This is a genomic window from Rhizobium sp. AC44/96 (assembly GCF_001692185.1).
Lineage (GTDB): Bacteria > Pseudomonadota > Alphaproteobacteria > Rhizobiales > Rhizobiaceae > Rhizobium.
This window is the reverse complement of record NZ_LXKO01000043.1, coordinates 170,167-219,570: the sequence shown is the minus strand read 5'-3', so window position 1 is coordinate 219,570 and position 49,404 is coordinate 170,167. Positions and strand designations below refer to the sequence as shown.

Sequence of the window (49,404 nt, the reverse complement as noted above, 5' to 3'; positions counted from 1 at the left end):
CATCCAGGCCGGCCTCCTTCACCGGCCAGAATGGTGAATCTGATTTGCACCAGAAAGGGAATCCACTTCCCGACTCCGCCTAAAACAATCCCGCTCTAGCACGTGACCTCCTCCGATCTGCGTCCGGTATGCATCGATATCGTCTGACGAAAAACGCCCTGCAACGGCGCCGCCGCAAGCGGCTCGTCTGCAATGGACATCAGCACCAAATAAAAAGGGGCCGCTCGAAGCGACCCCATCCATTGCATCGATGTCAGTCGCTTACCGCGGCAGAACCGTCGAACCCATCAGGGCTTCGTCGATGGCGCGAGCGGCCTGGCGGCCTTCGCGGATTGCCCAGACCACCAGCGACTGGCCGCGGCGCACGTCGCCCGCCGTCCAGAACTTGTCGACCGAAGTCTTGTAGTCCTTGTCGTTGGCAACGACGTTGGTCGAGCCGCGACGGTCAGTGTTGAGCGTGAGCTTGCCGTCGAGTTCCTTCAGCACGCTGTCCTTGAACGGGCCGCTGAAACCGATCGCGATGAAGGCGAGATCGGCCTTGATGATGAACTCCGTGCCTGGGACCGGCTTGCGGCGCTCGTCGACTTCGCAGCACTTCACGCCGGTCAGCACGCCGTCTTCGCCGACGAATTCGAGCGTTGCGACCTGGAACTCGCGGATGGCGCCTTCCGCCTGAGAAGACGAGGTGCGCAGCTTGGTTGCCCAGAACGGCCAGACGGCGAGCTTGTCTTCCTTCTCCGGCGGCTGCGGGCGGATGTCGAGCTGCGTGACCTTCACCGCGCCCTGGCGGAACGCCGTGCCGACGCAGTCCGACGCGGTATCGCCACCGCCGACGACGACGACATGCTTGGCGCCTGCGAGGATCGGGTCGGACGCCCAGCCGACGCTATCGATGTTTTCGCGGCCGACGCGCTTGTTCTGCTGCACGAGATAAGGCATCGCATCGTGGACACCTGACAGTTCGACGCCCGGAATGCCGGCTTCGCGCGGCGTTTCCGAACCACCGCAATAGAGCACAGCATCGTGGTCGGCGAGCAGCTGCTCGACCTTCACGTCGACGCCGATGTTGACGCCATAGTGGAAGGTAACGCCCTCGCCCTTCATCTGCTCGACGCGGCGATCGATGAAGTTCTTTTCCATCTTGAAGTCAGGGATACCGTAGCGCAGCAGGCCACCCGCCTTGCTTTCGCGTTCGTATAGATGGACCTCATGGCCTGCACGACCGAGCTGCTGGGCAGCCGCCATGCCGGCCGGGCCGGAACCGATGATCGCAACCTTTTTGCCGGTGTGAACCGTTGCCGGCTGCGGCCGGATGAAGCCGAGTTCATAGGCCTTGTCGGCAATCGCCTGCTCGACCGTCTTGATCGCAACCGGCGTGTCTTCGAGGTTCAGCGTGCAGGCTTCCTCGCAGGGCGCCGGGCAGACGCGACCGGTGAACTCCGGGAAGTTGTTGGTCGAATGCAGGTTCTGGATCGCTGCTTCCCAGTTGTTGTTGTAAACGAGATCGTTCCAGTCGGGGATCTGGTTGTGAACAGGGCAGCCGGTCGGCCCATGACAGTATGGGATGCCACAGTCCATGCAGCGCGCTGCCTGTTTCTGCACTTCCGGGTCCGACATCGGGATTGTGAATTCGCGGAAATGCCGGATGCGATCCGACGCCGGCTGATACTTCGCTACCTGCCGGTCGATTTCCAGAAACCCTGTAACCTTACCCATATTTTCGTCCCTCATCATCAGAGCCCAAGACCCAGAGGTCCCCAGTACCAGTAGGCGAGTCCCATGACCGCACCCAGGGCTATAAATTCCGTTTTCAGGTCACCGCTGAGATATGACGTCCCGGCGAAAACTGCGACGGCGAGGCACAGAGATATTAAGAGGTGGAATAGTGACCATCGATTTTTCATCAGCGTCCTTTCCGATATCTCTGCGCCCCTCGTCCGAGCAGTTATAGACCTAGCGATTCAAGAGCATTACTCCGCCGCAATTCCCATGCGGGCCCGTTCCATCTCTTCCAAGGCACGGCGGTACTCGACCGGCATGACCTTGCGGAACTTCGGACGGTAGTCGGCCCAGTTGTCCAGGATCTGCTTGGCGCGGGTGGAGCCCGTGTAGTGCAGATGGTTGGAGATCAGCTGGTAGAGCCGCTCCTCGTCGTGGCGCGTCATGTCACCCGAGACGTCGACGCGTCCCTTGTGCGCGAGGTCGCCGCCGTGATGATGCAGCTTCTCGAGCATGTCGTCCTCTTCCGGAACCGGCTCGAGCTCGACCATCGCCATGTTGCAGCGCTTGGCGAAATCGCCGGCCTCGTCGAGCACGTAGGCAACGCCACCGGACATGCCGGCCGCGAAGTTACGACCCGTCTGGCCGAGAACGACTACCACACCACCCGTCATGTATTCGCAGCCGTGGTCTCCCACGCCTTCGACGATGGCGATCGCACCCGAGTTGCGCACCGCGAAGCGCTCGCCCGCGACACCGCGGAAGTAGCACTCGCCTTCGGTCGCACCGTAGAGAACGGTGTTGCCGACGATGATCGACTCTTCCGCCACGATCTTCGAATTCTCAGGCGGACGCACGATGATCTTGCCGCCCGAAAGGCCCTTGCCGACATAGTCGTTGCCGTCACCGATCAGGTTGAAGGTGATACCGCGAGCTAGGAAGGCGCCGAACGACTGGCCGGCCGTGCCCTTGAGCGTCACGTTGATCGTGTCGTCCTTGAGGCCACGGTGATTGTAGCGCTTGGCGACTTCACCCGACAGCATCGCGCCCGCCGAACGGTCGACGTTCTTGATATCAACTTCAAAGGACACAGGCGTCTTCGAAGCAAGTGCCGGCTCGGCTTCCGCGATCAGCTTGCGATCGAGAATGTCGTCGATCGGGTGCTTCTGGCGGGTCGTCCAGTAGGTTGCTTCCTTCGGCGCCTCGACCTTGTGGAAGATGCGGCTGAAGTCGAGACCCTTGGACTTCCAGTGCGCCAGCATCTCGTCCTTCTCAAGCAGTTCCGAAGCGCCGATGATGTCATCGAACTTGGTGAAGCCGAGCGAGGCCAGAATTTCGCGCACTTCGTTGGCAACGAAGAAGAAGTAGTTGATGACGTGCTCCGGCGTGCCCTTGAAGCGCTTGCGCAGGACCGGATCCTGGGTGGCAACGCCGACAGGGCAGGTGTTCAGATGGCACTTGCGCATCATGATGCAGCCGGCGGCGATGACGGGAGCCGTTGCGAAGCCGAATTCGTCCGCACCAAGAAGCGCACCGATGATGACGTCGCGGCCGGTCTTCAGGCCACCGTCGACCTGCAGCGCGATGCGCGAACGAAGGCCGTTCAGCACCAGCGTCTGCTGCGTTTCGGCAAGGCCGATTTCCCACGGAGAACCGGCATGCTTCAGCGAGGTCAGTGGCGATGCGCCGGTGCCGCCGTCGAAGCCGGAGACCGTGATGTGGTCGGCGCGCGCCTTGGCGACACCTGCGGCAACCGTGCCGACACCGACTTCCGAGACGAGCTTGACCGAGACATCAGACGACGGGTTGACGTTCTTCAGATCGTAGATCAGCTGCGCCAGATCTTCGATCGAGTAGATGTCGTGGTGCGGCGGCGGCGAGATCAGGCCGACACCCGGCGTCGAGTGACGGGTCTTGGCGACCGTCGCATCGACCTTGTGGCCGGGCAACTGGCCGCCTTCGCCGGGCTTGGCGCCCTGCGCGACCTTGATCTGCAGCATGTCGGCGTTGACGAGATACTCGGTGGTCACACCGAAGCGTCCCGATGCGATCTGCTTGATCGCCGAGCGTTCAGGGTTCGCCGAACCATCCGGCAGCGGGAAGTAACGGTCAGACTCTTCGCCGCCCTCGCCGGTGTTGGACTTGCCGCCGATCTTGTTCATCGCGATCGCCAGCGTCGTATGCGCCTCTCTGGAGATCGAGCCGAAGGACATGGCGCCGGTTGAGAAGCGCTTGACGATCTCGACGGCAGGCTCGACTTCATCGAGCGCCACCGGCTTGCGCCCGATCTGCTCAGCGCTCTTGATCTTGAACAGGCCGCGAATGGTGTTCATGCGCAGCGCGGAATCGTTCACCATCTCGGCGAACTCGCGGTAGCGGTCCTCGGAGTTGCCGCGAACGGCGTGCTGCAGCGTGGCCACCGCATCCGGCGTCCAGGCATGGCTTTCGCCGCGCATGCGGTAAGCGTATTCGCCGCCGATATCGAGCGTCGTCGCCAGCAGCGGGTCCTTGCCGAAGGCGGAGGTATGACGGACAACGGTCTCTTCGGCGATCGCCGTGAGATCGACGCCTTCGATCATCGTCGCGGTGCCGAAGAAGTACTTGTCGACCAGCTCCTGCTGCAGGCCGATCGCATCGAAGATCTGACCGCCGCAATAGGACTGATAGGTTGAGATGCCCATCTTCGACATGACCTTGAGGATGCCCTTACCGACCGCCTTGATGTAGCGGTAGACGACTTCAGAGGCGTCCACTTCCTTCGGAAACTCGCCCTTGGCATGCATGTCGAGCAGCGTATCGAATGCGAGGTACGGGTTGATCGCTTCGGCGCCATAGCCTGCGAGCAGGCAGAAGTGATGCACTTCGCGCGGCTCGCCGGTCTCGACGACGAGGCCAACCGAGGTGCGCAGACCCTTGCGGATCAGGTGATGGTGCACGGCAGCGGTCGCGAGGAGCGCCGGGATCGCGATGCGATCCGGTCCGATCTGGCGGTCGGAGAGAACAATGATGTTGTAGCCACCCTTGACGGCCGCCTCGGCGCGCTCGCACAGACGGTCAAGCATCTCGGGCATGCCTTCGGCGCCACGCTCGACATCATAGGTGAAGTCGAGCGTCTTGGTGTCGAAGCGGTCTTCCGTGTGACCGATCGAGCGGATCTTTTCGAGATCGCCGTTGGTCAGGATCGGCTGACGCACTTCCAGGCGCTTGGCGTTCGCCATGCCGGTGTGGTCGAGAAGGTTCGGACGCGGCCCGATGAACGAAACGAGGCTCATGACGAGCTCTTCGCGGATCGGGTCGATCGGCGGGTTGGTGACCTGCGCGAAGTTCTGCTTGAAATAGGTGTAGAGCAGCTTCGATTTTTCAGACATCGCCGAGATCGGCGTGTCGGTGCCCATCGAACCGACAGCTTCCTGGCCCGTCGTCGCCATCGGCGACATCAGGATCTTGGTGTCTTCGGTCGTGTAGCCAAAAGCCTGCTGACGGTTGAGCAGCGAAACGTCGCGGCGCAGCGCGCGCGGCTCGACCGGCTTCAGGTCTTCGAGGATGAGCTGCGTGCGATCCAGCCACTGTCCATAGGGATGCTTGGTCGCAAGCTCGGTCTTCAACTCCTCATCGGAGATGATCTTGCCCTTTTCCATGTCGATCAAGAGCATCTTGCCCGGCTGCAGGCGCCACTTCTTGACGATGTCCTCTTCCGGCACCGGCAGCGTGCCGGCCTCCGACGCGAGGATGACGCGGTCGTCCTTGGTGACGAGATAGCGGGCCGGACGCAGGCCGTTTCGGTCGAGCGTCGCGCCGATCTGCTTGCCGTCGGTGAAGGCGACAGCGGCCGGACCGTCCCACGGCTCCATCAGGGCGGCGTGGTATTCGTAGAACGCCTTGCGCTCCTTCGACATCGACTGGTTGCCGGCCCAGGCTTCCGGAATCAGCATCATCACGGCATGCGCCATGGAGTAGCCGCCGCGCACGAGGAACTCGAGCGCGTTATCGAAGCAGGCCGTGTCGGACTGCCCTTCATAGGAGATAGGCCAAAGCTTGGAGATGTCGTCACCGAAGAGCGGCGAGGACACCGAAGCCTGACGCGCCGCCATCCAGTTGACGTTGGAGCGCAGCGTGTTGATTTCGCCGTTGTGGGCGACCATGCGATAAGGATGCGCCAGCTTCCAGGACGGGAAGGTATTGGTCGAGAAGCGCTGATGCACGAGGGCGACCGCGCTTTCGAAACGCGGGTCCGACAGATCCTTGTAGTAGGCGCCGACCTGGTAGGCCAGGAACATACCCTTGTAGACGATCGTCGCCGACGACAGCGATACCGGGTAGAAGTGGCTCTCCTCACCATCGAACTCGTCGTAGATGCGGTTGGAAATCACCTTCCGCAGCGTAAACAGCCGACGTTCGAATTCATCCGTCGTCGCGGCATCCTCGCCGGCGCCAATGAAGATCTGACAGTGGTGCGGTTCGGTCGCGGCAATATCGGGCGCCTTCGACAGCGACGAGTTGTCGACCGGCACGTCACGGAAGCCGAGCAGAACCTGGCCTTCCTCGGCGATGACGTCGTGCATCACCTTCTTGAAATGCTCGATCTGCTTTTCGTCGCGCGGCATGAAGATATGGCCGACGCCATATTCACCGGCCTTTGGCAGGGTGATGCCCTGCTTGGCCATTTCCTCGCGGAAGAAGCGGTCCGGGATCTGCACGAGAATACCCGCGCCATCGCCCATCAGCGGATCGGCGCCGACGGCACCACGGTGCGTCAGATTCTCGAGAATGAAGAGACCGTCCTTGACGATCTGGTGCGACTTCTGACCCTTCATATGGGCGACAAAGCCGACGCCGCAGGCATCATGCTCGTTGCGCGGATCGTAGAGGCCCTGTTTGGCTGGCAGACCGGAAGCGAATTTACGCGCATTGGCCGTCGCGCGCGTCGTTGCTGCTGCGAACTGGTCAAAACCCGTGGATGGCGTCTTCGTCATCGTCTTCCCTCCTGTCAGAGCCGTGATCTGTGAGCGGCTCTTCGTCGCGCACCGTCCCTGATCTTAGGTTCGGTGCGTGACAGCGCTGTTGCATTATCGAAGATCCGGTCGCCGGCGGTAGGCTTTCCCTGGGAAAGAGGCTTTCCCGACAAAGCAACCGTTGCGCTCCGCGCCTGCTATCGGCCTCCGTGCGGGAACCTTTGCCCGCGCTCGGTGAACTATAGCCTGAAACCCCGGAAGTGTAAGGGATTTCGGCACCTCCTCGGCCATCACGGCCAAAATAGGACAGCAACACTGCCCTAATTCATCGGTTCTATGACATGAACATTATCGCCATGCAAGAGCCCTAAATCAAAAAATCGACATGTCGCGAAACAATATTGCTCCCGCAAATCAAATGGAGACATATAATTACACGTTCTCGCATTATCTTGTTTGTTGATTGCGGCGATCAATTTTTGCGATGAGTAGCGCCCTAGCGGCTTGATCCAGCGGCACATTGGATTAATGTCCCCCTCCGAACCCGCCCCACCCGCATTTTTCCAGGTTTTCTCTCATGTTCTTTGCTTCCGACAATTGGGCCGGTGCCCATCGATCCATCGCCGAACGGCTGCTCCAGGAATCCACAGGATTTGCAGCCGCCTATGGCACCAGCGAGCTCGACCAGCGCGTCGAAGCGCGCTTTGCCGAAATTTTCGAGCGCGAAGTCTCGGTGTTCTTCGTCGCCACAGGCACGGCCGCGAATTCCCTGTCGCTTGCCAGCGTTCAGCGCCCGGGCGGAATCACCTTCTGCCATTCCGAAGCCCATGTGATTGAAGACGAATGCGGCGCGCCGGATTTCTTCAGCAGTGCTCGCCTGGTGGCGGTGCCGGGTGAAGCCGGCAAGATCGATCCCGACAAGCTCGCAAAGAAAATTGCGGGCTTTCCCGCAGATGCCGTCCACCACGGCCGCGCCACAGCCGTCACGATCACCCAGGCAACCGAGATCGGCACCGTTTACTCGCTCTCCGAAATCGACGCGATTTCCGCGATTGCCAAGCAGAGCAACCTGCCGCTCCATATGGATGGTGCCCGCTTTGCAAACGCGCTGGTCGCCCTCGGCGCAACTCCGGCGGAAATGACCTGGAAACGCGGCGTCGACATTCTCTCCTTCGGCGGCACGAAGAATGGGTGCTGGTGCGCCGAGGCGATCGTCTTCTTCAACCCCGAGCAGGCGAAGGAAATGCCTTTCATCCGCAAGCGGGCCGCGCAGCTCTTCTCCAAGTCGCGCTTCATCGCGGCCCAGTTCGATGGCTACTTCGAGAACAATCTCTGGCTCGATCTCGCCGGCCACTCGAACGGCATGGCAGACCGCTTGCGCGCCGGCATCAGCGGCAGCAACAGTGCGCGCCTGGCATGGGCGACGACCTCCAACGAAGTCTTCGCGGTCATTCCAAGAAGTGCTGCCAAGGTTGCCGAAGAACGCGGCGCGAAGTTCTACGAATGGCCGGTGCCGACCGCCACGCCCGAGCTCGTCGGCAGCGAGGAAACGCTGATCCGCCTCGTCACAAGCTTTGCGACGACGGAAGCGGATGTCGATGGTTTCCTGAGCTGCCTGGTCGCCTGACGCTAGTTCTGATGCCCGAGGACGGCGGATTGCGGGGCACCGCTATCCGTCGTTTTCGCATCGTGGCCAGCCACGATAATCAGCATCACACAGGCAACCAGCCCGGATACGAAGAGTATTCCATACGTCATCGGTCCGTTCTCCTTGCCCCGAACGTCGACCATAAGGCAGCGCTAAACTAGGCCTCGAATCTGACCAGATACCTAAGTTAATGGGTTGATGGTCCCTTAAAATGCCATGCGCTGGCTTAACCATTCGCTAGCCAGAACGTTCCCGAACTCTAGAACGGACTTGCCCCCGCGTTGGAGCGTAGGTTGCGCACCTTGGCAAGAATGTCTTCCGACAGGGCGGAAACCAGCGCCTGGTCCGCCCCCTTGCGCGGCACCAGCACGAACTCGACATCCTCGAGCACCGGCAGTTTTCCCTTGCCGATCTCCTTCAGCCCCGACGGCGCCATGCTGCGCGGCTGCACCAGAACCCCCATCCCGGCGCGGGCGGCAGCCGTCAATCCGCTGAGGCTGCCGCAGGTGCAGACGATGCGCCAGGCGATCTGGCTGCGCCCCAACGCTTCCAGCGCAATGCTGCGCGTGACGCTCGGCGGTGGAAAGGCGATCAGCGGCAGCGGCCCGCCGCCGAGAATGTGTTCGGGATCGCGGGCCAGCCAGACCAGCGGCTCGCGGTAGACCAGCCGCCCACGGGCGTCGCCCAACCGACGCTTTGCCAGCACGAGATCGATTTCGCCGTTGTCCTGCATTTCATAGAGTGTGCCGGACAGGGCAACCGTCAGCTCCAGGTCGACCGAGGGATGCGAGCGGACGAAATCTTCGAGTACGGCGGGCAGCTGGCTTGTCACGAAATCCTCCGAGACACCAAGGCGCAGGTTGCCGCGAAGGCTGTGGCCCTTGAACAGCGACTGCACCTGCCCTTCGATCGACAGCATGGCGCGGGCGTGAGACAGCAAGGCCTCGCCGTCCGTCGTCAGCACGACTTTGTGCGTGTCGCGTGCCAGGAGCCGGCGCCCGATCGCCGTCTCCAGCCGCTGGATATGCTGACTGACCGTGGATTGCCCCAGCCCCAGCCTTTCCGCCGCAAGCGTAAAGCTGCCCATCTGTTCGACGGCGACGAAACTGCGCAGCTGCGTGAGATCGAGCATATCAAATCCAGATACGTGATAACTGTTATTCCTTGCATCCTGTATCATAATGGAAGAAACAAGATCGATCTACCTTCTTGATGAGACATGCCATGCGCCGCTTCATGCCCGATACCTTCACGATCCTGCTTGTCTGCACGGTCATCCTGGCTTCGCTGCTGCCTGCCAGCGGCACGTTCGCCGATTATTTCGGGATTGCCACGGACCTTGCGATCGCACTGCTCTTCTTCCTGCATGGCGCGCGCCTGTCGCGTGATGTCGTGATCGCCGGCCTGCTGCACTGGCGCCTGCATCTGGCGATCCTGCTGACGACCTTCGGCCTTTTCCCACTGCTGGGCGTCGGGCTGGGCTTCCTGCCGGAATCGATCCTGCCGCATCCGCTCTATCTCGGCATCCTCTTTCTCTGCGTCCTACCCTCCACGGTGCAGTCCTCGATTGCCTTTACCTCGATGGCAGGCGGCAACGTCCCGGCGGCGATCTGCTCGGCCTCCGCTTCCAACATTTTCGGGATGTTCCTGACGCCCCTGCTTGTCGGCCTGCTGTTTTCCGTCGGCGGCCATGGCGGCTTTTCCTGGGATGCCCTGCAACAGATCCTCGTGCAGCTGCTCCTGCCCTTCATCGTCGGCCAGCTCCTGCAGCCCTGGATCGGCAACTGGATCCGCGCCAAGAAGAAGCTGCTGATGCCGGTCGACCGCGGCTCGATCCTGATGGTCGTCTACCTCGCCTTCAGCAAGGCCGTCGTCGAAGGGCTCTGGCATACTTTCTCGATCGAAGACATTGCCGTCGTCATCGTTGCAGACATGGCGCTTCTCGCCCTTGTGCTTTGCGTCACGATGTTCGGCAGCCGCTGGCTCGGCTTCAACAAGGCCGACGAGATCACCATCACCTTCTGCGGCTCGAAGAAGAGCCTCGCGAGCGGTGTGCCGATGGCCAACGTCATCTTCGCCGGCCAATCGATCGGCGCGATCGTCCTGCCGCTGATGCTCTTCCACCAGATCCAGCTGATGGTCTGCGCCGTCATCGCCCAGAAATATGCGGCAGCGGCCGCCCACCGGATAACCCAGGAAGAAGCCGAAGAGGCAACAAGCCCGGCCTGATCCCAAACGAACTTGATCCCAAACGAAAACGGCGCCCCGATAGGAGCGCCGTCTTTGTTTGTCCGGGAGGACGGATTAGTTTGTGACGTGGGCCTCGATCGCCTTGGGCGCATTCACCGGCTCGGCTGCGATCGCGATTTTGCGCGGCTTCATGGCTTCCGGAATGCTGCGCAGAAGGTCGATATGCAGCAGGCCGTTCTTCAGCGAAGCGGCAGTGACCTCAACATGGTCGGCAAGCTGGAAGCGGCGCTCGAAGGCGCGCTTGGCGATGCCGCGATAAAGGAACTCGCTGCCATCTGCTTTTTCTTCGCTCTTTTCACCTTTCACGGTGAGAGCGTGGGCCTGTGCTTCGATGGAGATTTCGGTTTCATCGAAACCGGCGACCGCCATGGTGATGCGGTAGGTGTTCTCACCGGTGCGCTCGATATTGTAGGGCGGATAGGTCTGGCCCTGGTCCGGCTGACCGAGACTGTCGAGCATGGTGAAAAGCCGGTCGAAACCGACGGTCGAACGATAAAGGGGAGAAAAGTCTACGTGACGCATGATGTCCTCCTGAGGAAGCGACGTGTTGCGATGATGTGCCCTGAAACCCCATGTTCGGCAGCTTCGGGACGGTTCCGCGGACCCTATTGGCGTCCGCAGAAATGAGATGGGGATGGCTTTTGCGCAGTTCAAGCCCTTTGTTGCCGGCAATCACGCGCATGGGCTGAACGGCATCTGAACGGCTGGTTCGGCATCGGTTCAGCCGTCCGCGGGTAGCTTTTGCGGCGTCGGGTTGACACTGGCCCGATGGCCGAGGGCTACCGTCCCTTCGTCTTCGGTCAATCTGCGGCCGGCATGCGGAGCCTTCTGGAAGCTCCACATGTCGGCCTCTTTTTCAGGGAAACCGACAACCCAAAATTGGAAGTTTCGCAGCGCGACACAACAACCGTGGCGACACCGGAACACCGGGCGCGAGACTCGTTATGCGAGTGATCGGCGAGCAACACACAAGCATGAAAGCTATGCGTTTGAATTTCTTTCCAATGTGATGTAAAAGATCATCACTTGATTGGTAAGGGCTGTACCCAATCAGATAGGAGGCATTGGGCATTGAGGGCGAAAAAAGCGTGGGGCACATCCTTTTCCGGGATTCTTCTGGTCGGGCTCGCCGCGACTGGCTGCACGAGCGCGCCGAATCAATCGGTGCCGGTGGCGGCAAATGCCGCCAAGCCGATCGCGGCGAAAAAAGTCACCTATAACTATACGTCCGAGGACCGCTCATGCCTGAAGCGGGCGATGTATTTCGAATCCCAGCATTCCGATCACGAAGGCTACATGGCGGTCGGAACGGTCGTGATGAACCGGCTGACATCGGGCGCCTATTCTGATTCGATTTGCGGCGTCGTCGCTCAGAAGAAACAGTTCGCGCCCGGCGTGATGACCCGCACCGTCGAACCGGCAGCCGAACCCGACCTCGACCTTGCAGCCGATTCGATCCTGCATGGGGAACGCAACCCCGAGGTCAAGGAAGCGATGTTCTTCCATACCGACGGCCTCAAATTCCCCTATGGCAACATGCACTATGTGACCGTGGCCGGCGGCAACGCTTTCTATGAAAAGCGTGGGGCCGATGGTGAGCTGCAGACCCCGGCGCCGCTTCCGGCCTACGAAGTCGCGATGAACTACGCATCGGAACATGCCACTGCCGCACCGTTCGAGTTGCTGATCCCTGCGGCTGTTCCGGTTCCAACACCGATGCCAATGCCAAGCGCCATCATGGATACCGGCGACACGAGTGATACCGGCAATACCGGCTTTGAACCGCCTCCCACCATGGTGGTACCGATGCCGCGCCCCGCCTTCGACAGCGCCAGCCTGCGTGGCGGCCTCGATCAGGTCGGCGGCTGAGAAGGGACAAGGCGTGTGCGCGACCGATAGGTTGCGCGACGCATTTTTCTTTGATTTGACAGCGTGATCGCCTATCCGCTTTACTCGATATCCGAATCCGCTTGAAGGTCACGATCGAGCTGCCATGGACCAGGTCCTTTTTTCCACACCCGGAAATCCGGTTCCCGAGAACCGCACGGAAGGCTTCTTCGAAACCCACGACGGCCTGCGGCTGCGCTATGCGGTCTTCCGCTCCAGCGCCCCCGTCGCAAAGGGCACGGTCGTGCTCGTGCATGGCCGCAACGAGTTCATCGAAAAATACTACGAGACGATCCGGGATCTCACGGACAAAGGCCTCTGGGTCGCGACCTTTGACCTACGTGGCCAGGGCGCATCCGATCGTCTGCTGAAAAAGCGCCAGCATGGCCACGTCCGTCGCTTCATCGATTACGAACACGACCTCGATACCTTTCTCGAGAAGATCGTGCTGCCGGATACACGGCTGCCTTTCTACCTGCTCGCCCATTCCACCGGCGCGCTGATTGCCTTGTCCGCCGCCCCCTATCTCGCAACGCGTATCGAACGCATGGTGCTGACGGCGCCCTTTATCGGGCTGTCGGGCCAGGCCGCGTCGGCCGGCACCATCCGTCGCCTTGCAGGCGCCGCCTGCTCGCTCGGCCTCGGGACCTTTCCGCTTGCCCGCAAGCTGAAGGAGCCGCCCTTCAGGGATAACCCACTGACCTCCGACGAAGTCCGGTTCGAGCGCAATCGCGCCATCGCAACGGAACATCCCGAACTGGCTCTCGGGCCGCCGACCGCGCGCTGGCTGCACGAATCGTTCCACACGATCGCGCGTGTCACCTCACCGAACCATCTCTTCTCGATCACTATCCCGACGGTCGTCATCGCGCCGACGCGCGACGCCATCGTGCCGTATATCGCCCAGGAGCGGCTGTCCCGCTACTTCCGCGCCGGACAGCTGGTGCCGATCAACGGCTCACGACACGAGGTTCTCCAGGAGCGGGACGTTTACCGCAATGCTGCGCTTGCGGCCTTCCACGCCTTCATCCCGGGCAGCGATGCCGAGGCGGAGGGCGACGTGGAAGCCTTCGGCACCTGAGCTGAGCTCTTCCGCCTATGCGGTCTTTGCAAACCGTGTGCGCTCCGCCGTATCACGCTCGTCGCCGACCTTGAACTGGCCGATCAGTTCGAAGAGTACTTCGGCTTCCGCCGCAAGCTTCCGGCTCGCCGCCGCCGTCTGCTCGACCATCACGGCGTTGCGCTGTGTGTCCTGATCCATCGAGATCACCGCGGCATTGATCTGGCCAAGGCTGGACGACTGCTCCTTGGCGGCTTCGACGATGCCCGAGACGTTGTCGTGAACCTGCAGCACCTGCCCTGCGATCGCCTCCAGCGCCGAACCGGTCTTGGCGACCAGCGCCACGCCCTGGCGAACTGAGCTCTCCGACGTGCTGATCAGCGTCTTGATCTCCCGTGCGGCCGTCGCCGAACGCTGCGCCAGCTCCCGGACCTCGTGTGCCACGACGGCAAAGCCCTTGCCTGCCTCGCCCGCCCTTGCCGCTTCCACGCCCGCGTTCAGCGCCAGCAGGTTGGTCTGGAAGGCGATATCGTCGATCACGCTCACGATGCCGGCGATCTCGCCGGACGATTTCTCGATCCTGGCCATGGCCTCGATGGTTTCGCCGACGACATCCGAGGAATCGCGGGCACTCTGCGTCGTGTCTTCGACAAGCTTGCCGGCGTCACCGGCCTGGCGGGCTGAAGCCGCTACCGTGGCCGAAATCTCCGTGACGGCAGATGCGGTCTCCTCGACGGACGCCGCCTGCGTTTCGGTGCGCCTTGCCAGATCGTCGGACGCCGCGCGGATTTCCCGGCTGCTTGACGCAATCATCGTCGCATTGCGGGCAATGGCGCTGATGGCGGTGCGAAGCCGGGCGACGGAAGCGTTGTAATCGGTCCGCAGCTTGTCGAGCGCGGCGATGAACGGCCGCTCGATCGTCTGCTCGAGATCGCCCTCGGCCATCGCCTGCAAGCCCTGCCCGAGCTCGTTGACCGCGCGCACCCGCTCCGTCACGTCGCTCGCGAACTTGACGACCTTGAAGACCTTGCCGTTCATGTCGAAAATCGGATTGTAGGAGGCCTGGATGAACACCTTCTTCCCGCCCTTGCCGATCCGCATGAACTCATCGGCGGCAAATCGGCCCTCGCTGAGGTTCTTCCAGAAATCCTTGTAGGCGGCCCCGGCCGCGTAGACCGGATCGCAGAACATCGAATGATGCCTGCCCCGGATCTCCTCGAGACGGTAGCCAAGCGTCTGCAGGAAATTCTCGTTGGCGGTCAGGATGTGACCGTCCGGCGTAAACTCGATGGTTGCCTGCGCGCGCGACAGCGCGTCGAGCTTGCCCGCATCCTCCGCACTCTTCAGCTTTGCCGCCGTGATGTCGGTTGCGAACTTCACGACCTTGAACGGCGCACCCGAGGCGTTGAACACGGGATTGTAGGACGCCTCGATCCACACTTCCCGGCCGCCCTTGCCGACACGCTTGTATTGCCGGCGGTCGAAGTGGCCCTTTGCGAGCCGCGCCCAGAACTCCCGATATTCCTGGCTGTCTGCCTCGGCCGGATCGACGAACATGCGGTGATGCTGGCCGACGATCTCAGCCAGCCTGTACCCCATCGCCGCACAGAAGTTCTCGTTGGCGGTCAGGATCCTGCCGGTCAGATCGAATTCGATCACCGCCTGGGATTTATGGATCGCATCAAGAATGGCCCGGGCATTGGCGCCCGCGGTTCGGGGAAAAAGCTGCATCTCAAATCGCCTTGAATATAAAGAAAGCGACAGGCGACGGCCGCCATGCCGCTAAATTTCAGGGGCATGTTTTGCAGTGAAACGTTTCAGTCTTGTTAATAATCGCCGAAATGGCGCCCCGAATCTTTCACAAGCCCCGATATCGCAAGGGATTCGCTGTCATAACGAAAGAAAATGGCTGCTTCAGCGCCTAAGAATGGCGACCGCCTGCTCGTAAACGGCGCGACTGCCGGCCGCGATGATCGACCCGCCGTTCTCCGGTCGTCCGCCGTCCCAGGTCGTAATGATACCGCCGGCATTCTCGATCACCGGGATGATGCCGCCGACATCGTAAGGCTTCAGATTGTTCTCGATAACGAGATCGACATGCCCGGCCGCAAGCAGCGCATAGGCGTAGCAATCGGTGCCATAGCGGAAAAGCCGTACCTGGCTTTCGATCTCGCGGTACTGCTCCATCTCTTCACCGACAAAGAGATGGGGTGAGGTGGTGAACAGGATGGCGTTTGAGAGCGCACTGCAATCACGCACCGCGAGCCGCCGCTCGCCTTCCGGCCCGGCATAGACCGATCCGTTCTGGTCGGCAAAATAGCGCTCGCCAGTGAATGGCTGCTCGATCATCCCCATGACGGCCCGGCCGTTGCGCTGGAGGCCGATCAGGGTTCCCCAGACGGGCACGCCGGAAATGAAGGCGCGCGTCCCGTCGATCGGATCGATGACCCACACATACTCGCGATCGAGCCCGACATTGCCGTGCTCTTCGCCAAGGATACCATGATCCGGGAAATGCTCCTCGATCAGCGCGCGAATGGCGATCTCGGCTGCCCTGTCCCCCTCCGTCACCGGATCAAAGCCGCTGGACAGCTTGTTGGTCACGTCGAGGCCGGAGCGAAAGCGCGGCAGCGTCTCGGCCTTGGCGGCTTCCGCCAGGCGGTTGAAGAACGAGCGATCAGGGAGCATGGCAAAATCCGTTCGGATGGCGGGAATTGGCGTTTTTCATAGCGGAAATGCTGCTAGATGCAAACGAGGGGAGCAATTTTTAGCCGACTGCCCAATATTTGTGCGTCGCAATATAATGATTGACAATTGTGCAATGCAGCAGTAATGTCTTCATACAGTCTTCTGACTGTAAATACCCTCCTTGGGTGTTTCCTCCCTAGACTTGGACCGCCGCAAGGCGGTCTTTTTTTGAGGACTTCGGAGGCTGCTACTCGGCCGCAAACGCGGTGGTGAGAGAGAATTTCGCGACATAATCGGCCATCTGCCGCATGAACGATGTGATGGCCGCAGCCACGTTCGCAAAATCGGCGCGCTTCTCGAGCGTTACCTCGTCCACGTAGATCGACCGATTGACCTCGATCTGCAGCGCATGCAGGCCCCGCGCCGGGCGGCCGTAATGCTCGGTGATGAAGCCGCCCGCATAGGGCTTGTTGCGGATCGCCGTAAAGCCCATCTCCTCGAAGATGCCGACTGCCGTACGCGAAAGCTCGGCCGACGCGCTGGTGCCGTATCGATCGCCGATGATGAAATCCGGACGGGCATGGGAGCCGGCGACCCGGATATTGCCAGGCATGGAATGGCAATCGATCAGCACACCGAAGCCGAACTGGACGTGCGTGCGCGCGATCAGCCGGCGCAACGCGGCGTGATAGGGCTTGTAGACACTCTCGATGCGCTCGAGACCTTCCCGCACCGGCAGACGCCGCGCGTAGATTTCCATGTTTTCCGCAACGATGCGCGGAATGGTGCCGAGGCCGCCCGCAACCCGCAGCGAATTGACATTGGCGTAGGGCGGAAGCAGCCCGTCGAACATGCGCGGGTCCAGTTCATATGGCTCGCGGTTCACGTCGAGATAGGCGCGGGGGAAGTTGGCCAGCAGAAGCGGCGCACCAAGCGCGCTCGCCGCCCCGAACAGCTCGTCCACATAATGATCTTCCGAACGGCGGATCGAAATGCCTTCGAGCCGCGACTGGGCGATAAATTCCGGTGGATAAATGCGACCGCTGTGAGGGGAGTTGAAGACGAAGGGAATGCTATGCGACACGGGCTCCCGGATCTCAAAAAGCTCGTATACGGGGATTTCGTGCACCGTTTTCCCTCTTAACCATGCCAGAAGGCCATTTCTTCGCCCATGTTGCCAGTTGCCGCGCGCCAAGTCCATACTATCTCATGGGGATGACGCTTGGAGCAGCCAGTTCACCGGTTGTTTACTGGCTGCACACTAGTGTAAATGACCTAGCCCCACGCATAAATTCCACTGATTAGCGGTCTGGATAATGACTCAGAAGATACTTCTTGCAGAAGACGACAATGATATGCGCCGCTTCCTTGTGAAGGCGCTCGAAAAGGCAGGCTACAAGGTCCTGTCCTACGACAACGGCGCCAGCGCCTATGACCGGCTTCGCGAGGAACCCTTCTCCCTTCTGCTGACCGATATCGTCATGCCCGAAATGGACGGCATCGAGCTTGCGCGTCGCGCGACCGAACTCGATCCGGACCTCAAGGTCATGTTCATCACCGGCTTTGCAGCCGTCGCATTGAACCCTGATTCGAAGGCTCCGAAGGATGCGAAGGTCCTTTCCAAGCCTTTCCACCTCCGCGACCTCGTCGACGAGGTCAACAAAATGCTTGCCGCATAGGCGTTCGCGCGGCGCGTGTCACAAATCTGAAAAAGGCCTATTGACGGCCAAATAGGTTTGTGGTCTATGCGCCGACATCGGATGGGCGTGTAGCTCAGCGGGAGAGCACTACGTTGACATCGTAGGGGTCACAGGTTCAATCCCTGTCACGCCCACCATCCGGTTCCTTCAATAAGTCAATGACTTAACGAAACCATCTCAACTCCCAAAAATCTGTTGAACTCGTCATCGCGGTCTCGCGGTGAGGCTATGATCCGCCTCCCCTGTCCTTCTCGGAGCAGTTGGCGGAGAATCCTGCACAAGCCTGCCACAAGCCTGTTTGGCTAACCGGAAGTCCAAGATGGGAGTCCGGGCGTGACGGAAGGCAATCAGGCAGACAATAAGCACCCCTACAGCAATCTGGAGGATCGCTTCCTCTGGAAGAAGGCGGTAGGCGAACGGAGCCCCTTTTCGTTGGAAGGGCTCTACCGCAAGAAATTCCAGGTTTCTCCGGAAGCGCGAATCGCGACGGCGGGCAGCTGCTTTGCCCAGCACATCGCAAGGCACCTGAAGAACAGCGGCTTCAATTTCCGCGATTTCGAGCCGGCCCCGCCGCTGTTTCCGCCGGCGCTGAGCCAGAGCTTCAACTACGGCGTCTATTCCGCGCGCTACTGCAACATCTATACAGCGCGGCAGCTGCTGCAGACCTTCGATCGGGCATTCGGGGAGTTCCTGCCTGTGGACAACGCCTGGACGAAAGGCAGCGGCTTTGCCGACCCCTTCCGTCCCGTTCTCGAGCCGGAGCCCTTTGCCAGTGTTGAAGAACTCAAGCGCAGCCGACAGTCGCACTTTGCCGCGGTTCAGGACCTCATCGTCAACACCGACGTGCTGATCTTCACGCTCGGGCTGACGGAGGCCTGGGTGTCGAAGGCCGATGGTGCCGTCTTCCCGCTCTGCCCCGGCACCGTGGCAGGCGCCTTTGACGAGAACGCCTACGAGTTCAAGAATTTCACCTACTTCGAAATTTTCGAAGATCTGATCGCCTTTCTCGGCAAGGTCCGGCAGATCAATCCCGACATGCACTTCATCCTGACCGTTTCCCCGGTCCCTTTGACGGCGACGAAGTCGGGAGAGCATGTGCTGGCGGCAACGACCTATTCCAAGTCCGTCCTGCGGGCGGTCGCCGGCCATATCGCCTCGGAAATCGAATTCGTCGATTATTTCCCCTCCTACGAGATCATCGCGGCCGCGCCGATGCGCGGCATGTTCTATGATCCGAACATGCGCACCGTAAACGCGGCGGGCGTCGACTACGTCATGTCTCATTTCTTCGCCGAACATGCACCGCCAGCCGGCAAGGCCAGCCCAGCGAGTCTCGCTGCACGACCGGACGCTGGCGCGATGGAAGCGGTCTGCGAGGAAATGCTCTTGGCTCAGGGGATCTGACATGCTGGTAATCGTCGGCGACTCCCACATCAGCGCAATGCGCGACGCGTTCCTGCAGCGCCAGGACGCTAACGAATTCCGAAGCAATCGCGGCGATATCCGCATCGCTCAACTCGGCTACGGATATCATTTTCTCGAACCGTTCTTCGAAGTGCGCGACGACGGCGTCGGCTTCACGCAGGACACCGCCAGAGCCGTGTTCACGCGACTGAACTTCGATGGGGCGCCGGTGATTGAGCCGAACGACAGTCGCAGCTTCGTCTTCGTCTTCGGCCTTTATCCGAGCCTCGGCTTCAATCAGAAATACTGGAAGACGCATACAGCCGCGATCTGGGCAGAAGACCGGCAGTTCGTCTCGCAGGCCGCCTTCGACGCAATCATCGACGACCTGACGCGCCAACCCATGGCATTCTTCGAGGAACTGTTGTCGATGGACGTGCGCTTCTCCGTCGCCTCCTGCTGCCCCGTGCCGGCGAGCTACAAGACCGGCGCCGACGATCCGTTCGAGGAGCACGAGATCAGCTTCATCTACGATCGGTTTCGCGATCGGGTCTGCGCCAAGCTGGATGCGCTCGGCATTGCCTATCATCTTCCCCCAAGGGAGATTTACGACGAGCATGGCGCCATGCGCGACGAATTTGCACTATCTCCGGGCGACTATCATGCCAACGCCGACTATGGTCGGCTGATGCTGGCGAAAATCCTGCGAGAGATCGATGACACGGTTGCGCCGGCTGATGACGCGACCAATTTCGAACACAGAAGAATGCGATTGGGCTGACGATCGGGATGCCCGCCCCGCATTCCGCCTGAAGGTTCGACCACGAGGTAAAGACATGAAACTGGTAACTTTTGTCGCCGCTTCACTGTGTGCGGCAACCCTTGCTTCGGCCGCTGGCGCCGCCTCCCCGCAGAATTTCCCGGGCGCGCCTGGCGCTCTGACACTTGCGGGCAAGTGCGCAAAGCTGGTGGTCGGCAAGCTGGATGCGACGAAAGGCTGCCAGGGCGAACTCGCAAGCGTCACTCTCGTCAACGGCCAGGTGACGTTGATCTTCACCTCGGGCGGCAAGATGCTCGGCTTCCAGGGCGATGGTACGCAGATCAAGCCCGGCTCCGCCGGCAATGTGACACTGCCGCTCAACCTGATCGTCACCGGCGTCGGCCAGAAGATGACCGGTCAGGTAAAGGTGACCGGCAGCTGCACGCTCGGCAACCCCTACAACGGCAAGCCGATCGCCATCGAATGCTCGGCCAAGAGCACGGATACCGCCTTCACGGGCAGCTTCAAGACAAGCGGCAAGGCACCAAAACAGAAGTAGGCCTTAGGAGCGCTAGGCGCACCAAGCGCCGCTGCCGGGCTTGCGCGCAAGCCCTTCATCGACGAGCTGTCCGCCGATCGATCTGCCGTCGCGCGAGATGACGCGCGGCGCACCTGCCTTGCTCGGCTGTCCGGCCGGGTTCATCGCAAAAGTTCCGGCATTCAACAGGGTCAGCAACCGAAGCTTGGCGGCAAAGCCCACCCGTCTTTCGCCGTCGCAGCGCGCCGTGTCGATACCGGGGCTGATGATGTCCGCGATGACGATCTTCTCGCCCTTGTACCAAAAGGTGCTGCCGTCGGCGACGCAGTTGATGTGCTCGCCCTGTCCGCAATAGCCGAACGCAGCCTTGGCGGCCTGCGTCTGCGCGGGCGAGACCGAAACCGGCACTGCCTTTTCGGGCACGCTTGGCGCCTTTGCCGGAATCGGCACGGCTTCCGGAGGAACGACACGCGATACCAAAGCGATCGACGCCGTTTCCCTTGGACCGGCGTTGCGTGCCGGCTCGACCGGCGTCACCGGACGAGTGCGCGCGACCGGCTGCGTCGCCGTATGGGCGACGAGTATCGGCTTCACGCTCTTCCAGTTGTCATAGGTCGCGATGCCTCCGACGGCGAGCACACCGATGATGGCCCAGGGCAGCGCGCTGCTGTTGCTGCTTCCCCTGCCCTTTGATCGTGTCGATGATTTGCGGCGGCGTGTCGCTGTCTTGGCCATATATCCGAATCCTGTGAGCATCGGATTATCGCTGGCCAATCCTTTCCGAAAGGTTGGCGAAGCAGCCCGTCAACATGAAGTTTATGCGACCATCCCCGAACAACCACAATCAGTTGATACGCGGGCGGGAAGCGATCATTGTTGCCTAGCTCTGGCAACGAAGGCGACGAGACTTTATATGGGAGCCGGCGGTCAATCTGCTTTGAAGATGCGAGTATGAAACTCAGAGTTTTTGCATTTCTGAAATGGCCCGTGTGGCTGGTATGCGCGGCGGTGGTCCTGACCCTTGCGCATGCGGGCATCGCGCAGCTCTCCGGCAATTTCCACGAAGTCATTCCCGGCGAACTCTATCGTTCGGCCCAGCCGACCGGCGCCGACATCAATGCCTACTCGAAAACATATGGAATCAAGACCATCCTGAACCTTCGCGACGAGAAGCGGACGGGCTGGTACCGAGAAGAAGCACAGGCTGCGGCCCGCAACGGCATCACGCTGATCGATTTTCCGATCTCCTCGTCGAAGGAGCTGCCGCGCGACGAGGCCAAACGCCTCGCGAAGCTGATGGCGGATGCACCGAAGCCGCTTCTCATCCATTGCGAGCACGGCGCCAATCGCACCGGGCTTGCCTCGGCGATCTATGTCGGGGCGGTTAACAAGGGAAGCGAGGCCTTCGCCGAGTTCCAGCTCAGCCCCTATTTCGGCCACTTCGCCATCCCCGGCGTTGGCCGCTATGAAATGTACCGCTCGTGGGACGACTACGAGGAAACGATCGGCTTCTGAGCTGATCCTCTCTAGCCGCAGGTGGATTGCGCCCGCCGATCACCGGCACTTTGTCCAGCATCGGCATTCCAAGGCGGGTTCAGTGACGTCGCCATTTCGACCCATTCCAGATCGTCGGGCGCCTGGCTGCCCTGGCGAAGCGCCTGCCATTCAATCTCATGCTTCACATGGATGTCGTGCGGCACGAATGTCTTGTTCATATCGTCTCCTGGCTGGAATTGCGGTTTAGCGACTGGGCTTTGAAACCGTCGCCTCGTCGTCCTTCACGGCTGGCTCCGGTCCGCCCTTCGAAAGGTCCGCGCCGCTGACGTGGGCGGGCACATGCACATCGTGCAGGACATCAGGTGCCAGCGTCAGGTCGACATGATGCGGCGGCATGACCTGCGCCTTCTTCATGCGGTTGGGCCGTGCCCGTTTCATTCGCTCGGACGTATCAGGGCGTTTGCCTGGAATGTGCGGGGAATTATGCATGATGCGCCTCCTCGGCTGCAGGCTCGCAGCCTTCTCATTGCTCAACCAGTTGCAAACGGCCGAACCGCCGCGATGGTTCCGAAGAAAAGCGCACGCCGCTACACCGGCGACCTTGACTGGCGCGCAAGGATGACTACCTTCGCAATATCCCGCAGCCTCAGACATCGGCTGAAGGGACAACCTGGTGCCGGGCCCCTCTGGCGAGAGTTTTTACGGCGCTCTCGTGATGTCGGTACCGCCTGCAAATAAGCCGGCGGATTTTCATTCGATGAAAAAGCACACCATGCCTTGCGCGCATGCCCGTTGTGGTATGTCGCGTTCCTTCCACGTATCCTCTCTGAACAACACCGTTTCTGGCCGCGAGGTGCGGTCATGAATAAAACCTCCCAAAAATCGGCGCTCAGCTATTTCACCTGGGCGTTCATCGTTACCGCTGTCGGCCTCATCCTGGGTGCCGCACTTGGCTGGCAAACCACGGGCACCATTGGCGGCATGGCGACCGTCTTCTTTATCTGTACGGTCCTTGCCGTGCTCGAGATCTCGCTCTCCTTCGACAACGCCATCGTCAACGCCAACAAGCTCAAGGAAATGACGCCGGAATGGCAGCACCGGTTCCTCACCTGGGGCATCGTGATCGCCGTCTTCGGCATGCGTATCGTCTTCCCGCTGGCGATCGTCGCCATCGCGGCGCAGATCGGGCCGTGGGAAGCGCTGGTCCTGGCTGCCCGCGAGCCTGCCGAATACGCCCGCATCATGAACGACGCGCATCTGCCGATCGCGGCCTTCGGCGGTACCTTCCTGATGATGGTCGGCCTCAACTACTTCTTCAACCACGAGAAGGACGTGCACTGGATCGCCGGCCTCGAGAAGCTGATGGCGCGCTCCGCCACCATCAAGGGCATCGAAATCGCCTTTGTCCTGGCGCTCGTGCTCGTCTTCTCGTCCTTCCTGGGTGAGGAGGAAGCCAGTACCTTCGTTCATTGCGCGATCTACGGTCTTCTGACCTTCCTCGCGGTCGAAGTGGTTGGCGGTCTGCTCGACGCCTCGCAGCAGACGATGAGCGCTGCCGCCAAGGGTGGCCTCGGCGCCTTCATCTACCTCGAGGTGCTGGATGCCAGCTTCTCCTTCGACGGCGTCATCGGCGCCTTCGCGCTGACGCAGAACCTCTTCGTCATCGCCATCGGACTGGGCATCGGCGCCATGTACGTGCGCTCCATGACGATCATGCTGGTGGAAAAGGGAACGCTTGCCGAATACCGCTATCTCGAGCACGGCGCCTTCTACGCCATCCTGATCCTCTCGGTGATCATGTATGTGCAGACGATGGTCCACATTCCCGAGGTCATCACCGGTCTCGGCGGTGCGACGCTGATCGGCATCTCGCTCTGGTCATCCATCCGCCACAACAGGAAGGAACAGGCCGAGGAAGATGCTCAGGTGAGCAAGGGCGAACAGGTCGAGGCCTGATCATCCCATCGGCCGCAGCCCGCGCTGCGGCCCGTCCTGACAAAAATAAAGCCCGCGACCATCCGGTTGCGGGCTATTTCATACCTGGCGACCTGCAGCCGCCCGATGCATCGAAGCTATTAGTGGTTGATTCTGCCGAACATGCTCGGATCGATGCCGAGTTCGCGCAGATCGCGGGACTTCGGGCGACGCCCGGATTCGATGGTCGCGCTCACCGCATTGGCAGCACCGATCATCGCAAAGGCGCGGCCAAGGAAGCCATCACGAATGGACTGACGGAAGGACATTTTCTTCTCTCTTGCTTTATAATTGACCGCTTACATATGCGCTCGCGCCTGCCGGATAACAACAGGCGGAAATTCAGCCCTGCCATGCAGAAAGAGGTGGGCCGCACGCATAAAGCTCATCGGCAAATGAGACATGGACCAAGGGCGCTGCTTGCCGCGACATGCTCGGCGCATGGGTCATGAGCGCCCTATTCGCCCGGGTGGATCGCTCATCGACAATACATACGATATTTCTAATAATACCATTAATTGCATATTCCGCGTAACATAGTATACTTGCAATTGGTTTAATCGTGGTCGCCCAGTGCTGCGCCGACGGACCCGTTGAAACCGACTGCTACGCAATCTGCACGATTATCTCCACAGAGCACTCCGCAAGCCACGGCCCTGTCCAAACAACACTACCGTCGCTTCGCGCGCGTGCTTTTGTTTTTTCCTGACCAAAGGGGAGGAATGAGCATGGCAGACAATGCGAATCCAACAAGACGAGATGTCCTTCTGACCGGCGGGTCTCTGCTCGCCCTGTCCGCGATCACCACCACCGCTGCCACCACGATGGGCCGGAGCGCGATGGCTCAAGCCACCGGCAAGAAGCCCAACATCGTGGTCATCATGGCCGATGATATCGGCATCTGGAACATCGGCGCCTACAACAGGGGCATGATGGCCGGCCGAACGCCACATCTCGACAAGCTCGCGGCGGAGGGAATGCTCTTCACCGATTACTATGCGGAGGCGAGCTGCACCGCAGGACGTGCGAACTTCATCACCGGCGAGCTTCCGGTTCGAACCGGCATGACCACGGTTGGCCAGGCAGGCTCACCCATTGGTCTGCCAGCCGAAGCCCCCACCATTGCAACGGTCCTGAAGTCCATGGGCTATGCCACGGGACAATTCGGCAAGAACCACCTTGGTGACCTCAACGAGTTCCTGCCAACGGTTCATGGCTTCGACGAGTTCTTCGGCTACCTCTACCATCTGGATGCGATGGAAGACCCGGCACATCCCGGCTATCCGCAGGATCAGCTGAACGTCGTGGGACCGCGTAACATGGTCCACTCCTGGGCCACCGATGTCGATGACCCCACGGAACAGCCGCGCTGGGGCAAGATCGGCAAGCAGAAGATCGAGGATGCTGGCACCCTCTTTCCAGAGCGAATGAAGACGGTCGATGAAGAGATCCGAGACCTCTCGTTCAGATTTGTCGACAAGGCCAAGGCCGATGGCAAACCGTTCTTCCTCTGGCTCAACCCGACGCGCATGCACATCGTGACCCACCTCTCGGACAAGTACGAGAAGATGCGCAATTCCGAGAACGGATGGACGATTCACGAGGCAGGCATGGCCCAGCTTGACGATATCGTCGGGGACACGATGCAGAAGCTGAAGGACATCGGCGAGGACGAGAACACCATCGTCGTATTCACCACCGACAACGGCACGGAGAACTTCACCTGGCCCGATGGCGGCCAGACGCCGTTCTTCGGCGGCAAGGGAACGACGTTCGAAGGCGGTTTCCGTGCACCGGCCATGATCCGCTGGCCTGGACACGTCCCCGCGGGCTCGATCAGCAATGGTCTGATATCGGGTCTCGACTGGTTTCCGACGCTGGTGGCCGCCGCCGGCAACGCCAACATCGTGGTCGAACTGCGCGTTGGCAAAGAGCTGAACGGGCAAAACTACAAGGTTCACCTCGACGGCTACGATCAGACCAGCATGATCACCGGCACAGGACCCTCGAACCGCCACGAGATCTGGTACTTTGCTGAAAGCACGCTCGGCGCTGCTCGTATCGACGACTACAAATATACCTTCAAGGAACAGCCGGACGGTTGGCTGGGTGATACCATCACGCTGGGTGCACCCACCGTGGTAAACCTTCGTCTCGACCCATTCGAGCGCACGGCTTTCTACAGAGGCGGAAACACCGGATCGCTTGAATATATGGAGTGGTACAAGTTTGAGTTCTGGCGCTTCGTTCTCGTACAGCAAAAGGTGGAAGAGCTTGCAAAGACCGCCATCGACTTTCCGCCGATGCAGCACGGGGCGAGTTTCGGCCTGAGTGCTGTCAAAGCCCAGATTGACGAGGCGATGCGCAAGCAACACGGTCAGTAGGCATATCGTCTTCGGCTTTTCAGCTAAAGCGCAGCGCGGCCGGCGATGTCCCCATCGCCGGCCTTTATTCATGGCAGCATGGGTAGGCGGCTAATCCATTTTCATGACACGATAAAACGGTTCACCGGTGGTAGAATGCAGGGCATTCGAAACGACAGGCTGGATACGGATATGCAACGGTTGCTGATTCACGCACGGCGGATTGCGGAGCTTCAGTACAATGAAACCAGGCACCGGTTGACCATCGTCTATCGCAGCGGACGCGCACGCCCGCTGAAGGATGTCGACCAGAGCATGGTCTTGAAGCTTGTTTCACAGCTCGCCCGGAAAAACGTGGCGTTTGTCTCGTCTTTCGCGCAGCTCGCCATTTGCCTGTGACCCTCGCCCCTCCGGGAGAGGCGAACACAGTGAGGCCGGCGGATGTTTCCATCGCCGGCCCCAAGTCGGAAGGCTTTGCAGTCTTTTTCTTAGTCTTCGTTTGCCGCAAGCTGTGACAGCACCTGCCCGCGCCCGCGGATGCGCAGGATGAGCGGGATCAGGAACGCCGCAGCGGCAACAATCAGCAGCCCGGCCGCGATCGGCGACATCACCAGCGTCGTCACGTCACCCTGGCTGATGGCAAGCGCCCGGCGCAGCTGCTGCTCGGCCAGCGGCCCGAGGATCAACCCCACGACAGCAGGCGCGATCGGATAACCGAACAATCGCATGATGTAGCCGAGCACGCCGAAGGCGAGCAGCATGCCGAGCTCGAACACCGACGGATTGGCGCCGATGGTCCCAAGCGTCGCGAAGAGCAGGATGCCGGCATAGAGCCAAGGCTTCGGAATGGTCAGCAGACGCACCCAGAGCCCGATCATCGGCAGGTTCAGGACGAGCAGCATGGCGTTGGCGATCAGCAGGCTGGCGATCAGGCCCCAGACGAGCTGCGGATTGTTGGCGAACAACAGCGGCCCCGGCTGCAAGCCGTATTGCTGGAAGCCCGCCAGCATGATCGCCGCCGTGGCCGTCGTCGGCAGGCCGAGGGTCAGCAGCGGCACCAGCGTACCGGCGGCCGACGCGTTGTTGGCGGCCTCCGGTCCCGCGACGCCTTCGATGGCGCCGTGGCCGAATTCCTCGGGGTTCTTCGCCAGCTTCTTCTCGGTGGCATAAGAAAGGAAGGTGCCGATCTCGGCGCCGCCGGCTGGCATCGCGCCGATCGGGAAGCCGATCGCCGTGCCGCGCAGCCAGGCCTTCCACGAGCGGCCCCAGTCTTCCGCCGTCATCCACAGAGAGCCCTTCACGGCCTCGACCTTCTCCTCGATGCTGTTGCCCTGGGCCGCGATGTAGAGCGTCTCGCCGATCGCGAACATCGCGACCGCAAGCGTCGTCACCTCGACACCATCGAGCAGGTCGGGAATGCCGAAGGACAACCGCGCCTGCCCCGTCTGCTGGTCAATGCCGACCATGGCGAGCGCAAAGCCGATGAACAGCGAGGTGAGACCGCGCAGCGCCGAATCCCCGAAGGCCGACGACACGGTGACGAAGGCAAGCACCATCAGGGCGAAATATTCGCGCGGGCCGAACACCAGCGCCAGCTTGACGATATAGGGAGCGATGAAGGCGAGCCCGAGCGTGGCGATCAGGCCCGCGACGAAAGAGCCGATGGCGGCTGTCGCCAGGGCCGGCCCGCCGCGCCCGGCGCGCGCCATCTTGTTGCCCTCGAGCGCGGTCACGATCGAGGCGCTTTCGCCCGGCGTGTTGAGCAGGATCGAGGTGGTCGAGCCGCCGTACATGCCGCCGTAATAGATGCCGGCGAACATGATCAGCGATCCCGCCGGATCGAGTTGGTAAGTCACGGGCAACAGAAGCGCCACTGTCAGCGCTGGCCCGATACCAGGCAGAACGCCGACGGCGGTGCCCAGCGTCACGCCGATGAAGGCATAGAGCAGGTTCATCGGCTGCATGGCGACCAGGATGCCCTGGAACAGGAATTCGAAGGTATTCATCGCTGGCCTATCCTAGAAAAACAGTCGCTCGAGCGGCCCCGCGGGCAGCGTGAGCTTCAGGAGCTGCGAAAAGATCGCCCAGACGACGAAGCTGAAGACGATGCCGAAGGGGATCGAGTACCACAGCTTGCGCTGCCCGAAGCCGCGCGCGGTGAAGGCGAACAGCAGCCCCGTCGCGATAGAGAAGCCAGCGGTCTTCAGAAGCAGCATCTGCGCCGCAAGACCGGCAACTACCCAGACGACCGGGGCGATTTCCTGGCGCTCGCGCTCGGGAAACTCGCCGCGAAATGCTTCGAACACGGTCCAGATCCCGAGCCCGATCAGCCCGAAGGCCACGACCTTGGGGGCGGTCGCCGGGCCGATGCGGTCATATTGGGCGATGATACGCATATGCGAGGCATCCCACAGCATGACGGCAGCGACAGCGAAAAGACAGATGGCGATGATAAGCGCCGCCCAATCAGGGCGACGCTTTTCTGCCACGGGTTGGTGACCCATGCTCATTGAACAAGCCCGATCTCTTTGAGGATGCTCTCGGTTGACGCGACATCCTTGTCAAGCTGCGCCTTGAACGCGTCGCCGGCGAGGTAGGTATCAGCCCAGCCCTTCGTTTTCAGCAGTTCCTGCCAGCTGGCGGACTTCGAAAGCTTGTCGAAATCGGCGGTCACGGCAGCGGTCTGCTCCGGCGTCAGGCCGGGAGCGGCCGCGACCATGCGCCAATTCTGCACGGCGACGTCGACGCCGGCTTCCTTCAACGTCGGCGCATCCACGCCTTCGATACGAGCATCGCTGGAAACGGCAAGCAAGCGCAGCTGGCCCGACTTCACCTGCGATTCGAACTCGCCGTAGCCCGATACACCCGCCGTCACCTGGCCACCGAGGATGGCCGCCAGCGCTTCGCCGCCGCCAGAGAATGCAACGTAGTTGATCTTCGTGGGATCAACACCCGATGCCTTGGCGATCAGGCCGACCGCGATGTGGTCGGTGCCGCCGGCAGACCCGCCACCCCAGGAAACCGAGCCCGGATCGGCCTTCAGCTTGGCGACGAGATCACCCATCGTCTTGATGTCGGAGGCCGCCGGAACGACGATCGCTTCATATTCACCCGTGAGACGGGCGATCGGCGTGACGTCCTTCAGCGTGACCGGCGACTGGTTGGTCAGGATCGCACCGACCATGACATACCCGCCGACAATCAGCGCATTCGGGTTGCCGTTGTTCTGGCCGGTGAATTGGGCGAGACCGATGGTGCCGCCGGCGCCCGGAACGTTCATCACCTGGACGTTGCCCGAGATGCCTTCCTTCTGCATTACGGTCTGCAGCGAGCGGGCGGTCTGGTCCCAGCCGCCGCCAGGGGCGGCCGGCGCCATGATGGTGTAATCGGCGGCATAGGCCGGCAGCGCGATCGCAGCTGCAAAAATGGTCGCAAGGAAAGTGTGCTTCACGATATGTCCTCCATGAACGCGGCTGAGGAACCGCGCATTGTTCTCGATGGAATCAGGAAGGACACCGCAAGCGGACACCAAGTGTCCGATCTGTGTGGCAAGTCTCCTCCCGAAACTTCACCTGTCCGCCTCCACGGAGCTGAAGTTCAGAGAAACGGACCACAACAAGCTGTCATTTAGCTGACATCGGTCACACCTATGGGGAGACCCGCCGTGTTTCCTCTCAAATTGGGAGCGTCCGGCTACTGGGTGCGAAGCACCTCGTTCCAGTGCGCGATCAAGCGCGCGCGCTTCACCTGGTCGAGATAGACCATCAGACCCGGGCTGACGGGCACCGGCCGCAACTGCGCTCCCAGCAGCTCCTGCATCGTGTTGGCCGTGTTCTCGCCGGTCACGTCGGGGCTGACGGCAGGGATCTGCAACTCCCGCGCCATGATCGTCTGGCCTTCCTTGGACATGAAGAACGACAGGTATCGCCGCCCAAGCTCCGGGTTCGCAGCCGCCTGCGGCACAAGCCCGATACGCGACATCACCACCGTATAGTCCTTGGGCAAGACAATGCCGACATCGGGGTGGCGCTTTGCCCAGTCGGCGGCGTAGGAGCCGAGGATATTGTAGCCCAGAACGAACCGGCCATCCGCCACGCGCTCAAGGATCGCCGAGCTTGTAGAGTAGAGCTTCACTCCGGCGGCGCCCATTGCCCCGACCACCGACCAGATGTCGCCGAACTGTTCCTGGTCGCGCGCCATGAAGAGGAAACCCACGCCGGAGCGCTCGATATCATAGGTACCGATCCTGCCGTGGACCGCATCGCCCTTGCGCTTCAGGTAGGCGATGAACTCGGCCCGAGAACTGGGCGGCGGCTCGTTGGTGAAGCTCGGCTTGTGATAGACGAAAACGGCAGGCTCGAACGTCAGCGCATAGGCGGTGTTGCGCCAGTTCGCCCACTTGGGCCAGCGCCCGCTCATGGGCAGGTTGCTGGGCTGGGCATAGCCATCGTTGGAAAGCTTGACCTGCAGATCCATGGCCGAAGAGAAGGCAAAATCCGCCGTCCGCTTGCCGGCATCCGTTTCTCGAACGATGCGGTCGTAGATCTCGCCGGTAAGCATATCCTCGTATTTGACTGCGACATCGGGATTGGCTTCCTGGAAGCCGTGGATCATCGGTTGCGCCAGCGGTTCGTCGAGAGACGAATAGACCACCAGCGTCGGGGCATCGGCATCTCCCGAGCGCGCCGGGTAAAACGTTTCATCGGCAGCGGCAAAGCTCGGCCACAGCGCCAGCAGTAAAAGAAATGCTCTCCTCATGGCACGACAATGCATCAGCCTTTGCCGGCGCGCAAGAAACGGACACCACCTCCGGAGGACGATTTGACGGCACCGCGATATTCGATTTCACACGGTGACATCGCTACCCCGCCCCTATAATCTTGATGGAAAAAGGGAACATCCGTGCGCATCCTGCTCGTTGAGGACAACATCGCATTGGCCGACGGGCTGTCGGCCATCCTTCGTGGCACAGGCCATGCGGTCGACGTCGTCCACGACGGCGCCTCGGCCAATGCCGCGACAAGTGCGGAGAATTTCGAGCTGGTCGTTCTCGATCTGAACCTTCCCGAGATGGACGGGCTCGATGTCCTGCGCGCCATGCGCTCCCGACAGAACCAGGCGGCAGTGCTGATCCTGACGGCGCGCGGCGCGCCCGAAGAGCGTGTCAAAGGTCTCGACCTCGGCGCCGACGACTATCTGATCAAGCCTTTCGACATTTCGGAGTTCGAAGCGCGGGTGCGCGTTTTGCTGCGGCGCCAAGCCGGCCTTCATTCGGCAACGGTGAGTTTCGGCGGCGTGTCGCTCGACCTGAATTCGCGCGCATTCTTCGCAGGCTCCACCCCTCTCGATATTCCGGCGCGCGAACTCGGCCTGCTGGAAATCCTCTTCATGCGCGCCGGCAAGGTCGTTGCCAAGGAGGCGATCATCCAGTCGTTGACGGCCTTTGACGACGACATTTCGGCCAATGCCATCGAGCAATATGTCAGCCGCCTGCGAAAGCGCCTGTCGCCCCACGGCCTGACGGTAAAGACCGCGCGCGGCATCGGCTACTATCTCGACAAGCTGCCAGAGGCCTCATGACGGCAGTCTATTCGCTCCGGCGCAGGCTACTCTTCTGGCTGCTGATATCGACCGCCGTGCTCGGTGTCGTGGCCCTTGCCGACACCTACCGGGAGGCCGTCGAGACATCCAACATCGTCTCGGACCGCGTGCTGGCCGGGTCTGCCTTGGCGATCGCCGAGCGTGTCGTCGTCGCGGAAGACGGAACGCTGGAAGTCGATATCCCCTATGTCGCGCTGGAAATGCTGACGTCGGCTGCGCAGGATCGCGTCTTCTACCGCGTAGACGGTCCGCCTGGACGGTTTATCACCGGCTATCAGTCGCTGCCGGTGCTCGAGGGGATGCACGGAGATACTGCGGCTTTCGCCGACGACACGTTTCGCAGCGAGCCGATCCGCGTCGCAACGCTCCGCCGCTCGGCATCAACGGGCATCCGCTCCGTTCCGTTCACCGTGACGGTTGCCGAGACGACGATCGCCAGACGTCAGCTTGCGCGCGCGATCTTGCTGCGCTCGGCGCTGCGGCTTGCCTTCATGATTGTGGGTGCGGCGACCATCGTGTGGATCTCGGTCACCGTGGCGCTTCGCCCGCTCTACAAGCTGCGCGACGCGATCGGCGAACGCAGCCCCGACGATCTGCATCCCATCGATCAATCGGTTCCAAGCGAGGTGCAGCCGCTGGTCGATACGGTCAACGGCTTCATGGTGCGCCTGCAATCGGCGCTCGACGCGCTCAGGAACTTCACCGGCAATGCAAGTCACCAACTGCGCACGCCGCTCGCCATCATCCGTACCCAGCTAGCGCTCTCGGCACGCGCCACCAGCCTGTCCGATGCCCAGGATGCAGCCGTGAAAGGCGACCAGGCAGTCGCCCACGCCGAACGAATTCTGGCGCAGTTGCTACTGATGGCAAAGATCGATGCCGCGAGCGCGAAGGAGGCGTTGACCGCCTCGTCCATCGATCTCACGGCGGTCGCCCAGGAGATTACCGGCGACCTCATTCCGGCTGCAGCCGCCGCCGGCATCGATCTCGGCTTTGACGGCGGCAAACAGGAGATGATTCGCGCCGAACCGCTCCTGATCGGCGAACTCCTGCGCAATCTCGTAGGGAATGCCATCGCCTATGCCGGCAGTGGAGCCGAGGTGACGGTTCGCATCCATTCCGCAGACGAGATGGTCCGTCTCGAAGTGGAGGACAACGGCCCCGGAATTGCGCCGGAAAAGCTCGCTGCCGTGCGGCAGCGTTTCTCGCGAGGCAACGACTCCGCCACCCCCGGCGCCGGTCTGGGCCTGCCGATCGTCGAGGAAATCGCCGCGCTTTTCAATGCGACTCTGACGCTGGAGCCTGCTTTCGACGGTAAAGGCGTCAAGGCGACAGTCGCTTTCTTCAGGGCCTAAAGGCTTACTCGCATTAACCTTTCCGCCTTGCATTCTTTCGCTGCATTGCACACACTGCTTTTGGGAACAGCAAATGCCGTACAACGATACGGCAGCGGACAAGGCAGTACATGTCGATCAAAGCCAGCATCTATCACCTGACGCATTACAAATACGACAAGCCGGTCCGCCTCGGGCCCCAGATCATCCGCCTCAAGCCCGCGTCGCATTCCAAGACGCTGGTGATCAGCCATTCGCTGAAGGTCTCGCCGGCGAACCATTTCGTGAACCTGCAGCAGGATCCCTACGGCAATTATCTGGCCCGCTACGTCTTTCCCGACCCGGTGACCGAGTTCAAGATCGAGGTCGATCTCGTCGCCGACATGACGGTCTACAACCCCTTCGATTTCTTCATCGAGGAGAGCGCCGAGATGTGGCCCTTCTCCTACCCCGAGGAGATCAGGGACGACCTGAAGATCTACATGCAGCCGCAGCCGGTGGAGCCGGCGCTGGCAGCCTACCTCGCGGGCATCGACCGAACGCCGATGCGGACTACCGATTTCATCGTCGGCCTCAATGCCCGGCTGAAGAACGACGTCGAATACGTCATCCGCATGGAGCCCGGCGTGCAGTCCCCGGAGGAGACGCTGAAGCTGGCGCTCGGCTCCTGTCGCGACAGTAGCTGGCTGTTGGTCGAGATCCTCCGCAACCTCGGCTTCGCCGCCCGCTTCGTCTCCGGCTATCTCATCCAGCTCACACCCGATCTCAAGGCGCTCGACGGCCCCTCAGGCACCGAGGTCGATTTCACCGATCTCCACGCCTGGTGCGAGGTCTATATCCCCGGCGCCGGCTGGATCGGGCTCGATCCGACTTCGGGCCTCTTGACCGGCGAAAGCCACATCCCGCTTGCCGCCACGCCGCACTATAGCAACGCCGCCCCGATCTCCGGCGCGCTCTACGGCCACGCCAACACCGAATTCGCCTTCGACATGAAGGTCACGCGCGTGGCCGAACATCCGCGCATCACCAAGCCCTTCTCCGACGACAGCTGGGACGAGCTCAACGCGCTCGGCGCCAAGGTCGACAGCATCCTGCAGGCCGAAGATGTCCGCCTCACCATGGGCGGCGAGCCGACCTTCGTCTCGATCGACGATTTCGAATCCGCCGAATGGAACACCGAGGCCGTCGGCCCGACCAAGCGCGAAAAGGCCGATATCCTGATCCGCAAGCTGCGCGAGCGCTTCGCCCCCGGCGGCTTCCTGCATTACGGCCAGGGCAAGTGGTATCCCGGCGAAAGCTTGCCGCGCTGGACCTTCTCGCTCTACTGGCGCAAGGACGGCAAGCCGATCTGGCGCAATCCCGAGCTCATCGCCGGCGAAGGCAAGGACACCGGCGTTGCCGCCGACGACGCCGCCAACCTGCTCGGCGCCATCGCTCGCGAACTGGCGATCGACACCGACATGGTGCTGCCGGCCTATGAGGATCCGGCCGAATGGATCATCAAGGAAGGTAGTCTCCCCGAGAATGTCGATCCCTCCAATTCCAAGCTCAAGGACCCGGAAGAACGCAACCGCATCGCCCGCGTCTTCGAGCGCGGCCTTACGACGCCGACCGGCTACATCCTCCCCGTCCAGGCCTGGAACGCCCGGGCATCCGGCCAGCGCTGGATGAGCGAGCGGTGGAAGACCCGTCGCGGCAAGATCTTCCTCGTGCCCGGCGACAGCCCCGTCGGTTACCGCCTGCCGCTCGGCACGCTGCCTTACGTGCCCCCGGCGCGTTTCCCCTATATCCACCCTGCCGACCCCTCGATCCCCCGCACGCCTCTGCCCGATGTCTTCGTCCCCTCGGGCCGCGCCATGCCGGAAGCCTCGCGCCACAGCGAGGAGGCCGGCCAGAGCCGCGTCGAGCAGACGCTGGGCGAGATCGGCGGCGCCGTGCGCACCGCGATCTCGGTGGAGCCGCGCGACGGCCGGCTTTGTGTCTTCATGCCGCCGGTCGAGCGCATCGAGGATTATCTCGAGCTGATCGCGGCCGCCGAAAACGCCGCTGCCGAACTCGGCCTGCCCGTCCATATCGAGGGCTACTCCCCGCCGCAGGACGAGCGCATCAACGTCATCCGCGTCGCGCCCGACCCCGGCGTGATCGAGGTCAACATCCACCCTGCCTCCAACTGGCAGGACTGCGTGGCGATCACCAGCCTCGTTTACGAGGAAGCGCGCCAGTCGCGCCTTGGCGCCGACAAGTTCATGATCGACGGCCGCCACACCGGCACCGGCGGCGGCAACCATGTGGTGGTCGGCGGCGCCAATCCCGGCGATAGCCCGTTTCTCCGCCGGCCCGACCTGTTGAAGAGCCTCGTGCTGCACTGGCAGCGCCATCCCTCGCTCTCATACATGTTCTCGGGCATGTTCATCGGCCCGACCAGCCAGGCGCCGCGCATCGACGAGGCCCGCCACGACAGCCTCTACGAGCTGGAGACCGCGCTCGCACAGATTCCTGCGCCCGGCCGTGGACCGACGCCCCTGCCCTGGATCACCGACCGCCTGTTCCGCAACCTCCTGATCGATGTCACCGGCAACACCCACCGCGCCGAGATCTGCATCGACAAGCTGTTCTCGCCCGACGGCCCGACCGGCCGCCTCGGCCTGGTCGAGTTCCGTGGCTTCGAAATGCCGCCGAATGCGCGCATGTCGCTCGCACAGCAGCTTCTGGTGCGCGCCCTCATCGCCCGCTTCTGGCAAAACCCCGCCGATGGCCGCTTCGTGCGCTGGGGCACCACGCTGCACGACCGCTTTATGCTGCCGCACTTCGTCTGGGCCGATTTCCAGGACGTGCTGGCCGACCTGAAACAGAACGGCTTCGACCTCAGCCCGGAATGGTTCAAGGCGCAGCTCGAATTCCGCTTCCCCTTCTGCGGCGAGGTCGAATACGAGGGCTCGAAGCTGGAGCTGCGTCAGGCGCTGGAGCCCTGGAACGTCATGGGCGAGGAAGGCGCGATCGGCGGCACCGTGCGCTATGTCGACAGCTCCGTCGAACGCCTGCAGGTGAGGCTCGAGACCAGCAATGCGTCCCGCTACACCGTCACCTGCAACGGCCGCACCGTGCCGCTGACGCCGACGGGCACCGCTGGCGTCTCGGTCGCCGGTGTTCGCTTCAAGGCATGGCAGCCGGCGTCGGGATTGCACCCGCTACTGCCGGTCAACACGCCGCTCACCTTCGACATTTATGATACATGGTCGAAGCGTTCGATCGGCGGCTGCATCTATCATGTTGCCCATCCGGGCGGGCGTAACTATGACACCTTCCCTGTCAATGGTAACGAAGCGGAAGCTAGGCGCCTGGCGCGATTCGAGCCGTGGGGGCATACATCGGGCGGCTATATCCCGCAGGTGGAAACACGATCGCCGGAGTTTCCGCTGACGCTGGATTTGAGACGACCGGCAGGAATTTGAACTAGGGCTTCATGGGCAAGAAACCGGCAAGAGAGCTGCGGAACGAGATCAAGGACCAGATCGGCAACGATGCTGTCCTTGGCTATCGCCCGCTGCCTGGCGTTGCCGACGAGATGGTGGACAACAACGGCGCCATCCGCCCCGTGTGGCAGCGCTTCATGTCGCACCTGAGCGGCATGCCTGAGCGGGATCTCACCGAGCGCTTCGCCCGCGCTGACCGCTATCTGCGCGACGCCGGCGTCTTCTACCGGGCCTATGGCAGCACTGGCAGCGCCGAGCGCGCCTGGCCGCTCTCACATATTCCGGTGCTGATCGACGAGCGCGAGTGGCAGACCCTGTCCGCCGGCCTCGTTCAGCGCGCCGACCTGCTCGAGGCGATCGTCGCCGATCTCTACGGCCCCAACCAGCTGATCGAACAGGGCATCCTGCCGCCGGCGCTGGTTGCTGCGAATCCAGAATTCCTGCGTCCCGTCGCTGGTGTGACGCCGGCGGGCGGCCACTATCTGCATTTCTGCGCCTTCGAGATCGGCCGCGGTCCGGATGGCAACTGGTGGGTTCTGGCGGATCGCACGCAGGCGCCATCGGGTGCCGGCTTCGCGCTGGAAAACCGCGTGGCGACGACCCGCGCCTTCTCCGACATCTATGCCGAAACGCCCGTTCATCGCCTCGCCTCGTTCTTCGGCGCCTTCCGCGATGCGCTGCAGGGCATGAAGCACAGCGGCGACGACCGGATCGCCGTGCTCACACCAGGTCCCGCCAACGAGACCTATTACGAACACGCCTATATCGCCCGCTATCTCGGCTTCATGCTGCTCGAAGGCGAAGACCTGACCGTGGTGAACGGCAAGGTCATGGTGCGCACGGTATCCGGTCTGAAACCCATCACGGTACTTTGGCGCCGCCTCGATTCCGCCTATGCCGACCCGCTGGAACTCAACCAGAATTCGCATATCGGCACGCCCGGCCTCGTCGAAGCGCTGCGCGCCGAAAGCGTCACCATCGTCAACGCGCTCGGCAGCGGTATCATCGAGACGCGTGCCCTGTTGGCCTTCATGCCGACGATCTGTCGCAAGCTGTTCGGCGAAGACCTGAAAATGCCGTCGATCGCGACTTGGTGGTGCGGACAGAAGAGTGAGCGCGAACACGTCGCCGCCAGCATCGAAAAGATGGTGATTGGCCCGGCCTATTCACGTGCTCCGTTCTTCGACGACAACGGCGAATCGGTCCTCGGTTCGGCGCTGCGCGCCACCGCCAAGGATTCGATCAGCGAATGGCTGAACTCCGACGGCCAGAAACTGGTCGGCCAGGAAGCGGTGACGCTGTCGACCACGCCGGCCTGGATCGGTGGCAAGCTGACGCCGCGCCCGATGTCGCTCCGCGTTTTCGCGGCACGAACCGCCAATGGCTGGCAGATCATGCCGGGCGGCTTTGCCCGCATCGGCGGCAGCGACGATGTCGCCGCGATTGCCATGCAATCGGGTGGTGCGGCAGCCGACGTCTGGATCGTCAGCGACAAGCCGGTCGAGCGCCACACGCTGCTTCCGGGTGAAAGTACCTTCACCCGCAACATGCCGGGCAGCCTGCCGAGCCGCGCGGCCGACAACCTGTTCTGGCTCGGACGCTACATCGAGCGCGCCGAAGGGGCGCTGCGCATCCTGCGCGCCTGGCACGCCCGCTTCGCCGAAGCTGCCGATCCGAACCAGCCGCTTCTGGCCGACGTTTCGGCCTATCTCGCCGCCGTCGATATCGATACCGAAGACGCCGTGCCGGAAACGCTGCTGCGCAACATCGACAGCGCCGTCTATTCCGCCAGCAACATCCGCGACCGCTTCTCGCCGGATGGCTGGCTGGCGCTGACGGATCTGGCCAAGACCGCGCGCCGCTTTCACAGCACCGTGTCGCCCGGCGACGATGCCAGCCATGCGATGACGATCCTGCTGCGCAAGCTTGCGGGCTTCGCCGGCCTCGTACACGAAAACATGTACCGCTTCACCGGCTGGCGCTTCCTCTCGCTCGGCCGGCATATCGAACGCGGCCTGCACATGACCCGCCTGCTCGGCCACATGTCAGGCGCAGACGCCCCGGATGGCGCCCTCGACATGCTACTTGAGATCGGCGACAGCGTCATGACCCATCGCCGCCGCTACAACGTCAACACCGCGCCGCTGACGGTGACGGACCTCCTGGCGCTCGACCCGCTCAACCCGCGCTCGATCTTGTTCCAGATGAATGAGATCCATCACGAGGTCGAGCAGTTGCCGAACGCCTTCGTGAACGGGCAGATGTCGCCCTTCTACCGCGAGGCGACACGCCTGCATTCCGGCCTCGCTGTGATGACCCCGGAAGCGATGAACGGCGATGTCTATCGCCGGCTCGAACATGAACTGGAGCATCTCTCCGATCTCCTCGCACGAACCTATCTCGGATAAGCCTGTGTTATACGATCTCTCGCTGCACATGGGTTACATCTACGATACGCCGGCATCGGGCGCGCGCCACATCATGCGGCTGATGCCGCTGTCGTTGCCGGACCGGCAGCGCCTGATCGCCGGCTCCATCAAGGTCTCGCCGACACCGGACGAGCAATCGCATTTCGTCGACTTCTTCGAACATCCGGCGACCTCCTTCATGGTGCGCGCGCCGCATGAGAAACTGGACATTCGCATGCAGGCCCGTGTGCAGGTCGAAAGCCACTCGATCGCCGCCGATTTCTCGCCCGAACTCTCGCGTCTGGCCGACGAAGTTGCCGGCGTATGGTCGCTGAAAGCCGGCTCGCCGCACCATTTTCTCGGCAACAGCCCACGGCTGATCGAGACGCCGGCGATCTCCGAATATGCCAGGAGCGCGCTCGGCCCATCGCTTACTGTCTTGCAGATCGCCACCGCCCTCTGCGCGCTGATACACACTGAGTTCACCTATGATTCCGACGCGACGACCGTCGACACGACCCCACTTGAGGCATTCCGGCTGAAGCGCGGCGTCTGCCAGGACTTCGCCCACGTGATGATTCTGGCGCTGCGCAGCCTCGGCATTCCCGCGGGCTACGTCTCCGGCTTCCTGCGCACCATCCCTCCACCCGGCAAGGAACGGCTCGAAGGCGCCGATGCGATGCATGCCTGGGTGCGGGTCTGGTGCGGCAAGACGCTCGGCTGGGTGGAACTCGATCCGACCAACAACATCCCTGCCGGAACCGACCACATCGTCGTCGGCTACGGCCGCGACTACGCCGATGTGGCCCCCGTTATCGGCGTGCTGAAGAGCTACGGCGGCCAGCGCGCCGTCCAGGCGGTGGATGTGATTCCGCTTCCGTGACAAGGACGCTGCGTTTGCGCAGCAACGCGCAGCCACAGCCAAATCGCGCGCAGCGTGGTTTATGCACCCATAAGATGTTGATCCGATACGAAACGCGCAGAAAAGCAACAATTCGTTCGAATTTTAGCGATCGCGTAAAGATGACTTCAAGACATACGGCGCATCAATGATCACATTGTTGGGGTAACTAACTCAGGTGAACATGATGAGCACCGTACAGTGGCTGAAGTCGAGTCTGTCTCGACTGCGGAATGACAAGTATGGCAATTTCGGTATGATAACTGCCATTCTTATACCGGTTTCCATCGGCGCTGCGGGCGTAGCGGTGGACTTGACCAATAGCGCCGCTGCGAAGCATCAGCTGCAGCAGGCGACCGACTCTGCAGCCCTGGCTGCCGCCACGGCGCTGGCAAACGGCAAGGTCGCGACGAATGCGGCGGCGCAAACGCTCGCGGTCGATTTCGTGGCCGGCCAGATGGCGAACTATCTCGGTAACGATGCGACAGCGCTGACCGCCGTCAGGAACGCGACGAGCGTGAACGTCACTGCGACGGCCAATGGTGCGAAGAGCAATATTTACGACGTCAGCGTCAACTCAACCTATAAAATGCCAACGAGTGCGTTCACCCGCATCTTCGGATACACCAACGTAAGTGTCGCGGCCGGAAGTTCGGCGCAAAACGGGCAGACCGATACGCAAGGCGCCCTGTCGATGTATATGGCGCTCGACCGCTCAGGCTCGATGTCCTTCATTACCGACACGATCAAGAGCCAGACGACCAAGTGCCAGAACTATACCTCTGACAATTGGAAGGAATATCCCGACCTCGCATCGACGAAGCCATGCTACGTCCGCAAGATCGAGGCTCTCCAAACGGCCGCTACTGGCCTATTCGCCGCGCTGAACGCCGCCGATACGAGCACAAATCACGACCTAATCCGCATGGGTGCCGTCTCCTACACTGACGTCATGCAGACGGCGAAAGCCATCAATTGGGGTACGACCGACGCAGCCAACTATGTCGCGGCACTCCCGGCCCTGCCCACCGGCGGCACGGACGCAAGCAAGGCGATGCAAACGGCATTCGATGCGCTCAAAGCCTCCACCAATGGCACCGACGCCGAAACCGTAGCCCACAAGAGCAAGAACCATACGAGCTTTGCGCGCTACATCATTCTGATGACCGACGGCGAAATGACCGGTAGCAGCAGCTCCTGGAGCAGCAGCATCGACACCAAGGTCAGAAATATCTGCACCGCTGCGAAAGCAGACGGCATCCAGATCTTCACGGTTGCCTTCATGGCACCGCAGAAGGGCAAGGATCTGCTCAGCTTCTGCGCCAGCAGCCCGAGCAACGCCTACCAGCCAGACAACATGGCAAAACTGGTGTCGGACTTCGGTGATATCGCCGCCAAGGCGACGAGCTCGCTGACACGACTGACCAACTAAGCGACCGGCTTCGAGCCAACCGTCATCAAACAACAAAAAAGCCGCTCCGGAACAAACCGGAGCGGCTTTTCATTGTTTTGCAAATCCCGCGCATCAAAATCGGAAAACCGATTGAAATCAAGTCCTTTCAGCGACGTCCCGCCGGGCTCGGCCAATTTTTTCGTTTGCACAATTCCTTTGTTGCAACTGCGTAGTAACGGTGCATAAACTGCATCTTTAGTGCGTAAGACTAATCGATTGAAGTCGACTTAAGTTACTGAAACCCAATCACAATTGGCGAGGACTGACGATGAACACCGTTGCGAAGCCGAGTATTCCCTCCCCCGCGCCCCGCAGTTCCAAGCCCGAAATCCTCGCAGAAGAAATCATCGAACGCCTGACCTACCGCATCGGCAAGGATGCCAAGGTCGCAAAGCCGCATGACTGGCTGACGGCCACCATTCTCGTGATCCGCGACCGGATCATCGACAAGTGGATGGAGTCGACCCGCAAGGTTTACGCCACCGGCGACAAGCGCGTTTATTATCTATCCCTCGAATTCCTCATCGGCCGCCTGATGCGCGACGCCGTATCGAACCTCGGCCTCATGGAAGAGGTGCGCGACGCGCTGGCCTCGCTCGGCGTCGATGTGGCGGTCATCGCCGGCCTGGAGCCCGATGCGGCGCTTGGCAACGGCGGTCTTGGACGCCTCGCCGCCTGCTTCATGGAATCGATGGCAACCGTAGACGTTCCCGCCTATGGCTACGGTATTCGCTATGTCCACGGTCTCTTCCGCCAGCAGCTGGCCGATGGCTGGCAAGTGGAGCTGCCGGAAAGTTGGCTCGCCCACGGCAACCCCTGGGAATTCGAACGCCGCGAAAGCGCCTATGAAATCGGCTTTGGCGGCAGCGTCGATGTCGTGACCGGCGCCGATGGCGAGCCGCGTTATGTCTGGAAGCCGGCCGAGCGCGTCATCGCTGCTGCCTTCGACACGCCTGTCGTCGGTTGGCGCGGCAAGCGCGTCAACACGCTGCGTCTCTGGTCCGCGCAGCCGATCGATCCGATCCTGCTCGATGCCTTCAATGCCGGCGACCATATCGGCGCGCTGCGCGAGAGCAACAAGGCCGAAAGCCTGACCCGCGTTCTCTATCCTGCCGACGCGACACCTGCCGGCCAAGAGCTGCGCCTGCGCCAGGAGTTCTTCTTCTCCTCGGCCTCGCTGCAGGACATCCTGCGCCGCCACCTGCAGCAGTATGACGATTTCACCTCGCTGCCGGACAAGGTGGCGATTCAGCTCAACGACACGCACCCGGCGGTTTCCATCGCCGAACTGATGCGCCTGCTCTGCGACGTGCACGGGCTGGAGTTCGACCAAGCCTGGGACATCACCCGCGGCACCATCGCCTACACCAACCACACGCTTCTGCCCGAAGCGCTGGAAAGCTGGCCGGTGCCGCTGTTCGAGCGGCTCCTGCCGCGCCACATGCAGATCATCTACGCCATCAACGCCAAGGTTCTGCTCGAGGCCCGCAAGACCAAGAACTTCTCCGACACCGAAATCCGTTCGATCTCGCTGATCGAGGAAGGCGGCAGCCGCCGCGTGCGCATGGGCAACCTCGCCTTTGTCGGCTCGCATTCGATCAACGGCGTCTCGGCGCTCCACACCGACCTGATGAAGGTCACCGTCTTCGCCGACCTGCACAAGCTCTATCCCGACCGCATCAACAACAAGACCAACGGCATCACCCCGCGCCGCTGGCTGCAGCAGTGCAATCCGGGTCTGACCGGCCTGATCCGCGAGGCGATCGGCGACGACTTCCTCGACGACGCCGAAAAGCTGCGTGCGCTCGACAAGTTCGCCACCGACAGCGCCTTCCAGGAGAAGTTCGCCGCCGTCAAGCGGAACAACAAGGTGGCGCTCGCCAATCTGGTTGCATCGCGCATGGGCGTGAAGATCGATCCGTCGGCGATGTTCGACATCCAGATCAAGCGCATCCACGAATACAAACGCCAGCTCCTGAATGTCATCGAGGCCGTCGCGCTCTACGATCAGATCCGCTCCCGTCCCGAGCTCGACTGGGTGCCGCGCGTGAAGCTGTTCGCCGGCAAGGCGGCGCCGAGCTATCACAACGCCAAGCTGATCATCAAGCTGATCAACGACGTCGCGCGCACCATCAACAACGACCCGGCCGTACGCGGCCTGCTCAAGGTGGTCTTCGTGCCGAACTACAACGTCACGCTCGCCGAGGTCATGGTACCGGCCGCCGATCTTTCCGAACAGATCTCGACCGCCGGCATGGAGGCGTCGGGCACCGGCAACATGAAGTTCGGGCTCAACGGCGCGCTCACCATCGGCACGCTCGATGGCGCCAATGTCGAAATGCGCGACAATGTCGGCGAGGACAATATCAAGATTTTCGGCCTGCGCGCCGACGAGGTCGCCAATCTGCGCACCGACGGCCACAATCCGCGCGCCATCATCGAGGCCTCGCACGAGCTGTCGCAGGCGCTCTCGGCCATCGGCTCCGGCGTCTTCTCGCCGGATGACCGAAACCGCTATTCCGAGCTGATCGACGGCATCTATGCCCATGACTGGTTCATGGTCGCCGCCGATTTCGACGCCTATGCTCAGGCACAGCGCGAGGTCGACCAGATCTGGACGGATACGCCGGCCTGGTACGAAAAGACCATCCGCAACACTGCACGCATGGGCTGGTTCTCGTCCGATCGCACGATCCGGCAGTATGCCAAGGAAATCTGGAGAGCCGGATGAAAACGCCGAAAGCCACTCCTGAAGGCAAGCTTCCCCGGGACATTTCGGCAGACGAGATAGCGGCAATCCTCGCCGGTTCGCATTCAAATCCCTTTGCGGTGCTGGGCGTCCACAAGTCCGGCGACGGCTATGTCGCGCGATGCTTCATTCCCGGCGCGGAAGAAGTGACGGCAATGACGCTCGATGGCAGCGTCATCGGCGAACTTGCTCGGAAACATGAGGACGGCTTCTTTGAAGGCCCCGTGACTTTGTCGAAGCAGCAGGCGGTGCGCTATCGTGCGCAGCGCGGCGATGCCGAATGGGCGGTCACCGACCCCTATAGCTTCGGCCCCGTTCTCGGACCGATGGATGACTATTTCGCCCGCGAAGGCTCCGACCTGCGCCTCTTCGACAAGATGGGCGCGCATTGGATCAAGCACGAGGGTGCACAGGGCATCCATTTCGCTGTCTGGGCGCCCAACGCACAGCGCGTCTCCGTCGTCGGCGATTTCAACAACTGGGATGGCCGCCGCCATGTCATGCGCTTCCGCTCTGGCGCCGGCATTTGGGAGATATTCGCGCCCGACGTCCCCACGGGCGTCGCCTACAAGTTCGAGATCCGCGGCCAGAACGGCGTTTTGCTGCCGCTGAAAGCTGATCCCTTTGCCAGACGCAGTGAACTGCGTCCGAAGACGGCCTCCGTCACCACCTCCGAACTGCTGCAGGATTGGGAGGACGAAGCCCACCTCAAGCACTGGAGCGAGACCGATAAGCGCCGCCAGCCGATCTCGATCTACGAGGTGCATGCCGGCTCTTGGCAGCGCCGCAACGACGGTTCGTTCCTGTCCTGGGATGAGCTCGCCTCGCGGCTGATCCCCTACTGCGTCGACATGGGCTTTACCCATATCGAATTCCTGCCGATCACCGAGCATCCCTATGATCCCTCCTGGGGCTACCAGACGACGGGCCTCTACGCCCCCACCGCCCGCTTCGGCGAGCCGGAGGGCTTTGCCCGTTTCGTCAACGGCGCCCACAAGGTGGGTATCGGCATCATCCTCGACTGGGTGCCCGCCCATTTCCCGACGGACGAACACGGCCTCGGCTGGTTCGACGGCACCGCGCTTTACGAGCACGAGGACCCGCGCAAGGGCTTCCACCCCGACTGGAACACGGCGATCTACAATTTCGGCCGCACCGAAGTCGTTTCCTACCTCGTCAACAACGCGCTCTATTGGGCTGAGAAATTCCATCTCGACGGGCTGCGCGTCGATGCCGTGGCCTCGATGCTCTACCTCGACTATTCCCGCAAGCACGGCGAGTGGATCCCGAACGAGTACGGCGGCAACGAGAATCTCGAGGCCGTCCGCTTCCTGCAGCAGATGAACACCCGCATCTATTCCGAACATCCGGGTGTGATGACGATTGCGGAGGAATCGACCTCCTGGCCGAAAGTGTCCCAGCCGGTCCATGAAGGCGGACTTGGCTTCGGCTTCAAGTGGAACATGGGCTTCATGCACGACACGCTGAGCTACATGAGCCGCGAGCCGATCCATCGTAAGCATCACCACAACGAGCTGACCTTTGGGTTGCTCTATGCCTATTCGGAAAACTTCGTGCTGCCTCTGTCCCACGACGAAGTCGTGCACGGCAAGGGATCGCTGATCGCCAAGATGCCCGGCGACGACTGGCAGAAATTCGCCAACCTGCGCGCCTACTACGCCTTCATGTGGGGCTATCCGGGCAAGAAACTGCTCTTCATGGGGCAGGAATTCGCGCAGTGGAGCGAATGGAGCGAAGCAGGCTCGCTAGACTGGAACCTGCTGCAGTACAGGATGCATGAGGGCATGCGTCGCCTTGTGCGCGACCTCAACTTCACCTACCGCAGCAAGCCGGCCCTGCACGCCCGCGACTGCGAAGGCGACGGCTTCGAATGGCTGATTGCCGACGACCATGAAAACTCGGTCTTTGCGTGGCTGCGCAAGGCGCCGGGGGAGAAGCCGGTCGCGGTGATCACAAACCTGACGCCCGTCTACCGCGAGAACTATGCCGTGAAGCTGCCCACCGAGGGCCGCTGGCGCGAGATCCTGAACACGGATGCCGACATCTACGGCGGCAGCGGCAAGGGCAACGGCGGGCGCGTGCAGGCGGTCAACGCCGGCGGGAGCATTGCCGCATCGATTACCTTGCCGCCGCTGGCGACAATCATGCTTGAACCTGAGACTTGAAGACTGGTGGGAGGATAAAAATGGTAGAAAAACGCATTCAGCCACTTGCCCGCGATGCAATGGCCTATGTTCTTGCCGGCGGCCGGGGAAGCCGTCTGAAGGAACTCACCGACCGCCGTGCCAAGCCCGCGGTCTATTTCGGCGGCAAGTCGCGCATCATCGACTTCGCGCTCTCCAACGCGCTCAATTCAGGCATCCGCCGCATCGGCGTCGCCACCCAGTACAAGGCGCACTCGCTGATCCGCCACATGCAGCGCGGCTGGAACTTCTTCCGCCCCGAGCGAAACGAGAGCTTTGACATTCTGCCGGCCTCCCAGCGCGTCTCGGAGACGCAGTGGTACGAAGGCACCGCCGACGCGGTCTATCAGAACATCGACATCATCGAGCCTTACGGCCCGGAATACATGGTCATCCTCGCCGGCGACCACATCTACAAGATGGACTACGAATACATGCTGCAGCAGCATGTCGATTCCGGCGCAGACGTGACCATTGGTTGCCTGGAAGTGCCGCGCATGGAGGCCGTCGGCTTCGGCGTCATGCATGTCGACCAGAACGACCGGATCATCGACTTCATCGAAAAGCCCGCCAACCCGCCCGGCATGCCCGACAAGCCGGACTTCGCGCTGGCCTCGATGGGTATCTACGTCTTCCACACCAAGTTCCTGATCGAGGCATTGCGTCGCGATGCGGCCGACCCGAACTCGAGCAAGGATTTCGGCAAGGACATCATCCCCTATATCGTCAAGAACGGTAAGGCGATCGCCCATCGCTTCGCCAATTCCTGCGTCCGCTCCGACTTCGAGCATGAGCCCTACTGGCGTGACGTCGGAACGATCGATGCCTATTGGCAGGCAAACATCGACCTCACGGCAATCGTTCCGGAGCTCGACATCTACGACAAGTCCTGGCCGATCTGGACCTATGCCGAGATTTCGCCGCCGGCGAAGTTCGTCCATGACGACGAAAATCGCCGTGGCTCGGCAACCTCTTCCGTCGTCGCCGGCGACTGCATCATTTCGGGTGCGACGCTGAACAACAGCCTTCTCTTCACCGGCGTGCGCGCCAACTCCTACTCCAAGCTGGAGAGCGCCGTGGTCCTGCCGAGCGTCAAGATCGGCCGGCACGCACAGCTTCGCAACGTAGTGATCGACCACGGCGTCATCATTCCCGAAGGGCTGATCGTCGGCGAGGATCCGGAGCTCGATGCGAAGCGTTTCCGCCGAAGCGAAGGCGGCATTTGCCTCATCACGCAGCCAATGATCGACAAGCTGGATATGTGACAGATGAAAGTTCTTTCGGTTTCGTCCGAAGTCTTCCCACTGGTCAAGACAGGCGGGCTGGCCGATGTGGCCGGCGCCCTGCCGATTGCGCTGAAGCCGTTCGGCGTCGAAATGAAGACACTCATGCCCGGCTACCCCGCGGTCATGAAGGCCATTCGCGACCCGGTTGTCAGATTGCAGTTCGATGACCTCCTGGGTGAGCCGGCGACGGTGCTGGAAGTCCGGCACGAGGGTCTGGATATCCTCGTGCTCGATGCCCCCGCTTACTACGACAGATCCGGTGGCCCCTATCTCGATCCGACCGGACGGGATTATACCGACAATTGGCGGCGCTTCGCGGCCCTGTCGCTGGCCGGCGCCGAAATCGCCGCCGGCCTGATGCCCGGATGGCGTCCCGACATCGTGCATGCGCACGACTGGCAGGCCGCCATGACTCCCGTCTACATGCGCTACTACCCGACGCCGGAGCTGCCGAGCGTCATGACGATCCACAACATTGCCTTCCAGGGCCAGTTCGGCGCCGAAATCTTCTCCGGGCTGCGTTTGCCGCCGCAGGCCTTCTCGGTCGATGCGATCGAGTATTATGGGCATATCGGCTTCCTCAAGGGCGGCCTCAAGACCGCCCACGCCATCACCACCGTCAGCCCCTCCTATGCAGGCGAAATTCTGACCCCGGAGTTCGGCATGGGGCTTGAGGGCGTCATCGCAAGCCGCATCGATGCGCTGCACGGCATCGTCAACGGCATCGACGCCGACGTGTGGAACCCGGCGACTGATCCTGTCGTCCACACCCACTACACCGGAACAACGCTCAAGAACCGCGCCGCCAATCGCCTGGCGATTTCCGAATTCTTCGGCCTTCACGACGACAACGCCCCGATCTTCTGCATCATCAGCCGGCTGACCTGGCAAAAGGGGATGGATCTGATCGCCGCTACCGCCGACGAGATCGTCGCGATGGGCGGTAAGCTCGCGATCCTCGGCTCCGGCGACCCGGCGCTCGAAGGTTCGCTGCTCGCCGCCGCCGCCCGCCATCCTGGCCGAATCGGCGTCTCGATCGGCTACAACGAACCGATGTCGCACCTGATGCAGGCCGGCAGCGATGCGATCATCATCCCCTCCCGCTTCGAGCCTTGCGGCCTGACGCAGCTTTACGGGCTGCGCTATGGTTGCGTTCCCATCGTGGCACATACGGGCGGCCTCGCAGACACCGTCATCGATGCCAATCACGCTGCACTTGCGGCCAAAGTGGCAACCGGGATACAATTTGCTCCAGTGACTGCAGCAAGTCTGTTGCAGGCAATCCGGCGCGCGCTACATCTCTACACCGATCAAAAAGTCTGGACCCAATTGCAAAAGCAGGGCATGAAATCGGATGTTTCGTGGGAGAAGAGCGCCGAGCGCTATGCTGCCCTCTATTCAAGCCTCGCCCCGAAAGGCAAGTGACAGAAAATGAATAAATCCGTACCCACCACGCCTTACCAGGATCAGAAGCCCGGAACCTCGGGCCTTCGCAAGAAAGTTCCCGTATTCCAGCAGCCGAATTACGCCGAGAACTTCATCCAGTCGATCTTCG

At 61.7% G+C, this 49,404-nt stretch carries 38 protein-coding genes, 1 tRNA gene and 1 pseudogene (1 of these 40 only partly in view); 24 read left to right on the top strand and 16 right to left on the bottom strand.

Annotated features, from left to right (window positions below; genetic code table 11):
* Nucleotides 1-261: 261 nt before the first annotated feature.
* Both A6U87_RS29045 and gltB read right to left on the bottom strand, forming a co-directional pair.
* Nucleotides 262-1,716, bottom strand: coding sequence for a glutamate synthase subunit beta (locus A6U87_RS29045; protein WP_065694790.1), 1,455 nt, complete (start codon nucleotides 1,714-1,716; stop codon nucleotides 262-264).
* Nucleotides 1,717-1,970: 254 nt separating this feature from the next.
* Nucleotides 1,971-6,692, bottom strand: coding sequence for a glutamate synthase large subunit (gene gltB, locus A6U87_RS29040; RefSeq protein ID WP_065694789.1), 4,722 nt, complete (start codon nucleotides 6,690-6,692; stop codon nucleotides 1,971-1,973).
* A 556-nt stretch (nucleotides 6,693-7,248) separates the two neighbouring features.
* On the opposite strand from gltB, the gene A6U87_RS29035 reads away from it, so the two are divergent.
* Nucleotides 7,249-8,298, top strand: a complete 1,050-nt coding sequence (locus A6U87_RS29035) for a low specificity L-threonine aldolase (RefSeq protein WP_065694788.1) — start codon at nucleotides 7,249-7,251, stop codon at nucleotides 8,296-8,298.
* 2 nt (nucleotides 8,299-8,300) lie between these two features.
* On the opposite strand, the gene A6U87_RS30620 is transcribed toward A6U87_RS29035, so the two are convergent.
* Both A6U87_RS30620 and A6U87_RS29030 read right to left on the bottom strand, forming a co-directional pair.
* Nucleotides 8,301-8,429: a hypothetical protein gene (locus A6U87_RS30620; protein ID WP_275078426.1), complete on the bottom strand. Its 129-nt coding sequence runs from the start codon at nucleotides 8,427-8,429 to the stop codon at nucleotides 8,301-8,303.
* A 149-nt stretch (nucleotides 8,430-8,578) separates the two neighbouring features.
* Nucleotides 8,579-9,489 (bottom strand): annotated as a pseudogene (locus tag A6U87_RS29030) (LysR family transcriptional regulator).
* 54 nt (nucleotides 9,490-9,543) lie between these two features.
* Between A6U87_RS29030 and A6U87_RS29025 the strand changes: the two are divergent.
* Nucleotides 9,544-10,548 carry a bile acid:sodium symporter family protein gene (locus A6U87_RS29025; RefSeq protein ID WP_244499590.1) on the top strand — a complete coding sequence of 335 codons (1,005 nt, stop codon included), beginning with the start codon at nucleotides 9,544-9,546 and terminating at the stop codon, nucleotides 10,546-10,548.
* Between the two features lie 75 nt (nucleotides 10,549-10,623).
* On the opposite strand, the gene A6U87_RS29020 is transcribed toward A6U87_RS29025, so the two are convergent.
* Nucleotides 10,624-11,091: an Hsp20 family protein gene (locus A6U87_RS29020; protein ID WP_065694785.1), complete on the bottom strand. Its 468-nt coding sequence runs from the start codon at nucleotides 11,089-11,091 to the stop codon at nucleotides 10,624-10,626.
* Between the two features lie 549 nt (nucleotides 11,092-11,640).
* Here A6U87_RS29020 and A6U87_RS29015 point away from each other — a divergent pair.
* Together A6U87_RS29015 and A6U87_RS29010 are read left to right on the top strand one after the other, a co-directional pair.
* Nucleotides 11,641-12,438 (top strand): cell wall hydrolase, encoded by a 798-nt coding sequence (locus tag A6U87_RS29015; RefSeq protein WP_065694784.1) that lies wholly within the window; start codon nucleotides 11,641-11,643, stop codon nucleotides 12,436-12,438.
* Between the two features lie 124 nt (nucleotides 12,439-12,562).
* Entirely contained in the window at nucleotides 12,563-13,537 is a 975-nt protein-coding gene (locus A6U87_RS29010) for an alpha/beta fold hydrolase (protein WP_065694783.1), read from the top strand.
* Between the two features lie 15 nt (nucleotides 13,538-13,552).
* Here A6U87_RS29010 and A6U87_RS29005 read toward each other — a convergent pair whose 3' ends face one another.
* From A6U87_RS29005 to A6U87_RS28995, 3 genes are all read right to left on the bottom strand, one after another.
* Nucleotides 13,553-15,247 (bottom strand): PAS domain-containing methyl-accepting chemotaxis protein, encoded by a 1,695-nt coding sequence (locus A6U87_RS29005; RefSeq protein ID WP_065694782.1) that lies wholly within the window; start codon nucleotides 15,245-15,247, stop codon nucleotides 13,553-13,555.
* Nucleotides 15,248-15,430: 183 nt separating this feature from the next.
* Complete coding sequence (hisN, locus tag A6U87_RS29000; protein ID WP_065694781.1) at nucleotides 15,431-16,204, bottom strand: histidinol-phosphatase; 774 nt, start codon at nucleotides 16,202-16,204, stop codon at nucleotides 15,431-15,433.
* A gap of 247 nt (nucleotides 16,205-16,451) precedes the next feature.
* The gene (locus A6U87_RS28995; protein WP_065694780.1) at nucleotides 16,452-17,333 is read right to left on the bottom strand and encodes an N-formylglutamate amidohydrolase; all 882 of its coding nucleotides are present in this window, start codon (nucleotides 17,331-17,333) and stop codon (nucleotides 16,452-16,454) included.
* A 187-nt stretch (nucleotides 17,334-17,520) separates the two neighbouring features.
* Between A6U87_RS28995 and cpdR1 the strand changes: the two genes are divergently transcribed.
* The 5 genes from cpdR1 to A6U87_RS28970 all read left to right on the top strand — a co-directional run bounded on the left by cpdR1 (nucleotide 17,521) and on the right by A6U87_RS28970 (nucleotide 20,627).
* On the top strand, nucleotides 17,521-17,883 hold the full coding sequence (gene cpdR1, locus A6U87_RS28990) for a response regulator CpdR1 (protein WP_003542883.1): 363 nt from the start codon (nucleotides 17,521-17,523) through the stop codon (nucleotides 17,881-17,883).
* An 83-nt stretch (nucleotides 17,884-17,966) separates the two neighbouring features.
* A tRNA-Val gene (locus A6U87_RS28985) sits at nucleotides 17,967-18,041 on the top strand.
* A 196-nt stretch (nucleotides 18,042-18,237) separates the two neighbouring features.
* Complete coding sequence (locus A6U87_RS28980; protein ID WP_065694779.1) at nucleotides 18,238-19,308, top strand: GSCFA domain-containing protein; 1,071 nt, start codon at nucleotides 18,238-18,240, stop codon at nucleotides 19,306-19,308.
* A gap of 1 nt (nucleotide 19,309) precedes the next feature.
* Nucleotides 19,310-20,089 (top strand): hypothetical protein, encoded by a 780-nt coding sequence (locus tag A6U87_RS28975; protein WP_065694778.1) that lies wholly within the window; start codon nucleotides 19,310-19,312, stop codon nucleotides 20,087-20,089.
* A 55-nt stretch (nucleotides 20,090-20,144) separates the two neighbouring features.
* On the top strand, nucleotides 20,145-20,627 hold the full coding sequence (locus A6U87_RS28970) for a hypothetical protein (protein WP_065694777.1): 483 nt from the start codon (nucleotides 20,145-20,147) through the stop codon (nucleotides 20,625-20,627).
* A gap of 12 nt (nucleotides 20,628-20,639) precedes the next feature.
* Here A6U87_RS28970 and A6U87_RS28965 read toward each other — a convergent pair whose 3' ends face one another.
* Entirely contained in the window at nucleotides 20,640-21,341 is a 702-nt protein-coding gene (locus A6U87_RS28965) for a hypothetical protein (protein WP_065694806.1), read from the bottom strand.
* Nucleotides 21,342-21,557: 216 nt separating this feature from the next.
* Between A6U87_RS28965 and A6U87_RS28960 the strand changes: the two genes are divergently transcribed.
* Entirely contained in the window at nucleotides 21,558-22,121 is a 564-nt protein-coding gene (locus tag A6U87_RS28960; RefSeq protein ID WP_065694776.1) for a dual specificity protein phosphatase family protein, read from the top strand.
* 11 nt (nucleotides 22,122-22,132) lie between these two features.
* Here the strand turns inward: A6U87_RS28960 and A6U87_RS28955 are convergent, their stop codons facing one another.
* Both A6U87_RS28955 and A6U87_RS28950 read right to left on the bottom strand, forming a co-directional pair.
* Nucleotides 22,133-22,321, bottom strand: coding sequence for a hypothetical protein (locus A6U87_RS28955; RefSeq protein WP_065694775.1), 189 nt, complete (start codon nucleotides 22,319-22,321; stop codon nucleotides 22,133-22,135).
* Nucleotides 22,322-22,346: 25 nt separating this feature from the next.
* Entirely contained in the window at nucleotides 22,347-22,592 is a 246-nt protein-coding gene (locus tag A6U87_RS28950) for a hypothetical protein (RefSeq protein ID WP_065694774.1), read from the bottom strand.
* A 372-nt stretch (nucleotides 22,593-22,964) separates the two neighbouring features.
* On the opposite strand from A6U87_RS28950, the gene A6U87_RS28945 reads away from it, so the two are divergent.
* Nucleotides 22,965-24,059 (top strand): DUF475 domain-containing protein, encoded by a 1,095-nt coding sequence (locus A6U87_RS28945; protein WP_065694773.1) that lies wholly within the window; start codon nucleotides 22,965-22,967, stop codon nucleotides 24,057-24,059.
* A 119-nt stretch (nucleotides 24,060-24,178) separates the two neighbouring features.
* On the opposite strand, the gene A6U87_RS30285 is transcribed toward A6U87_RS28945, so the two are convergent.
* Nucleotides 24,179-24,346 (bottom strand): hypothetical protein, encoded by a 168-nt coding sequence (locus A6U87_RS30285; RefSeq protein WP_198928781.1) that lies wholly within the window; start codon nucleotides 24,344-24,346, stop codon nucleotides 24,179-24,181.
* Between the two features lie 453 nt (nucleotides 24,347-24,799).
* On the opposite strand from A6U87_RS30285, the gene A6U87_RS28940 reads away from it, so the two are divergent.
* Both A6U87_RS28940 and A6U87_RS28935 read left to right on the top strand, forming a co-directional pair.
* Nucleotides 24,800-26,461: an arylsulfatase gene (locus A6U87_RS28940; protein WP_065694772.1), complete on the top strand. Its 1,662-nt coding sequence runs from the start codon at nucleotides 24,800-24,802 to the stop codon at nucleotides 26,459-26,461.
* A 171-nt stretch (nucleotides 26,462-26,632) separates the two neighbouring features.
* Nucleotides 26,633-26,839: a hypothetical protein gene (locus tag A6U87_RS28935; protein ID WP_141684061.1), complete on the top strand. Its 207-nt coding sequence runs from the start codon at nucleotides 26,633-26,635 to the stop codon at nucleotides 26,837-26,839.
* An 89-nt stretch (nucleotides 26,840-26,928) separates the two neighbouring features.
* Here the strand turns inward: A6U87_RS28935 and A6U87_RS28930 are convergent, their stop codons facing one another.
* From A6U87_RS28930 to A6U87_RS28915, 4 genes are all read right to left on the bottom strand, one after another.
* The gene (locus A6U87_RS28930) at nucleotides 26,929-28,446 is read right to left on the bottom strand and encodes a tripartite tricarboxylate transporter permease (RefSeq protein WP_065694770.1); all 1,518 of its coding nucleotides are present in this window, start codon (nucleotides 28,444-28,446) and stop codon (nucleotides 26,929-26,931) included.
* Nucleotides 28,447-28,458: 12 nt separating this feature from the next.
* Entirely contained in the window at nucleotides 28,459-28,950 is a 492-nt protein-coding gene (locus tag A6U87_RS28925; protein ID WP_065694769.1) for a tripartite tricarboxylate transporter TctB family protein, read from the bottom strand.
* Nucleotides 28,947-29,891, bottom strand: a complete 945-nt coding sequence (locus tag A6U87_RS28920) for a tripartite tricarboxylate transporter substrate binding protein (RefSeq protein ID WP_065694805.1) — start codon at nucleotides 29,889-29,891, stop codon at nucleotides 28,947-28,949. The genes A6U87_RS28925 and A6U87_RS28920 overlap by 4 nt, the downstream gene beginning before the upstream one ends.
* A 242-nt stretch (nucleotides 29,892-30,133) precedes the next feature.
* On the bottom strand, nucleotides 30,134-31,198 hold the full coding sequence (locus tag A6U87_RS28915; RefSeq protein ID WP_065694768.1) for an ABC transporter substrate-binding protein: 1,065 nt from the start codon (nucleotides 31,196-31,198) through the stop codon (nucleotides 30,134-30,136).
* A gap of 144 nt (nucleotides 31,199-31,342) precedes the next feature.
* On the opposite strand from A6U87_RS28915, the gene A6U87_RS28910 reads away from it, so the two are divergent.
* The 11 genes from A6U87_RS28910 to A6U87_RS29850 form a co-directional block, all read left to right on the top strand.
* The gene (locus tag A6U87_RS28910) at nucleotides 31,343-32,020 is read left to right on the top strand and encodes a response regulator transcription factor (RefSeq protein WP_065694767.1); all 678 of its coding nucleotides are present in this window, start codon (nucleotides 31,343-31,345) and stop codon (nucleotides 32,018-32,020) included.
* Nucleotides 32,017-33,396, top strand: a complete 1,380-nt coding sequence (locus A6U87_RS28905) for a sensor histidine kinase (RefSeq protein WP_065694766.1) — start codon at nucleotides 32,017-32,019, stop codon at nucleotides 33,394-33,396. The genes A6U87_RS28910 and A6U87_RS28905 overlap by 4 nt, the downstream gene beginning before the upstream one ends.
* Before the next feature lie 110 nt (nucleotides 33,397-33,506).
* Entirely contained in the window at nucleotides 33,507-36,827 is a 3,321-nt protein-coding gene (locus A6U87_RS28900) for a DUF2126 domain-containing protein (protein WP_065694765.1), read from the top strand.
* Between the two features lie 11 nt (nucleotides 36,828-36,838).
* Nucleotides 36,839-39,256 carry a circularly permuted type 2 ATP-grasp protein gene (locus A6U87_RS28895; protein WP_065694764.1) on the top strand — a complete coding sequence of 806 codons (2,418 nt, stop codon included), beginning with the start codon at nucleotides 36,839-36,841 and terminating at the stop codon, nucleotides 39,254-39,256.
* A gap of 4 nt (nucleotides 39,257-39,260) precedes the next feature.
* The gene (locus tag A6U87_RS28890) at nucleotides 39,261-40,139 is read left to right on the top strand and encodes a transglutaminase family protein (protein ID WP_244499589.1); all 879 of its coding nucleotides are present in this window, start codon (nucleotides 39,261-39,263) and stop codon (nucleotides 40,137-40,139) included.
* 205 nt (nucleotides 40,140-40,344) lie between these two features.
* The gene (locus tag A6U87_RS28885; RefSeq protein WP_244499588.1) at nucleotides 40,345-41,589 is read left to right on the top strand and encodes a VWA domain-containing protein; all 1,245 of its coding nucleotides are present in this window, start codon (nucleotides 40,345-40,347) and stop codon (nucleotides 41,587-41,589) included.
* 289 nt (nucleotides 41,590-41,878) lie between these two features.
* Complete coding sequence (locus A6U87_RS28880; protein ID WP_065694761.1) at nucleotides 41,879-44,341, top strand: glycogen/starch/alpha-glucan phosphorylase; 2,463 nt, start codon at nucleotides 41,879-41,881, stop codon at nucleotides 44,339-44,341.
* Nucleotides 44,338-46,545 (top strand): 1,4-alpha-glucan branching protein GlgB, encoded by a 2,208-nt coding sequence (glgB, locus tag A6U87_RS28875; RefSeq protein WP_065694760.1) that lies wholly within the window; start codon nucleotides 44,338-44,340, stop codon nucleotides 46,543-46,545. The genes A6U87_RS28880 and glgB overlap by 4 nt, the downstream gene beginning before the upstream one ends.
* A gap of 20 nt (nucleotides 46,546-46,565) precedes the next feature.
* The gene (gene glgC / locus A6U87_RS28870) at nucleotides 46,566-47,828 is read left to right on the top strand and encodes a glucose-1-phosphate adenylyltransferase (RefSeq protein WP_065694759.1); all 1,263 of its coding nucleotides are present in this window, start codon (nucleotides 46,566-46,568) and stop codon (nucleotides 47,826-47,828) included.
* 3 nt (nucleotides 47,829-47,831) lie between these two features.
* Nucleotides 47,832-49,274: a glycogen synthase GlgA gene (glgA, locus tag A6U87_RS29855; RefSeq protein ID WP_065694758.1), complete on the top strand. Its 1,443-nt coding sequence runs from the start codon at nucleotides 47,832-47,834 to the stop codon at nucleotides 49,272-49,274.
* A 6-nt stretch (nucleotides 49,275-49,280) separates the two neighbouring features.
* On the top strand, nucleotides 49,281-49,404 hold the beginning of the coding sequence (locus tag A6U87_RS29850; RefSeq protein ID WP_065694757.1) for an alpha-D-glucose phosphate-specific phosphoglucomutase. 1,508 nt of this gene lie beyond the right edge of the window; the window shows 124 of its 1,632 coding nt (coding positions 1-124); it begins with the start codon at nucleotides 49,281-49,283; its stop codon lies off the right edge, out of view.

Excerpts from the sequence above, each read along its gene's own strand:
- A6U87_RS29045 (WP_065694790.1), bottom strand. The coding sequence starts at position 1,716 with ATGGGTAAGGTTACAGGGTTTCTGGAAATCGACCGGCAGGTAGCGAAG.
- A6U87_RS28900 (WP_065694765.1), top strand. The coding sequence starts at position 33,507 with ATGTCGATCAAAGCCAGCATCTATCACCTGACGCATTACAAATACGAC.
- A6U87_RS28925 (WP_065694769.1), bottom strand. The coding sequence starts at position 28,950 with ATGAGCATGGGTCACCAACCCGTGGCAGAAAAGCGTCGCCCTGATTGG.
- hisN (WP_065694781.1), bottom strand. The coding sequence starts at position 16,204 with ATGCTCCCTGATCGCTCGTTCTTCAACCGCCTGGCGGAAGCCGCCAAG.
- A6U87_RS30285 (WP_198928781.1), bottom strand. The coding sequence starts at position 24,346 with ATGTCCTTCCGTCAGTCCATTCGTGATGGCTTCCTTGGCCGCGCCTTT.
- A6U87_RS28885 (WP_244499588.1), top strand. The coding sequence starts at position 40,345 with ATGAGCACCGTACAGTGGCTGAAGTCGAGTCTGTCTCGACTGCGGAAT.
- A6U87_RS29035 (WP_065694788.1), top strand. The coding sequence starts at position 7,249 with ATGTTCTTTGCTTCCGACAATTGGGCCGGTGCCCATCGATCCATCGCC.
- A6U87_RS29010 (WP_065694783.1), top strand. The coding sequence starts at position 12,563 with ATGGACCAGGTCCTTTTTTCCACACCCGGAAATCCGGTTCCCGAGAAC.
- gltB (WP_065694789.1), bottom strand. The coding sequence starts at position 6,692 with ATGACGAAGACGCCATCCACGGGTTTTGACCAGTTCGCAGCAGCAACG.
- A6U87_RS28945 (WP_065694773.1), top strand. The coding sequence starts at position 22,965 with ATGAATAAAACCTCCCAAAAATCGGCGCTCAGCTATTTCACCTGGGCG.
- A6U87_RS30620 (WP_275078426.1), bottom strand. The coding sequence starts at position 8,429 with ATGACGTATGGAATACTCTTCGTATCCGGGCTGGTTGCCTGTGTGATG.
- A6U87_RS28935 (WP_141684061.1), top strand. The coding sequence starts at position 26,633 with ATGCAACGGTTGCTGATTCACGCACGGCGGATTGCGGAGCTTCAGTAC.
- A6U87_RS28930 (WP_065694770.1), bottom strand. The coding sequence starts at position 28,446 with ATGAATACCTTCGAATTCCTGTTCCAGGGCATCCTGGTCGCCATGCAG.
- A6U87_RS29020 (WP_065694785.1), bottom strand. The coding sequence starts at position 11,091 with ATGCGTCACGTAGACTTTTCTCCCCTTTATCGTTCGACCGTCGGTTTC.
- A6U87_RS29025 (WP_244499590.1), top strand. The coding sequence starts at position 9,544 with ATGCGCCGCTTCATGCCCGATACCTTCACGATCCTGCTTGTCTGCACG.
- A6U87_RS28955 (WP_065694775.1), bottom strand. The coding sequence starts at position 22,321 with ATGAACAAGACATTCGTGCCGCACGACATCCATGTGAAGCATGAGATT.
- A6U87_RS28915 (WP_065694768.1), bottom strand. The coding sequence starts at position 31,198 with ATGAGGAGAGCATTTCTTTTACTGCTGGCGCTGTGGCCGAGCTTTGCC.
- A6U87_RS28970 (WP_065694777.1), top strand. The coding sequence starts at position 20,145 with ATGAAACTGGTAACTTTTGTCGCCGCTTCACTGTGTGCGGCAACCCTT.
- A6U87_RS28950 (WP_065694774.1), bottom strand. The coding sequence starts at position 22,592 with ATGCATAATTCCCCGCACATTCCAGGCAAACGCCCTGATACGTCCGAG.
- A6U87_RS28940 (WP_065694772.1), top strand. The coding sequence starts at position 24,800 with ATGAGCATGGCAGACAATGCGAATCCAACAAGACGAGATGTCCTTCTG.
- A6U87_RS28895 (WP_065694764.1), top strand. The coding sequence starts at position 36,839 with ATGGGCAAGAAACCGGCAAGAGAGCTGCGGAACGAGATCAAGGACCAG.
- A6U87_RS29005 (WP_065694782.1), bottom strand. The coding sequence starts at position 15,247 with ATGCAGCTTTTTCCCCGAACCGCGGGCGCCAATGCCCGGGCCATTCTT.
- cpdR1 (WP_003542883.1), top strand. The coding sequence starts at position 17,521 with ATGACTCAGAAGATACTTCTTGCAGAAGACGACAATGATATGCGCCGC.
- A6U87_RS28905 (WP_065694766.1), top strand. The coding sequence starts at position 32,017 with ATGACGGCAGTCTATTCGCTCCGGCGCAGGCTACTCTTCTGGCTGCTG.
- A6U87_RS28975 (WP_065694778.1), top strand. The coding sequence starts at position 19,310 with ATGCTGGTAATCGTCGGCGACTCCCACATCAGCGCAATGCGCGACGCG.
- A6U87_RS28880 (WP_065694761.1), top strand. The coding sequence starts at position 41,879 with ATGAACACCGTTGCGAAGCCGAGTATTCCCTCCCCCGCGCCCCGCAGT.
- glgA (WP_065694758.1), top strand. The coding sequence starts at position 47,832 with ATGAAAGTTCTTTCGGTTTCGTCCGAAGTCTTCCCACTGGTCAAGACA.
- glgC (WP_065694759.1), top strand. The coding sequence starts at position 46,566 with ATGGTAGAAAAACGCATTCAGCCACTTGCCCGCGATGCAATGGCCTAT.
- A6U87_RS28965 (WP_065694806.1), bottom strand. The coding sequence starts at position 21,341 with ATGGCCAAGACAGCGACACGCCGCCGCAAATCATCGACACGATCAAAG.
- A6U87_RS28960 (WP_065694776.1), top strand. The coding sequence starts at position 21,558 with ATGAAACTCAGAGTTTTTGCATTTCTGAAATGGCCCGTGTGGCTGGTA.
- glgB (WP_065694760.1), top strand. The coding sequence starts at position 44,338 with ATGAAAACGCCGAAAGCCACTCCTGAAGGCAAGCTTCCCCGGGACATT.